Genomic DNA, 57671 nt, shown 5'->3' on the forward strand with positions numbered 1-57671 from the left:
TCGCTGACCCATCGATGCCTCGCCTCAGCCTTCACGAGGCTCAGCGAATCACCCCATCATCCACTCACCAAGGCGTTTCGCAGAGGTCTCCGAGGTGGTGGCCAGCCTCCGCACGCGCTGGTTCCGGGACCCGAGCACCCCATTGAGGCAGGCCTTCGTGCCATCCCAGACGCCAGGGCCGGCCTTGCATCGTACGTCCCACACAAGGGCCGAGATCATCCACCGGCACGGCCCCTGGCGGTCGCTCGAGGCCGTGGAATTCGCCACCCGCGAATGGGTGACCTGGTTCAACCATCGGCGGCTGCTTGAGCCGATCGGCAACATCCCGCCCGCCGAGGCCGAAGCACTCGACTGCGCCGCCCAGGAGAACCTTCTCCCGGCAGTTTGACTCGAACCAATCAGCCTCCGGCAGACCCGGGGCGGTTCAGACCACCCATCCTGGCTCTGAGAAGCCGCTTGGAAACGCGCCTCGCGGCGCCTTTCCACCTCCGGTACCGGACGTTCCAAGCGCGCTCTGAAAGGAAAGTTTTGATATTATCAACGGTTTGGCAAGATGCCAAGGATTATGCTAACATTAGAAAACGATTGATCATAATACTGAAATGATCCAGATCCACTCAGCCTTCGAGCATCCGTAGCGCACGCAAATGACACCCGGCATAACTTCCGTCCGATTCGATTCCCGGAATGCGACTGCGCAGCATGTCTGAAACATCTACTGCCGCAGGCGATGGTCTTGACGGTGCGTCATCACAGGATCTGCTGCCCCTTACCGCAGATCCCGAGCGTTTGAGGGAGGATGGGGACCGGCATCGCGACGCCAAGCGATGGGAGGCCGCCGCCTCCAGCTATCGCGCCTACCTTGCCGTCATGCCGACCGATTGGCCGATCATCGTCCAGCTTGGCCATTGCGTGAAGGAAGCGGGCGGCCAGGAGGAAGCATTGCGGCTCTATCGGCGGGCCGAAATCCTTGCTCCGGACAATCCGGATCTGAAGGTTCAGATCGGACACGCGCTGAAATTGCTCGGCCGCTCCGCCGAGGCGGTTGCCAGCTACAATGCCGCACTGCGCATCGACCCCGAATACGAAGATGCTGAACGTGAACTCCTGGCCGTCTGGGCGTCAATCCCGCTCGCGGACGCGGAGCATCCGGCCCATGACGCAGACGCCACCATTCCCAATCCACGGCCGCAGGACATCGCCATCGAAGCGGAGGGGGTGGCCGAGGCGGGGCCGCCGCCGGCCGTTCTGTTGCCGGACTGGGACGGCCCGGTGCCGGAACTCGCGCCGCCAGACCCCTTGTTGCCCGATCTGCTGCTCGACATCAGCGACCTCGTGGCGCATCTCACGGAAGCCCGGCGCCCGACAGGCCTGCAACGCGTGCAGATCGAGGTGGTGCGCGCCGCCTTGTCGGCTCCCGACCCCCGCGTCGTCGCCGTGCTGGCCTTCCGGCCGGAAAGTGGCGCCTGGCACTGGCTGGCCACCGATCTCTTCGAAGCGCTCGTCCGCCACTTCGAGGCGCCGGAGACAAGCGACGCGCCCATGGGCGGACAAGGGCTTCTCGATGCGATCCGCGCTGCGCCCATGGCGACCCTGCGGCCCGGCCAAGTTCTGGTGATGCTCGGCGCCTGCTGGGCGCTTCCGGGACACGCCCTCGCCGTGGCCCGCGCGCGCCAGGCGGGGCTTCGCTACATCCCCTTCGTGCATGACTGCATTCCCCTGCTGTACCCCGAGCTGTGCAACCCAGGAACGGTGCGCGACTTCGCCGGATGGTTCTCGACGCTCGGGGCAGGCGCTGACGGTTTCCTCGTGAATTCGCGCGCGACCGCCGCGGATCTCCGCCGCTTTCAGGCACGGTTGTTCGGCGCCCTGCCGCAACCCGTCGAGATCGTGCATCTCGATGCCGCGCGGCGCCGTTCAGGAAGCACAGGCAATTCGCCGATCGTGGTCGGCCAGCGCGAAATCGGGCGCCCCTTCGTGCTGGCGGTCGGCACCTTCGAGCCGCGCAAGGATCACGCGACGCTGCTCGATGCCTGGCGCGACATCGCCACCACGGCGAGCGGGCCGATACCGCTACTGGTGTGCGTCGGCCGGCGCGGCTGGGGCGATTTCGCGGCCATCGAGGCGCAGATCGCCGACCCCGCGCTGGCGCCCCATGTCGTCCTGCTGCACGATGTGAGTGAGGCAGAGCTCGACGCCTTGTATGACGGCTGCCTGTTCACGGTGTGCACGAGCCGCCATGAGGGTTGGGGCCTGCCGGTGACCGAGAGCATCGCGCATGGCCGGGTGCCCGTGGTGCCGGCGCATTCGGGGCTTCTCGAAGCCGGCGCCGGATGCGCCGCCTTCTATGAACCCGGCGACTTCGGCAGGCTGCGCGACGTGCTGGCGCGCCTGTGCTTCGACACGGCACATCGCGGGGCGCTGGAACTGACGCTGCTGCGCAACCGCCGCCTGCGCTCCTGGCATGAGGTCGCGCAGCAGATCCTCGCGGCGGCGGCACGCGTATCGATGGAACCGCCGCGGCCGCCCATCCCGATGCTGCGGACGGGCCACTTCGCGGCGCTCAACGGCATCGATCGGCAAGTGCCGTCGCTGGCCGCAGCCCTGCCGGCGCTTGCTTGCGCGACGGCGGGCTGGGGCCTGCCCTGCGAGCATGGCGTGCCATTCACGCGACCGGGCGCAGTGCTGCACCTGACGATCGCCGTCGACGAAATGGAGGCGGACAGCCCCTGCCGGTTGCACATCGGCCTGCGCGGCGGCCTCGCCGCCCAGGCCGTGACTGCGACGCTGACGACCGAGGCGATGGCGTCCTCTCCCTTGAGCATCCCGGTGCGGTTCCACCCGGGCTCGCTCTCCAGCGCCTGCTTCGAACGGAGCTGGTCGGCCGGCACGCACCGCGTTGCGATCAGCCTGGCGGTCGATACGCTCGAATCCGGCGGCGACGGCAGCCCCGCGGGCTGGTTCGTCGGGGTTGCCTTCTCAGGCGGCGGCAGGTTGCTCACTTCGCGCAGCTTCCGCGATCGCCTCGCGCTGGCCGGAACCCACCCTGCGGAGGCGGTGTGAACCCCGCGGCGCGGACGGTCGCTCATCCGACCTGCGACATCGGTCTCGTGCTGGCCGAAGCGGCGGGCACCGATTGCGGCGGCCCGACTGTGCGGGTGCCGCGCACCGTGGCAGCCCTGCGCGCGCTTGGGCTCGATGCGGCGCTGGTGCACGACGACGTACCGCAGCGGCTCGCCCATATCGTGAACATCTGGCCCTTCGCCGACGCCTATGCCGCGCTGCGCCGCATGAAGCGCCGCGGGCTGCCGGTCGTCTTCTCGCCCGTGCTGCTGCTGCCGGGCAGTGGCGTGCGGGAGGCGGTGGAAGGCGCAGCGATACCCGGCATTCCCGACTACGAAACGGTGCTCGTGCGGCGACTGCTCGGCCTTGCCGACCTCGTGATTGCGCTCAGCACGGCCGAAGCGGCATGCTGCGAGCATCTGGCGGGCCGGCCGCTGCCGCTCGCCCTCGTGCCGAACCCGGTCGAAGCCCCCGTTTTCGCCTCGGCCGACCCGGCGCCTTTCTTGCGTTACGCTGCCGCGCGCTGGAGCATGGATCTCGGCCGCGGCTTCGTCCTCGCCGTCGGCCGGATCGAGCCGCGCAAGAACCAGTTGCGCCTGATCTCGGCGCTCGCCGGCGGGCTGCCGCTGGTGCTGCTCGGTCATGAAGCGGATGCCGACTACGCCGCTGCCTGCCGCGCCACCGCCGGGGCGGAAGTCATCTTTGCCGGGCGCCTGCCGCCCGGATCGGCGTTGCTCGCCTCCGCCTATGCCGCCTGCCGGATCTTCGCCCATGTCGCCACGGCCGAGGGCGCGCCGCTCGTCGCCCTCGAGGCCGGCGCCGCCGGGGCGCCGCTGATGCTCTCCGACCATCCGGCTCATCGCGAGTTCCTCGGCCCCTTCGCGCGGCTGGTGCCGGCACTCGACGTCGGCGCCATGCGCGCCACGCTGCATGACCTGTGGGACCACCCGCCGCCCGCAGGCCAGCGCCGCCTGCAGGCGATCCATGTCGCGACCGCGCATGGCTATCTCGAACATGCCGCGACGCTGGCGCGTCTCTATTCGACGGTGATGCGATGATCGCTGTCCAGGCCGCAGCAACGCAGGCGCCCCTGCCCTTCGCGCTGTCGGCGGGCCGCTATGTCGTGACGGCGCGGGCGGGAGACCGGATCCTGCAGCCGGCGCGGGCCCGGCTGATCTGGGCCGCGAACACCGCCTCCGCCACAGCGGCGCTTGGCATCCCGACGCTGCTGGTCGGCGGCCCGTCGGCCTTCCCGTATGGGGTGGAGAATCCGGCCGGCAAGGCCGCGGCACGGCGCGAACTGGAACGGCTCTATGGCGTCGAGGGCGGCTTCGACATCGCCCTGCTGCAGGACCCGAAGGCCCCGCGCGGCCAGGACTGGATCGCGGGGGGGCAGTTCATCCGCCAGGTGCTGCCCGAAGCCGGGCTGGTGCATACGCGCGACCCCGCGATCGCGCTGGAATGCGCGAGGCGCAAGATCGACTGGATCTATGAGGAACACGACGAGGACTACCAGGTGGGCTTCGCATCCCAGGTCGGCCCCTTCCTCCAGCAGCCGAGCTGCCGCGCGATCGTCGCAATCACCGAGCCCGTGGCGCGGCGGCTGCGTGCCGAAGGGGTGCCGGCGAACCGCCTTCTGATCCTCGACAGCGGCGTCTCGCGCGCGGCGCTGCATCGGCGCGAGGAAGCGGCCGAGCGCTGGCGCGCCGCATTCCTGCGTCCGTGCTACCGCCACCTCGCGGCCTATGCCGGCGGCCTTCACGATGAACGCGGCATCGAGCACATCCTGCGCGCAGCGGCGCTGCTGCCGCATGTCATGTTCGTCCTGGCCGGCGGCTCCATCACGGATCAGGCCCGCTGGAGCCACGCGATCGAGGAACGCGGCATCGGCAACCTCAAGCTGATCGGGTACCAGGACCATGATGCGGCCTGCACGCTGCAGCAGGCCGCCGACGTCGTCCTGGCGACGCGCGCGCCGGGGCCGCGGGCGGCGATCACCTCGCCGCTCAAGCTCTATGAATACCTGCTGTCCGGGACGCCCTTCGTCACCGCCGAGATCAGCGCGACCGCGCATGTGCGCAGCGCAGGCCTCGCCGGCCTCGCTTACGATCCCGCGGCGCCGGATGCGCTTGCCGCGGCGATCGCCACGGCCTTCGGGCGGTTCCCCCGCCGGCCCGGTGGCTATGCGCAGAACATCGAGGCTGGCCTCGCCTTCACCTGGGAGGAACGGCAACGGCGCCTGCTGTCCTTTGTCGGGCCGGTCCTGGTGCGAGAGACCTTCTGAGCATGGCCGCGATGTCCCTCCTGCAACGCATCGTGGCCTGCAAGGCCCAGGCCTCCGCGCTGGCCGACCACCAGGTCGCCTTCGACGTGGTCTTCGTGATGCATGTCAGCTCGCGCGGCTGGATCCTCGAGAAGATCTGCCGCGCCATCGCCATGGCCAGCGGCTGGAGCTACCGCTTCGTCGATTCCGAGCGCAATGAGGTGATCACCACGCGGCTGCCGCGCGCGCGCTGCTATTTCTTCGCCCACTACGGGATCTTCACGCAGGCGCTGGCGCGGCACCCCGAACTGCACGCGGCGCGGCTTTTCGTCTGGTTCACCCATCCGGATTTCAGCCGTGGCATCAGCGCCGAGGAAGCTGTCTTCGCGCTGCGCCACGCCGAACGCATCTTCACCGCCAATGCCGCCCATGCGCGGCTGCTCGGTGCGCTCGGCGTCGACCGCGCACGGGTCGAGACGGTGTATGGCGGCGCCGACCCCGCGCTGTTCCGTCCGAAGCGGCGCGGCGCGGGGAAGGTCGGCTTCGTCGGCGCGTATTACGCGCGCAAGGCGCCGGACACGATCCTCGGCATCGTCCGCGCGATGCCCGACGTGCCCTTCCTGCTCCTCGGGCCCGATGCAGCCTCGGTCGAGAACAAGGGCCTGTTGTGGTCGAACTACCCACGCATGCCGGAACTGCGCGCGCTGCCGAACATCGAGATCGTCGAGACAGGCTACGACCACTACCCGGAGCATTTCGCCCGTATCGACGTCTATGTCTCGGTTGCCCTCCTCGAAGGCGGGCCCATCCCGCTCGTGGAGGCGCTGATGTCGAATGCCCTGCCGGTCGTCACCCGGACGGGCTTCGCCGAGGAATTGGTGCATGACGGCGTCAACGGTGCGCTGCTGCCGGTCGGCACTTCGGTCGAGGAGGCCGCGGCAGCGATCCGGCGCGCCCGGGCCGATGTCGAGACCGATGTGGCGAGCGCGGCGGCAGGCCTGTCCTGGCAGGCCTTCGGCCTGCGCATCGCCGAGGCCATGCGCGGCGCGCTCCCGCCGCAATTCGCGCTCACCGATCGGCCCGATGGCGGGCTAAGGTCCTTGCTGCGCCAGGGCTGGCGCGCACCCTCGGCCGGTCGCATCGACGCCTTCGCCCCGCGCGCCATGCTGGCTGTGCCGCTGGCAGCCGGCGCGCAGCTAACGTCAGTTGCGGTGACACTCGAGGTCGCGCCGGAGCCGGGCGAGAGAATTGCCGTCGGGCTGCTCTGGAACGGTACCTCCCTCGCCGCCGGACAACGCTTCGGGCCTGGTCGGTTGCGGTTGCACGCCGGCGATATCCCAGCGGCGCTCAGCCGGGCCGACGGCGAGAACATCCTGGAACTGCGCCTGCTCGACCCGGCAGGCGGCATGCCCGGTGCGCCGCCGTGCCGTTTCCGGCTGCTGCACCTGGCCGGAGAGGCGAGCACGGCCATCCCCAGATCAACGCCCGTGGTCCCGGCCCCGGCGACGCCTGCCCAGGCGATGGATCCTCCCGCGACGCCTGCGGCAGCCTTGCGCGGACCGGGGTGGATCGAGGAAGCCTGCGGCGGCCTCCGGCTCGAAGGTGCGTGCGGCTACCTCATCCTGCCGCTCGACGCAGCAGAGGCGGTGCAGGTGAGGGTCGAACTCGATCCCGCCGGCGCGTCCGCCCCATGCCACCTGTATCTCACGGACGGGGAAACCGAGACCGCGAGCGGACCGGTCTCGGGCAAGACTGTCGAACTCGGCATCGCACCCGCGCCGGGGACCCGCGCGCTCCGCCTGGAGCTCGATGGCGCGGGCTGGGCATTGCGGCACGTCGCGTTGCAGCGGCACGTGGCCACCGGAAGCACCGCGGCAGCGCTTCAGGGCGGTGTTCCATGATGCCCGCCCGGCATCCTCCGTCCGGCCGCTGCACGCGGCGCCGCTTCGCTTCTCCGGCGGACAAGCGGCGCACCCGCCGTTCCGATGGCGACGCACATGTCCACCGGGGAGCGACGATTGGGACTGCGTTTCCGTGACATCGGCGCGCCGGACGACCCTGCCTTGCCGTCTGACATGCGCCGATCGGGCGCCCATCGCGAGACGCATCGCCCGGAACCCTTGTAAGGATGGCTGCACATGACCGCTTCTGCAGACGGGGCCGAGGACAAGATGAGCGGCGCGATCGCGCGGATCGAGAAGGGCATGGCCAGCATCGAGAAGCGGCTGGACGGGCTCCAGCGAGAGATCGCAAGGCTGCAGAAGCTGGTCGGGCCCTTCGGCGTCTACATGGGCGACGATGTCGTGCTGACGCAGATGCTGACCGGTCTGCGGTTCCTCGTGCCCGCATCAGACACCGTCATGGCGCCGAAGATGATCGGCAACCGGGTCTGGGAGCCAAGCCTGTCGGCCGTCATGCCGCGATTGCTGCGAGCCGGCCGCGACGTCGTCGATGTTGGAGCGAACATCGGCTACTTCGCGGTGAACGCAGCGATGCTTCTCGGGCGCGGCGGCGGTGCGGTGGTACACGCGATCGAGCCGAATCCCCGCATTCACGCCCTGCTGCTGAAGAACATCAGCATCAACTGGTCGCTCGCCCGGATCATCCCGCACCAGTTCGCGCTGGGGGAGACCGAGGGTGAAATGCTGCTGCATGTCGCCGGCAAGCTCGCCTCGAACGGATCCCTGCTCGGCCCGGGCGCGGGCGTCGCGGGGACCGAGACCTTCCCGGTCGCCGTGAAACCGTTGGCGCAGGTGATTCGCGACCCCGGACGCATCGGACTGCTGAAGATCGACGTCGAGGGCGCAGAGGCGATGGTGATGCGCGGCGCGGCCGAAGTATTGCGCGCCGTGCCGGATATCGAGATCATCATGGAATGGGATACCGAGGCTCAGCGCGACGATCCCGGCGCGACGGCGTTCCTCGCGCAGTTCTTCGCCGAGATGGGGTTCTCCGCCTTCGTCGTCGAGAACGGCCTTGCGCCGACGCCTGTCGTGGACCTCCCGCGACTTGGCTATTGCAACCTGTTCCTGACGCGCCTGCCCGGGCGGCCGCCGAGCTAGATCAGATCCCGATCGGGTGGAATCACCCGATCGGGTAAAGATGCTCGCGAAAGCAAGAGGCCGGAGCGGTTGCCGTGAGCCAAGGCGAACGGAAACCGCTCTAGCGCCGCCGCCGGAGGCCATCGGATCGCGCCCGATGCGCCCTTCCCCAAATCCCATCCCTGGCATTGCCGACCTGATGCCCCCATACGTCGCGGCGGTGCGGCGGAGGAGAACGCATGAGCGCCGAGACCGAGTTCAGGCCGAATTTCCGGAGTGAGTTCCTGTCCCTGATCCGGCAAGATGGAGGCCCGCTTGATCTTGAGCGTCCGGATGCCGCTGAGGGCCTGGCGCGGCTGCGCGACTGCGGCACCCTGGCCGCCAGGCATCAGCTGGTCCCTGCCGGACAGGAATACATTCTCGGCAAATTCAAGGCAGACCTCCGCGCCCTGCTGGTGGCGCCGCAGGCCACCGCGGAACGCGTCGCGTCGCGGATCGATGAACGGTTGTCGGCCTACCGGTACCGCCCGTCGGCCTTGACCTTCGCCAATTCGCTGCCGCTGCTGGCCTCGGTCTATGCGTCTCTCGCCCCCGCCGCGAACTGGCGGGTGTTCCCCTCGATCATCAGGCCGGAGATCCTCGACTCGGCCTGGGCATCGGTCGCGGCCTACGAGGCTGCGGGATGTGCCGAGGATCTGTATTCCCAGATGGCGCGCGCGGTGCTGCACGCCTCGGCGGGCGACATGGGTGCGATGATCGCCCGATGCCGGTGCGGCGCCAGCCTGTTCAACCAGGATCCGCTTCTGGCGCCAAAGCCCCATCTGCATTCCGACCTGCGCGGCGCCTTCACCGTCATGACACCGCGGGAGGTTGTGGCGGCGCTGTCGCGGAAGGCAGTACCGCCGCAGATCCAGCTGGCGGCGGTGGCGAGCACGCAATGCCGCTACATCGTCTTCAGCTGTGCCGACATCCGCTACTTTGACCGGTTCCATGAGCGCGCGATCCAGAGCTTCCTGCACAACACGCAGGAGGCGGGCTACCATCTGCACCTGCTGAGTCCCTCGGCGGAGGCGGCCGAAATCGCACGCTCCCGGCTGGAGCGCTACACAGCGGGCGGCCGGGTCGGCTTCAGCCACAGCCCCGACGAGAATCCTGGCGACGTCGCCTACTACACGCTCGGCCGTTACTTCGTCGTAAGCCAGATACAGTCTCTCTATGAGAGGCCGATCTTCGTGTCCGATATCGACCAGACAACCCGATCCGACTGCATGGGCCTCGTCTCGAAGCTGCAGGGGCGCGACCTGACCCTGGCCCTGTACATCAAGAAGCGGCCGCTGGTGGCCGCCATCCCCTGGTTCCTGTTCGGAGCCGGGCTGCTGCTGATCAACAACAACCCGCATGGCCGTCTCTACGGCGAGGTGCTGAACCAGGCGGCGCTCGATGCCTTTGTCCGCGCGGGCGCCGTCAGGTACAATATTGATCAGAATATCATCTGGTCCACGGTCGACTACATGCGGCAAAGGATCAGCAGCTTCACCCTGAGCGACTTGGCCGAACTCGGCCCCTATCCGATGGTGACGATCACCAGGTAGGCTGCATGGCTTCCCGCCGTTCGGCCGGCGCTGGGCTGAGGCGCAATCATCGTTCACGCGGACACACCTCAAACCGTCATTGGGAATGTCGTGAATAAGCTGGGCTATCGGGCGCTGCCTTTCGCTCTTGCGGACCTGCCTGAGGGCTGGTTCTCCGCCAACCAGGTCAACCTGCTTTACCAATTGGCGCTGGCCACGCCCGGCCCGATCCTGGAGATCGGCCCCTGGGTGGGGCGCTCCACCTCGGTGATCGCCCGCGCCTTGCGCGAGCGCGGCGAGCGCATCCCATTCCACACCGTCGACTACGGCATCGCCTCGGAGGCGGAGTGGAAGGCGCTGTTCGGATCCAGCGTGCACACCAAGAAGGATCCGGACCGCTATCTCCGCCACATCAATCAGCCGGGCGGGACCATCGCCTCGCTGGAGCGCAACCTCGCCGCGCAGGGCCTGCGCGACCTTGTCGAGATCCATCGCGGCGACTTCCACGCGGTGGCGCCGGAGGGCCCCTTTGCGCTGATCTTCTGCGATGCGACGCACAACCGGCGGGAAATCGACCGCAACATCCCTGCGCTGCTGCACCGCCTCGGCCCGGGCGGCGTGCTGGCCTGCGATGACATCACGGCAGACCTCGAGGCGCACCTGCTGACGCGCTTCGCCTTCCGTTGGCACCACCTTGATTCGCTGCTGTTCTACGCGGGGGTCGGCGACCTCGCCGCCTGACCCGGCGCCGGCGCGACCTTGAGGCGCACCGCCCGGTCCCGAACCATCCGCAAGGTGACGGCGCTGATCCGCCCCGCTTTCGAGCGCGCGCCGCCGTCCGGCGATCACTGTCAGCGACAACGGTACCGGCTTCACCGCGCACGCGATGCTGCGCTGGCGGCAGGAGTGTGATGTCGGCTGGCCCCACATCGCGCCGGGAACGCCGCAGCAGAACAGGTCCGTCGGGACCTTCAACGGCCGGCTCCGCGACGAATGCCTCAACGAGCACCTGCTCGGCCGCCTGCCCGCGGCACGCCGGATCATCGAAGCATCGAGGACCGACCACAACACGACCTGCCAGCACACGAGCCTGAACAGGCTCACCCCAGCAGCCCTTGCGACCCGCCCCGTATCGGGGCGAATGGAGCACAGAACCTGCTCATGGATGAGGGCTTTCAGGGGGCAGGGTCAGGCTGCATCCAATGCCGAGATGCGATCTGCACCGTCGCTGCTTCGAGCCGGCAGTGCGGCCCCCGCGCTGGCAGCAGATGGTAGGCACGACAGCCGTGAGGCTGCTTCAGCATGCAAGCATTGCGGCTGTCTGCGCAATGGAGGGCGGTCCATCGCAAGGAGCGGCCCGGCTCGTTGACAATTCCACCGTCCGCGCCATCGCTTCGCCAAAGGCCATTGACCATGGCTCCAGGGGAGGCACTGCAGGTGCGAACCCAGGTCCTCCAGCCAACTCATCCCAACACCTTGAGTTCGCAGGGCATTTCGCCCGCAGCCTGCGGGATGTGGTCGCGCCGTGCCGCAACGGTCCCGCAAGGCTCCCACAGCATCACGCCGCAGCGCCGAACCGTGCGCGGCGCTGCGCGCAGGGTGAACGCGCAGGAAGGGCACGCCGGCGCGCGGCACGCCCGCCCCGAAGAGATGGGGCCGGCGAGCCCCCTACCCCACCCACTCCCCGCCGCGCATCAGCGGCTCCGCCCTGCCCTCCGCGTCCAGCCCGTCCACCTCCGTCTCCGCCGAGCCGATCATCCAGTCGACATGGATCAGGCTGCGGTTGGCCCCGCGCGCGGCGAGGTCCGGTTCCGACAGGTCCTGGTCCACGAAGCACTTGGAATAGGCCTGGCCGAGCGCGATGTGGCTCGCCGCGTTCTCGTCGAACAGCGTGTTGAGGAACAGCAGCCCGCTGCGCGAGATCGGGTTGGAATTCGGCACCAGCGCCACCTCGCCGAGCCGCCGCGCACCCTCATCCGTGCCGATCATGCGTTCCAGCACCGCGGCCCCGCTGCTGGCATTGGCCTCGACGATGCGGCCGGCTTCGAAGCGCACGCGGATGTCGCGGATCAGCGTGCCCTGGTAGGATAGCGGCTTGGTCGCCGTGACGACGCCCTCGGTCCGCGCCGCGTGCGGCGTGGTGAAGACCTCCTCGGTCGGGATGTTCGGATTGCCGGTGATGCCGTTCTTCGCCGTGCTGGCGCCGCCCATCCAGGCATGGCCGTCGGCCAGCCCCACCAGCAGGTCGGTGCCCGGCCCGCGGAACCGCAACGCGGCGTAGCGACGCTCGTTCAGCATCTTCCGGCGCGTCATCAGTGCGGCATTGTGCCCGGCCCAGGCGGCGATCGGGTCCGGCGTGTCAATGCGCGACGCGGCGAAGATCGCATCCCACAGCTTCGCCAGCGCGACCGCCGGTTCCTCCTTCGGAAACACCGCGGCGGCCCAGGCCGGCGTCGCCGCGGCGACGAGCGTCCAGTTGATGACAGTGGCGGAGATCAGCTCGAGCGCCGGCCGATACGCCGCCGACCTGGCCCGGTTGGCGCGCGCGACCTTGTCGGGGTCCTCGGCCGCGAGCAGCGACGGATCGTCGCCGACGATCGCCAGCCGCGCCGCGCCGTTGCGGAAGGCCGTGGCCATGCCGTCGAACAGCCAGGCGGGCGCCACGTCGAAGCTCTCGTCCCGCGCCAGGCGGTAGCGCGCCAGCGTGGCCCGGTCGTCGGAAAACAGCGTCGTCACCTGCGACGCGCCCGCCTTGTAGGCCTGTTCCGTGATGCGGCGCGCGAGGTCGATCGCCTCGACCGACGCCGTCATCACCAGCTCCTGCCCCGGCGCGAGGTTGAGGCCGACGCGCACCGCGAGCTCGGCCAGGCGATCGAGCCGCGCCTCGAAGGTCAGTGCCCCGTCGGTCGGGCCGTGGTCGTTCATGCTGTGCTGCCTCGTCTCTGCAATCCCGCGCCGTCAGGCGCTCAGGGCGAAGCCTTCATAGCCCCGCGCGGCGACCTCGTCACAGATCGCCCGGTAGCGCGCCATGCCGCCGGCATAGGGCATGAACACCCGCGGCTTCCCCGGCACGTTGGCACCGAGGTACCAGGAATGCCCCGCCTGCGGCAGCAGCGTCGCATCGGCGGCCTCGTTGACATGCGCGACCCAGCGATCCACGGCGTCCGGTGCCGGCTCGATGCGCGCGAGGCCGCTCGCGCGCAGATGCGCGATGCAGGCGGTGATCCATTCGACATGCTGCTCGATGGCGACCGGCATGTTGGTCAGCACCGAGGGGCTGCCCGGCCCGGTGATGGTGAAGAGGTTCGGGAACCCCGCCACCTGCAGCCCGAGATAGGTGAGCGGCCCGGCCCTCCAGGCCTCGTGCAGCGCCAGACCGTCGCGGCCACGGATATCCATGCGCAGCAGCGGGCCGGTCATGGCGTCGAAGCCGGTGGCGAAGACGATGATGTCGAGTGGATGCTCCGTGCCGTCGCGCGTCACGATGCCGGCGGGCGTGACGCGCTCGATCGGCGTCGCGCGGAGGTCCACCAGCGAGACGTTCTCGCGATTGAAGGTCTCGAAGTAGCCGGTGTCGATCGGCGGGCGCTTGGTGGCGAAGGGATGGTCGATATCGGACAGGATCGCCGCCATGCCCGGATCCTTCACCACTTCCCGGATGCGGTCGCGCAGGAAGTCCGCGGCGGTATCGTTCGCCGCCTTGTCGGTCAGGATGTCGCGGAAGGTCGCGCGGAACCGCAGCCCGCCATGGTCCCAGGCGGCGCGGTAGATCGCTTCCCGTTCCTCCGGCGAGACGTCGTGGACGGATCGGTCGGCGACAAGGAAGGGATGGCCGTTGGTCGAACTGTGCATCAGCCGCCGCAGCTCGGCCGTGTTCGCCTTGGCCCAGTGCTTGAACTCCTCGGTGAGCGGGGCGTTGCGGGCCGGGATGCTGTAGTTCGCCGTGCGCTGGAAGACGGTGAGGTGCGCAGCCGTCTCGGCGATCGCCGGCGCGGCCTGGATGCCGGTGGAACCCGTGCCGATCATGCCGACGCGCCTGCCGGTGAAGTCCACGCCCTCCTGCGGCCATTGGCCGGTGTGGACCCAGCGCCCGGCGAAACCGTCGAGGCCCGGAATGGAGGGCACGTTGGCGGCAGACAGGCAGCCGACGGCGGTGACGAGATAGGTCGCGGCATAGCGTGCGCCGGTATCCGTGCGCACATGCCAGCGGTTCGCGGCGGCGTCGTAATCCGCGCCCGTCACGCGCGTGCCGCAGCGGATGTCGCGCCGCAGGTCGAAGCGGTCGGCGACGTGGTTCAGGTAGCGCAGGATCTCGGCCTGGGCGGGGTAGCGCTCCGACCAGTTCCACTCCTGCAGCAGATCGTCCGAGAAGTAGAAGGCGTAGGAATGGCTCTCGGAATCGCAGCGGGCGCCGGGGTAGCGGTTCCAGTACCAGGTGCCGCCGACGCCATCCCCCGCCTCCAGCACCTGGACGGAGAGGCCCAGCCGGTCGCGCAGGCAGAGCAATTGGTAGAGACCCGCGAAGCCCGCGCCGACAATCAGCGCATCCACCACGATCTCCTCGGCGGCATCGGACATGATCGGATCCATCCTCCCTGGAAGCGCCGGTCCCGCCGCCTCAGGGGCGGCCGGATCGCGGCGCGGCGGCTGCCTTGCGCAGCCTGGCGGAAGTCTCCCGTGACCGGCGATGCGCCGCAAGCCGGCGTCGGATCGCGTAACGGTGGTGGCGGCCTTGATGGTCCGCGCGCCCCTGCGTAGCGTTCGGGCCGGATGCCAGCTCGGCCCGATCCGGTCCGCCGCGATCATGCACGCGCTGCCGCGGGGGAGAACGCCATGCCGATCATCGACGCCCAGGTGCACGCCTATGAGCGTGACCATCCCGGGCGCCCCTGGGCCGGCGTGCTGCACGGGCCGCCCGAGGTCACCGGTGACGAGATGGTGAAGGCCATGGATGCCGTCGGCGTCGACGGGGCGATCCTGGTCTCCGCCTTCACCATGTACCGCTTCGACGCCAGCTATGCGGTCGGCGTGCGGCGCGCCCATCCGGGCCGCTTCGCGCTGGTGAAGCCGGTGGACACCACCGATCCCGCGGTCGAGGAGGTGATCGCCGATTGGGCGGCGACCGAGGGTGCGGTCGCGGCGCGCATCATGTTGAACAGGGATCTGCCGGAAGACCCCGCCGATCCCGGCATCGCCCGCGTGCTCGCCGCGGCGGGGCGGCACGGGTTGCCGGTCAATCTCCTGTGTTGGGGCCGACTCGACCAGGTGGCGGCGCTGGCCGCGCGCCACCCCGGAACGCGGCTGGTGATCGACCATCTCGGCCTGCAGCAGCCTTTCGAGCCGCCGGTGCCGCCGCAGCCCTTCGCCGAGTTGCCGAAGCTGCTCAAGCTCGCCGCGCACGACAATGTGGTGGTGAAGATCACCGGCGCCTGCACGCTGTCGCACCAGGCCTTCCCCTATGCGGATATCTGGGACCCGCTGGCGCGCATCTTCGACGCCTTCGGCCTCGATCGCTGCATGTGGGGCACGGACTGGACGCGCGCGGTCGCCTTGCTGACCTATGCTCAGGGCGTCGAGGCCTTCCGTGTGACCGATCGTCTGACGGACAGCGACCGCGCCGTGCTGATGGGCGGCACGTTGCAGAAGGTCTATCGCTGGGGGCCGGCGAAGAGCTGAGAACAACGACGCGGAACGGAGGAAGCGCACGGTGGATTTCAAGGGAAAGGTGGCGGTCGTCACCGGCGGCGGCAACGGCATCGGGCGTGCCGCGTGCCTCGGCTTCGCGCGGCATGGCGCGAAGGTCGTGGTGGTGGACCGCGACGCCGGGGGCGCCGAGGCCGTCGCCGCCGAGATCGGCAGGAAGGACGCCATCGCCTGCATCGCCGACGTCACGCGCGCGGCCGATGTCCAGGCCTATGTGAAGGCCGCGCTCGATGCCTTCGGCAGTATCGACTGTTTCCACAACAATGCCGGCATCGAGGGCCGCATCGCAGCGACCGCAGAATACGAGGAAGCCGTCTTCGACGCGGTGATGGGCGTGAACGTGAAGGGCGTCTTCCTCGGCCTCCGCCACGTGCTGCCGGTGATGGTCCGCCAGGGGCGCGGCGCGGTGGTGAACACGGCGTCGATCGCCGGCCTGGTCGGCACGCCGGGCATGCCGGCCTATGTCGCCTCCAAGCACGCGGTCATCGGACTGACCAAGGTGGCGGCGGGCGAGCTCGGACCGCTCGGCATCCGCGTGAATGCGGTGTGCCCGGGCCCGATCGCGACACGCATGATCGAGGACATCGCGCGCCAGGTCTCGCCCAACAATCCGGAAGGCGTGGAGGAACGCTACACCGCCGGAATCCCGCTGCGCCGCTACGGCACGGCCGAGGAAGTGGCGAATGTGGTGCTGTTCCTCTGCTCCGACCTCGCGGGCAACGTCACCGGCGCGCAGTACGTGGTGGATGGCGGCCGCACCGCCGCGCCGGCGGGCGTGTCGCAGGGCAAGCTGCCCTGATCGCCTCGCTGTCCGCTCCCCGCGCCCCGAGACCCGGCGAGGGAAGCGGACAGGGGGTCAGGCCATGGCGATGGATTCGAGCGGCCCGTCCGGGTCGCCCGGGGCCGTTTCCCAGCCGAGGCCGACCAGTGCGATCCCTCGCCGGCCAGCCCGTTCCGCGCGCAGCACGATGACGCCACGCTCCTCCAGCCAGGTGAGCAGCCGCCGTGCGCGGCCAAGCGAACGGCTGCCATAGGCGCGCGCGATGGTCGCGTCGGAGGGGCACGGCTCGCCCGCCAGCGCGGCGCGGGCGAGCAGCAGGTAGACGCCCTGCGCGTCCTCCGGCAGCGCCTCCGCGCGTTCCACGGCGCGCGGCCATTCGCTGCCGTCCGGCGCGTCCTCGACGATGCCGGCGCGGGCATTGGCGAGCATGCGGCGGAAGGCCGGCAGTCCGACCGTCGCGCCGCCGAGCTCCTGGATCCGGCAGCGCACCAGGAAATCCTGGTAGAGCACGGCCGGCGGGCGGAAGGGCGCTTCGGGGTCGGCCATGACCTGGCGCAGGATGGCGGCGAGCCTGCGGTCGCGCTCCGAGGCCTCCTCCGGCGAGGACGGCTCGGCTGGTTCCGCGCGGGATTCCGCCGCCGGCGGGATGTATTGCGCGAGCTGCTGCAGGATGTCCGGCGCCGGCGCTCGCGGCTGGCGGTGCCGGCGCGGCGGCAGCGGCACCTCCGGTTCGGGCGCGCAGAGGATCAGCTCGCGCGCCTGTTCCACCGCGGCGGTGTCGGGCGGCGGCACCAGCTTCGGGCCGGCGCTGCGCGTGGCCGTCTCCGTCGCGCCGATTCGCACCGGGAGCGGGCGGCGCGACAGGGCGGGGCCAAGGGCGACGAAATTCCCGCGCGGCAGGTCGCGGAACATCTCGGCCTGGCGCCGCTCCATGCCGAGCAGGTCCGCCGCACGCGCCATGTCGATGTCGAGGAAGGTGCGGCCCATCATGAAGTTCGACGCCTCGGCCGCCACGTTCTTGGCGAGCTTCGCGAGGCGCTGCGTCGCGATGACGCCGGCGAGGCCGCGCTTGCGGCCCCGGCACATCAGGTTGGTCATGGCCCCGAGGGAGAGGCGGCGCGCCTCGTCGGACACCTCGCTCGCGGCAGCGGGGGCGAAGAGCTGCGCCTCGTCCACCACCACCATCACCGGGCTCCAGGCGTCGCGATCGGCTTCGAACAGCCCGTTGAGGAAGGTGGCGGCGCAGCGGAGCTGGTCGTCCACCTCGACCGATTCCAGGTTCAGCACCACCGAGACGCGGTGCCGCCGCACGATGTCCGCCGTGCGATGCAGCGCGCCTTCGGAATGATCCGCCGCGTCGATCACCAGATGACCGTGGCGATCGGCGAGGGTGACGAAGTCGCCCTCCGGGTCGATCACCACCTGCTGCACCCAGGATGCGCTCTGTTCGAGCAGCCGCCGCAGCAGGTGCGACTTGCCGGAACCGGAATTGCCCTGCACCAGCAGGCGCGTCGAAAGCAGTTCCTCGAGGTCGAGAAGCGCCGCCTCGCCCGAGGCCGCCTTGCCCATCTCGATCCCGATCGTCATCCAGCCACCCCGGTGAAGCCCACTCCCCCCGGACGCGAGTCGCCCGGGCCACGCGGGGGCTCTCCTACCGAAGATCGGGTGGGGCCGGAAGGCGGCCGCTCGCCCGTCAGCCGGCGCGGAGGCCAAGCCGTTGGATCAGGGCCGTCTCCTGCTGCACCATCTCCTGCAGCAGCGCGGCGTAGTCGGCGCTGTTGCGGTATTCGGGCAGCATCTCGTAACGGTCGCGCATCTCAATGAAGGACGGATCCTCCATGCCGGCCTTGAAGGCGTCGTGCAGGATGCGCGTGATGGCCGGCGGCAGGCCGGCCGGAGCCATGATGCCGAAGGGCGTCGTGACGACCATATTGTAGCCGAGGTCGTTCAGCGTCGGCGCATCCGGGAAGCGGCGCAGGCGCTGCGGCGTCCAGACGGCGAGGAACACCGCCTGGCCGCTTTCGACCAGGCCGGCCATGCTGGTCGAGCCGGCCATGAGGTCGATATGCCCGCCCAGCATCGACTGCGAACCGTCGGCGTCGCCACGGAACGGGATGTGGGTGACGTCGAGGCCTTCGCGGCGCATCAGCTCCGCCATGTAGACATGCGGCGTGCCATTGGCGCCGGTGCTGCCGAAGGAGAGCTTGCCGGGGTTGGCGCGCGCCTCCTCAACGAAGCTGCGCCAGCCATTGGGAAACCGGCCGGCCTTGGCGACGACGACGAAGGGATAGCCGACGACGCAGATGACCGGCGTGAAGTCGCGCAGCGTGTCGTATTGCAGGCGCTGGAGGAGCTGCACGCGGATGGCCGAGGCCGGGAACTGCGTCAGCGTGTAGCCGTCCGGCCGCGCCCGGGCGACCTGAGCCGCGCCGAGCGTGTTGGCCGCGCCGGGCTTGTTCTCGACGATGACGGGCTGGCCGAGGCGCTTGGCCGCCGCCTCGGCCAGAGCGCGCATCGAGATGTCGGTGGTGCCGCCCGGAGGGAAGGGCACGATCAGGCTGATCGGTCGGGTCGGGAAAGCCGAGGACTGGGCCCGGGCGATCGCGGGGGTTACTAGGCCGGCAGCGAGGACGGCGCGGCGTGGAAGCCTCAACTTATTGAACAAGCTTGGTTTCCTCCGGTGTGTCGCCGGAGGCTACCGCAGTGCAGCAGGGCCAACAACCCGGCTCAGGCCGGCATCACGCCGGCCGGAAGGTGATCGGCTTCGCACCGTCCCACAACACGGAGCGCCCCACCACGGCCAGGCGATCGAGCCCTTCGCGGATCGTCAGCACGTGGTTGCCGGCGAGCTGCCCGGCCTTGGAAGCGAAGCAGGTCGGGCCGTAGGCGACGAGGATCTCGGTTTCGCTGACGCCGCCCGGGTAGACGATGACCTGGCCGGGCGCGGGGTAGGAGGTCGCGTTCTCGAAGCCGATGCCGAGGTCGAAGTCGCCCATCGGGATCCAGCAGGCCTCGCCGGACCAGCGGACATGGATGATGCGGTTGCTGTAGGGCACGAAGTCGCGGAAGCGGGCCACGGTCCTCGGGGCGTCGCGGCCTTCGTAATGGGCTTCGAAGATCTCGCCGCCAATGTCGATGATCACGTCCGCCATGTCGTGTGCTCCTTGCCGCATCCTCGGCCGGTGTAGCGTTTCCCGGCGTGGCGGAAAATCCGTTTCGGCTGGCCCTTCGGCCTTCGGGCTCCCATCCCCGATGCGCTGCATCGACGATGGGCGCCGCGCGGCGGTCGCCCGGCAGGGCAACGCTCCTCAAGGTCCATCGCGCGGTCCGAATGAGCAGGTTCCCGCCGGGCGCGGTTCACGAGTTCGGCCCGCGCTCCATCGCGTAGGGCTGCCAGCGCCTGAGGGTCGACGTCGCCAGGACCGTCGGGTTGACGCAGGACAGCGGCCATTTCCCCTGCAGCGTCAGCGCCAGTTCCTGCCCCACGCGCCGCTTGCGCGCCGGGTCGAAGCGCGAGGAAGCGGAGGCATTGTGCGGCGAGAGGATGACGTTGTTCATCCCGTGCAGCGGATTGTCCTGCCGCGTCGGCTCGGTCTCGAAAACGTCCAGGCCGGCGCCGGCGATCCAGCCCTCCGACAGCGCCCTGATCAGCGCCGCCTCGTTCACCGTCGGCCCGCGGCCGGTGTTGATGAAGAGCGCCGTCTTCTTCATCTGCCGGAAATGGTGCTCCTTCAGGAAGCCGCGGCTCTCCGGCGTGTCCGGCAGATGCATCGAGACGAAGTCGGAGGTCGAGAGCACTTCCGACAGGCTCGCCGGTTCGACGCCGAGGGCTGACATGGTCAGTTCCTCGACGAAGGGATCGAAGGCCTTCATCCGCAGGCCGAAGGCGGCGGCGCGGCGGGCGGTCGCACGCGCGACGCGGCCGAAGGCGATGAAGCCGAGCGTCTGGCCCATCAGGCGGGGAATCTGCAGAAGCTGCGGCCGGCCCTCGGACCAGCGCCCCTCCCGTACCATGCGGTCCTGCTCGATGCAGCGGCGGTGCGTCGCCAGCAGCAGCATCATCGCATGGTCGGCGACTTCCTCGATGAATGTGTCGGGGCAGTTGGTGACCGGGATGCCCTTCGCCGTCGCCGCGGCGACATCGACATAGTCCACGCCGACGGTGCCGAGCGCGATGTGCCGGCACTTCGTCAGTGCGTCGATCATCCTCGCGCTGAACTTCATGCCCTTGGCGTAGACCGCGTCCGCGGTCGGCGCGGCGGCGATGAAGCCTTCCTCGGTCGCCGGGCATTCGACGATCTCGGCGCCAAGACCTTCGAGCGCCTCCATCTCGTGGTCGTAGCCGCCGCCGGATGTGGTGAAGGAAGCGCCGGCCGGCGTCAGGATGGTGTACTTCGCCAAAGCTGTCTCTCCTGTGCGTTGCGCAGCCTCACTCCTTCACCGCGCCGGTGAGGGAGGAGACGTAGTAGTCGACGAAGAAGGAATAGAAGATCGCGACCGGCAGGGAGCCCAGCAGCGAACCCGCCATCAGCGCGCCCCACTGGTAGACGTCGCCGGTGACCAGCTCGGTCAGGATGGCGACCGGCACGGTCTTGTTCTCGCTGCTCTGGATGAAGGCGAGCGCGTAGATGAACTCGTTCCAGGAAAGCGTGAAGGAGAAGATTCCCGCGCTGATCAGCCCGGGCACCGCGAGCGGCAGGGTGATCTGGCGCAGGATCTGCAGGCGCGTGGCGCCGTCTATCAGGGCGCATTCCTCAAGCTCGTAGGGGATCGACTTGAAGTAGCCGATCAGCAGCCAGGTGCAGAAGGGCACGAGGAAGGTCGGGTAGACCAGGATCAGCGCGAGCGGCGTGTCGAACAACCCGAGCCGGAAGACCATCGTCGCCAGCGGGATGAACAGGATCGAGGGCGGCACCAGATAGGCGAGGTAGATCGCCAGCCCGACATACTGGCTGCCCTTGAAGCGCAGGCGCTGGATCGCGTAGGCCGCGAGCGTCGAGGACAGCAGTGAGAGGAAGGTCGCGCAGATGGCGACCGTCATCGTCGTCAGCAGCCAGCGCGGATAGGCGGTGCCGAACAGCAGCAGCCGGATGTGGTCGAGCGTCGGCGAGGTGATCCAGAATGGGTTGTGCGTGCGGTAGTCATACAGCTCCGCATTCGGTTTGAACGCCGTGATGGTCATCCAGTAGAAGGGAAACAGCAGGATGATCAGGAAGCAGGCCAGCGGCAGGTAGATCGTCACCATGCGCCGGGACCTGCTGTCCCAGGACATCGCCTCGGGCGCCGCGGCTGCGGTGTTCTGCGTCTCGGGGGCTTCGGTCGTGGCGCTCATCGGGGCACCTCCTCAGTCGTTCGCCTCGCCCTGCTGCCACTTCCGCCGCGCGAGGGCGAAGTAGGAGAACAGCGTGGCGAAGACGAGGAAGGGAATCATCGAGACGGCGATGGCGGCGCCCTCGCCCAGTTGCCCGCCGGGAATGCCGCGCTGGAAGGCGAGCGTCGCCAGCAGATGCGTCGAGTTCACCGGCCCGCCGCGGGTGATCGCGTAGACCAGCTGGAAGTCGGTGAAGGTGAAGATGATGCTGAAGGTCATCACGATCGCGAGGATCGGCAGCAGCATCGGGAAGGTGATGAAGCGGAAGCGCTGCCAGGCGGAGGACCCGTCGAGCAGCGCCGCCTCGTAGAGCGAGGGCGAGATGGTCTGCAGCCCGGCGAGCAGCGAGATCGCGACGAAGGGGATGCCGCGCCAGACATTGGCCGCGATCAGCGACCAGCGCGCCGGCCAGGCGGTATTGATGAAGTCGATGTTGGTCTCGCGCAGCCCCAGCTCGATGAAGATGTAGGAGATCACCGAGAACTGCGGATTGTAGATCCACCAGAAGGCGACCGCCGTCAGCACCGTCGGCACGATCCAGGGCAGCAGGATGATGGCGCGCAGCAGCGACTTGAACGGCAGATGGTTGTTCAGCAGCAGCGCGAGCCACAGCCCGAGCCCGAATTTCCCCACCGTCGCGACCGCCGTGTAGAACACGCTGTAGAAGACGGCATTCCACCAGATCGGGTCCTCGATCATGAACTCGAAGTTCTCGATGCCGACCCAGCGACCGCTGCGCCCGATGGTGGTGTCCGTGAAGGCGAGCCAGATGCCGAGGCCGAGTGGATAGGTCAGGAAGACCATCAGCAGGCCCAGGGCAGGCAGCAGGCACATCACGACGAGGAAGGGCTTCCAGTCGAACAGCTTCGACAGCCAGGATTGCTCCTTGGCCTGTCGGACCCAGCCTTCGGCGGCGGTGACGGACATCGGCGGTACTCCCAGGAGAGCCGGCGGCACCCCGCGGGGCGCCGCCGGGTCCGTTCACGTCAGCGGCGGAAGATGCGGCGCGCGCGCCGGTCCGCCTCACGCATGGCCGCTTCGGGGGTCGCCTGGCCGGAGGCGACGGAAGCGAACATCTGCACCAGCACGTACTCGGCATTGGCCTGGCCGGAGGCTTCCGAGATCGGCCCCTTGTACCCGTTCCAGAAGCGGTTGTTCATCGTGTCGCGGAAGATCTCGATCTTGGGATCGCTGGTCCACACCGCGCTCTCCCTGTAGGCGTTCAGCGGCTGCGCCCAGTAGCCGAGGTTGGCGTTCAGCCAGGGCTCGTACTGTTCCTGTTCCATCAGGAACATCAGCAGCGCCTTGGCCGCGTTCGGGAAGCGGCTGTGCCTGAACACCATGGCGTTGAGCGTGAGCGGCGCGCTCGGCCAGGACGTCGCGGCGCCGAACGGCAGGAAGGAATGCTCGGTGTCATCGGCAATGGGGCGCGTCGCCGGATCATTCTTCAGCGCGAAGTAGAGCGAGACGCCATTCGACGTCACGAACAGCGTGTTCGCCGCATAGGCCTGGTTGTTGCTGATGTCGCCCCAGGAGATGGTGCCGCCGTCCACGAAGGTCGGATACAGCTCCTTCAGGTAGTTCAGCGCCGCCAGCGTCTCCGGCCTGTTCACGGAGACGGCCCCCGCCTCGTCGGTGATGGAGGCGCCGTGCGACCACATCAGCCAGTTCGCGAAGCCGTTGCCGTCGCCGACCGCGTTGCCCAGCGCGAAGCCCGCCGGCTTGTTCGCCTGGCGCAGCTTCTTGCACATGTCGAGGAAGCCCGGCAGGTCATTGGGCGGCGTCTGGTAGCCGACCGAGTTCACCGCCGACTTGCGCCAGACGAGCGGGCCGGCGGTGCCACCGAAGGGCAGGCCGATCCAGTTGTTGGTGCCGTGGCGCTTGCCGAGCTTCTCGGCGGCGAACATCCACCCGCCGAACTTGCGGCCGAGATACTCCGCCACATCGGAGACCTCGACCAGCTTGTCGACGTAGATGTGCGGCGCATCGCCGAAGCCGACGATCACGTCCGGCCCGGCGCCGGTGTTCGCGGTGACGGCGGTCTGCTGGTTGATATCCTCCCACCCCACGAAGTCGACGCGCACCTGCACGCCGGTCTGCTGCGCGAAGCGGGCGCAATTGGCGCGGAACACCTCCTCGTCCGGCGCGACGAAGCGCACGGGGCGCAGCATGCGCAGCGTGGCGCCGCTCTCGATCGGCAGGTTCGGGGCGGTGACGCCGGCGGCGGCCTGGACGCGGGTCTGCGCCAAGGCATCCCCGCCCGCCACGAGCGCCGCCATGCCGGCCCCCGCCCCCAGGATGCTGCGCCTTGTGATGATGCTGGCCATGTTTCTCTCCCTGTCTTCGTTGGACCGCCTAGTTTCCGACGCGCTGACCTGTCCCCTTGTCGAAGAGATGCACGAGGGACGTCTCGGGGCTGACCTTCAGGATCTCCCCGGGCTTCGCGATGATGCGCTCGCGGAAGGCGCCGATCAGGTTCGCCCCGCCGACATGCATCAGCACCTGGGTCTCGGAGCCGGTCGGCTCCACGACATGCACCGTCGCCGGCAGGCCTTCCGGGTCGAGGCGAAGGTGTTCCGGCCGGATGCCGTAGATCACCTCGCCTCCCGGTGGAGGCGCGCCGTTCAGCGGCAACGGCCAGGCGACATCGCCGGGACCGCGGAAGCTGCCGCCCTCGACCCGGCCCTCCATCATGTTCATCGCCGGAGACCCGATGAAGCCCGCGACGAAGAGATTGGCCGGCCGGTCATAGAGTTCCAGGGGCTGGCCCGCCTGCTCGACGCGGCCGTGGTTCATCACCACGATCAGGTCGGCCATGGTCATGGCCTCGATCTGGTCGTGGGTGACATAGACGGTCGTCACCTTCAACCGCTGGTGCAGTTCCTTGATCTCGGCGCGCATCTGCACGCGCAGCTTGGCATCGAGGTTGGACAGCGGCTCGTCGAACAGGAACACCTGGGGGTTGCGCACGATGGCGCGGCCCATCGCCACGCGCTGCCGCTGCCCGCCCGAAAGCTGGCGCGGGAAGCGATGCAGGAGCTGCTCGAGGCCGAGGATCTTCGCGGCCTTCTGCACCTCCCGCTCCATCACCTCCCTGGGTGCGCCGGCCAGCTTCATGGAGAAGGCCATGTTCTGGAACACGGTCATGTGGGGATACAGCGCGTAGTTCTGGAACACCATCGCGATGTCGCGGTCCTTGGGCGGGACGTTGTTCACCACCCGTCCGCCGATCGCGATCTCGCCGCCGGTGATGTTCTCGAGCCCCGCGAGCATGCGCAGCAGCGTGGACTTGCCGCAGCCCGAAGGCCCGACCAGCACGACGAACTGCCCGTCCTCGATCGCCACGCTGACCCCGTGCAGGATCTGCGTGCTGCCGAACGCCTTCCGCACCTGGCGGATATCGACCGTCGCCATTCAGCCTCCCTGAACTGCCGGGCGGGTTGTCAGCCCCGCCTCGTGGCCGTGCCGCGCTACAGGCGGGACACGGCCGTCTCCTTGGACGTGATGAATTCGAGCAGCGCGGGCGTGCCGTTCCTCGTCTGCTCGATGCCACGCTGGATGGCGGGGACGATGTCCGCCACGCGCTCCACCCGCTCCCCGTAGCCGCCGAAGGCGCGGGCCATCGCCGCGTAGTCGCCGGAGATGTCGGTGGAACGGTACTTCTCGGTGGAGACCGGCATGACCTTCAGCTCGATCGCCATGGAGAAATTGTTCAGCAGGATGGAGAGGATGGGGATGCGCTCGCGCACCGCCGTCTCGAAATCCATGCCCGTGAAGCCGATCGCCGCATCGCCCCAGACATTGATGCACAGCTTGTCCGGCGCGGCGAGCTTCGCCCCCATGGCGAGGCCGAGACCATAGCCCAGCTGCGTCGTCTTGCCCCAGCCGAGATAGGACAGCGGCGTGCGGCTGACCCAGAAGGGCGAAAGCTGGTCGCGCGGCGACCCCGCGTCATGGGTGATGATGGTGTTGTCCACATCCACCGTGCGCCACAGGTCGCGCAGCACGCGGTAGGGATTGAGCGGCTCGGCATCGCTGTCGGTCCTGGCCGCCCAGGCGGCGAGCCACTCGGCGCGGTGCTGCCGGATCTCCTGCGCCACCGGCCCGGCGTCGCGCGGCGTCGTCACGCGGCCGGCGAGTTCCGCCAGCAGCGCGTCGAGCGTCAGCGCCGCGTCGCCCACCAGGCCGATCTCGCAGGCGACGTCCTTGTTCAGGTGGTCGGGGTCGAGCGTGGCGTGGATGATCTTCTTCCCCGCCGGCATCTTCACGCCGAAATTCGTCTCGGTGAAGGAGCAGCCGATGCCGAGAATGAGGTCGGCATTGTCCAGGAAGTGCCGCACCGGCTTGGGGATGGCGAGGCCGCCCGAGCCGAGCGCGAGCGGATGGTCCTCGGGGAAGGAGGATTTGCCGCCGAGGCTCGTCGTCACCGGCGCGCCGAGCAGCTCCGCCAGCGCCTTCAGCTGCGGCCAGGCGCGCGCCCAGTGCACGCCGGTGCCGGCGTAGATGACCGGCCGCTTCGCCGCCGCCAGCGCATCCGCCGCGCGCGCCACGTCCAGCGGGTCCGGCCCGTAGCGCGTCGCGATCACCGGCGTGTAGTCCAGCGGCTCCGGCACTTCCTCGTTCCACATGTCGGTCGGGATCTCGACCAGCACGGGACCGCCGCGGCCGTTCCTTAGCCGAGTGAAGGCACGACGCAGGATGTTCGGCACCTCGGCCGCCGACGTGATCGGCTCGGCCGACTTGGTGATGCCGCGCATCTGGACGCTGGAATTGAAGTTCGGATCGACATGCGCGAGCCGCCGTGCGTAGCCCATCGGCAGCACCAGCACCGGTATGCTCTCGCCATAGCACTGAGCGACACCGCCATAGGCGTTCTCGGACCCCGGCCCGTGCTGCATGCAGAAGGCGCCGAGCTGCCGGCCGGAGGTGACGCGGCTGATGGCATCGGCCATGTGCAGCCCGATGCGCTCCTGGCGCACCATCACCGGGCGGATGTCGATCTCCGCGGCGTACTCGATGAGATGGTTGACCGGATACCCCGTGAGGATGCGGATGCCCTCACGCTTCATGATCTCGGCAATTGCCGCACCAAGCTTCATCGTGCCGTTTCCTCGTCGCCGGCACTTTCAGCCCGGCCCTTGGCGCTTCGTTGCGCTGCGCGAGCCTAGACACCGCGACGCATTGCCCGCAACCCCCCGCTTGTGCCCCGCCTTGCGCGCGGGCAGGCTGCTTAACATGCCGATGCGCGATCTTGATCTGCTTATGCTTGAGCGCCGGGTCGAGGCGCTGCTCGCGCCCTTCGGCGCCGCGGGCTCGCCCGGATGCAGCATCGGCCTGGTGCGCGAGGGCACGCTCGTGCTGCATCGCAGCGCGGGCCTCGCCAGCATCGAGCAGGGTGTCGCCATCGGGCCGGCGACCACCTTCCGCATCGCCTCCGTGACCAAGCAGTTCGTCTGCGCCGCGGCACTGCTGCTGGCCGAGGATGGCGCGCTCTCCCCCGATGACGACATCGCGGCGCTGATCCCGGAACTTCCTGACCTCGGGGCGCGGATCACGCTCGACCACGTCATGCGCAACAGCTCCGGCATCCGCGACATGCTGGAGCTGATGCGCCTCGGCGGGCTGGATCTCGGCGCCGCCTGCACCGCGGGCGACCTGCTCGCCGCGCTGTGCCGCCAGCGCTCGCTGAACTTCGCGCCGGGCAGCCGCTTCCTCTACAGCAATTCCGGCTTCTTCCTGCTCGGCCTGGCGGTGGAGCGCGCCGCCGGCATGCCGCTCGCCGCCTTCCTGGAAAAGCGGATCTTCGCCCCGCTCGGCATGACGCGCACGCGGCTGACGCCGACGACGAGCGAGGTCGTGCCTGGCCTCGCCACCGGCTACCTGCCGCGTGAGAGCCGCTTCATCCGCGCCGCGCACGGCTTCGCGCTCGGCGGCGAGGGCGGCATCGTGTCCTGCGTCGAGGATCTCGCCCTCTGGGCGCGCAACTACGAAACCGGCCGGGTCGGCGGGCCCGCGATGGTCCAGGCGCTGCAGCACCGGCAAACCTTCACCAACGGCGCGCTGAACCTCTACGCCCGCGGCCTGGAGGCCGGGGAGCACCGGGGCGTGCCGACGATGGGCCATGGCGGCCTGTGGCCCGGCTTCAGGACCGCCTTCCTGCGCGCGCCCGGGGAAGGCCTCACCATCATCGTGATCACCAACCATGGCGGCGCCGAGCCCGGCGCGATCGCGACCGAGGTGCTCGATGCCGCGCTCGCCGGCACGCCGGGGCTCGCGCCCGTGCCCGCCCTGCCTGCCCGCCCGGTGCTGGAGGCGATGTGCGGCCTCTGGGTGCAGCCGGAGGATGGCGCCTCCTTCGACCTCTTCCTCGACGGGGACGGCCGGCCCGTGGCGCGCAGCCATGGGGTGCCCGCCGCGCTCGTGCCGCTGCCCGACGGCGCGCTGACGGCGCGGCGAGGGTCCTTCTGCTTCACCCTGCGCAGCGCCGGCGATGCCCTGGAGCTGGAATCGGATGCCGGGCAGCGCGGGCTGTACCGCCGCGCCACGGCCGAGGCGCCGATGCCGGAAGGCCTGCCCGGCCGTTATGCCTGCGCGGAACTCGGCACCGAATGGAGCATCGATGCGGACCACCGCGTCACCGCGCGCGGCCCGCACGCGGTCGGCGGGCCCTGGCGGCTCGAACCGGTGGCGCCCGGCCTGCTGCGGCTGCACATACCAGGCGCGCTGTTCGACACCTGGGCCGACATCCGCCTGCTGCCCGGCGGCGCGCTGGAGGCCAATGCCGCCCGCGCCCGCCGCCTGGTCTTCGATCGCATCGCCTGAGGAAACACGTCCATGCCCATCCCCGAAGCCCTCAGGGGCCGCCTTGCGCTTCCGGCCATCGCCGCGCCGATGTTCCTGGTCTCCGGCCCCGACCTGGTGGTCGAGACCTGCCGCGCGGGCGTGCTCGGCACCTTCCCCGCGCTGAACCAGCGCAGCACCGAGGGCTACGGAGACTGGCTCGCCGAGATCCGCGAGCGCACCGGCAACGACGCAGCGCCCTATGGCGTGAACCTCATCGTCCACCGTTCCAACGCCCGGCTGCAGCAGGACCTGGCGGAGACGGTCCGGCAGCGCGTGCCGGTCATCATCACCTCGCTCGGCGCGGTGCAGGAGGTGGTGGACGCGATCCACTCCTATGGCGGCCTGGTGTTCCACGACGTCATCAACCTGCGCCACGCGCGCAAGGCGGCGGAGGCCGGGGTGGACGGGCTGATCGCCGTCACCGCGGGCGCCGGCGGCCATGCCGGCACCTACAACCCCTTCGCCTTCCTGCACGAGATCCGGCAGTTCTTCGCCGGCACGCTGATCCTCTCGGGCGGCATGTCGACCGGCGCGCATATCGCCGGTGCGCGCGCGGCGGGGGCCGATCTCGCCTATCTCGGCACGCGCTTCATCGCGACGACCGAAAGCCGCGCGCCGGAGGACTACAAGCGGATGGTGCTCGCCGCGACGGCGAAGGACATCGTCTACACGCCGGCGATCAGCGGGGTGAACGCCAACTTCCTGCGCCCCTCGATCGAGGCCGCCGGGCTCGATCCCGACAATCTGCCCGACTACGGGCGCGACGTGGCGCCCGGCAACCACGAACGGCGCGCCTGGAAGAACATCTGGTCCGCCGGCCACGGCGTCGGCGCGATCGAGGACGTGCCGAGCACCGCCGAGCTCTGCGCGCGGCTGAAGCGCGAATACCGCCAGGCGATCGAGGGCCTCGCCGCCGATCTCGCGGCCTAGCCTTCGCGCCGAAGGATCGTCTAGCCTTTCGCGGCGGCAACGTCCGCGGGGGGAAACGACAGGGCATGCATCTCTCGGACCGGATAACGGGCGGCTTCCTGGTGCTGCTCGGCGCCTTGGCTTTCTGGGGCGGATCGCGCCTGCCGGCCGTGCCGGGGCAGGATGTCGGCCCGGCGGTGTTCCCGATGGTGGTCGGCGGCGGGCTCGCGCTCTGCGGCGCGCTCATCGTGCTCGGCATCGGCCACAGTTTCGAGGACGAGGAGACCGAACCGGTCGAGGCGCATGAAGGCCTGGCGCGCTGGCTCGGCGCCTGGCGGGCGCTCGCGGCCTTCGTGCCGCCGGCGCTGCTGCTCTTCTACGTGCTGGCGTCGGAAGCGCTCGGCTTCCTGCCGACGGCCTTCGTGATGGTGGCGGTGGCCGCCCTGTCGCTCGGCGCCTCGCCGCGGCTGGCGCTGGCCATGGCGGTGGCGGCGCCGCCGGTCGTCCACCTCGTCTTCTACAAGCTGCTGCGCGTCCCGCTGCCCGCGGGCATCCTGCCGGCGCCGTGGTGATCGCATGACCGCCTTCCTCGAAGCGATGCGTCTGGTTGCGGCGCCGGACGTGCTGATCGCCATCATGGCCTCCGCGGTCTACGGGCTGGTGGTGGGGTCGCTGCCCGGCCTTTCGGCCACCATGGCAACGGCGCTGCTGGTCCCGGTCACCTTCTACCTCTCGCCGATCGCGGCGGTGGCGACGATCATCACGGCGTCCGCCATGGCGATCTTCTCGGGCGACATCCCGGGCGCGCTGATGCGCATCCCCGGCACGCCGGCCTCCGCCGCATACACGGACGAGGCCTATGCGATGACGCGCAAGGGCCAGGCGGAGCTCGCACTCGGCGCCGGCCTCTGGTTCAGCGCCATCGGCGGCATCGTCGGCACGCTCTCCCTCGTGCTGATGGCGCCGGCGCTGGCGGAGATGGCGCTCTCCTTCTCCACCTTCGAATATTTCTGGCTCGCCTTCCTCGGCCTGATGTGCGCGACGCTGGTGGCGCGCTCCTCGCCGATCAAGGCGATCGCGGCCATGCTGCTCGGGCTGCTGTTCGCCTGCATCGGCATCGAGAACCCGGGCGGCGTGCCGCGCTTTACCCTCGGCATCACCGACCTGCTCGGCGGCATCGAGCCGATCCCCGCGCTGGTCGGCGTCTTCGCGGTGTCCGAGGTGATGCGCGCGATGACGACGCCCGAGCCCCCGCCCCTGCCGCGGCGGCGCTTCGGCAGCATCCTCGCGGGCCAGTGGGCGCTGACGAAGAAGTACCAGTGGCCGATGTGGCGCGGGAACATCGTGGGCATCATCATCGGCGTGCTGCCCGGCGCGGGCGCGGACATGGCGGCCTGGGTCTCCTACGCCACCGCCAAGCGCTTCTCGAAGGAACCGGAGAAGTTCGGCACCGGCCACCCGGAAGGGCTGGTGGAGGCGGGCGCCTCGAACAACGCCTCGCTCGCCTCCGGCTGGGTGCCCTCGCTGCTGTTCGGCATCCCCGGCGACACCATCACGGCGATCGCCATCGGCGTGCTCTACATGAAGGGGCTGAACCCCGGGCCGACGCTGTTCACCGAGCGCGCGTCCAGCATGTACGCGCTCTACATCATCTTCGTGCTGGCCAACATCATCATGATCCCGCTCGGCATCGTCATGATCCGCGCGGCGAGCCTGGTGCTGCGGGCCCCGCGCTCCGCGGTGATGCCGGTGATCGTGCTGCTCTGCGCGGTCGGCGCCTTTGCCACCGGCAACAACCTGTTCTCCGTGCTGCTGGTGGGGCTGTTCGGCATCGTCGGCTTCGTCATGGAGCGCAACGGCTACCCGGTCGCCGCGCTCGTCCTCGGCATCGTCATGGGCACGATGGTGGAGCAGAACTTCGTCACCTCCCTCATCAAGTCCGACGGCGATGTGCTGCCGTTCTTCGAGCGGCCGGTCTCCTCGGTGCTCGCGGCCATGACCATCGCGGCGCTGCTCTGGCCGGCCGCGGTCTGGGCGATACGCCGCTTGCGGCCGGCCGAAGCGGCGCGATAGCGTCACGCCACTTCGAGGAGGGAACGAAAGAATGATCCAGTTCACCCGCCGCGGCGCGCTCGCCGCCGGCGCCCTTGCCGGGATCGCCCCGCTCGCGCGCCCTGCCCTCGGCCAGGGCCGCTATCCCAGCCGCCCCGTCACCGTCATCTGTCCCTGGGGCGCGGGCGGCGGCACGGACGCGACCGCGCGCATCGTCGCCAACCTGCTCGAGAAGGAACTCGGCCAGCCCTTCAACGTGGTGAACCGCACCGGCGGCTCCGGCGTGGTCGGGCATTCCGCCATCGCCCAGGCGGCACCGGACGGCCACACCATCGGCATGCTCACGGTCGAGATCGCGATGATGCACTGGCAGGGGCTGACGGAGCTCAAGCCCACCAGCTACACGCCGCTCGCGCTGATGAACGAGGATCCGCCCGGGGTGCAGGTCAACGTCAACTCGCCGTACCGCGACATCAAGTCGCTCGCCGACGCCATCAAGGCCAGCCCGGCTGGCCGCTTCAAGGCCTCGGGCACCGGTCAGGGCGGCATCTGGCATCTCGCGCTCGCCGGCTGGCTCCTGGCGATGGGCCTGCGTGCCGACCACGTCCGCTGGGTGCCCTCCAACGGCGCCGCGCCGGCAATGCAGGATCTCGCCGCGGGCGGGGTGGATCTCGTCACCTGCTCGGTGCCGGAAGCGCGCGCGATCATCGAGGCCGGTCGCGCCCGCAGCCTCGCCGTCATGGCGGCGCAGCGCAATCCGCAGTTCCCCGATGTGCCGACGCTGAAGGAGAGCCTCGGCATCGACTACAACACCGGTGCGTGGCGCGGCATGGCCGGCCCGGCGAACCTGCCGCCGGAGATCGCCCGCACCCTGACCACCGCGCTGCAGAAGGTCTATGACGGCCGCGAGTACAAGGAATTCATGGCCTCTCGCGGCTTCGGCGTGGTCTGGGCGGATGCCGCCGGCTTCGCCGCCTTCATGGAGCGGTCGGACGCGAGTCTCGGCGCCGCGATGCGCGCCGCCGGCCTCGCGCGCACCTGACGCGGGGCGGGGCGGCGCCGGCCCATCCGGCGCCGCCTGCCCTCAACGTCCGCGGAACACCGGCCTGCGCTTCTCCGCGAAGGCGCGCAGCCCTTCCTTCGTATCCTCGGTCTTCGCCAGCGCCGCGGTCTGGGTCTGCTCGAAGCGGTAGCCTTCGTGCAGCGGCATGTACTCGCACACCGTGAAGGCCCGCTTCATCGCCGCGACCGCGAGCGGCGCCTTGCCGGCGATCTCCCGCGCCATGGCCTGGGCCGCCGGCAGCAGCTCCGCTTTCGGGAAGCAGCCGGAGGCGACGCGCATGCGGTGCAGCTCCGGCCCGTACAGCCGCCGCGCGGTGAACAGGAACATCCGTGCATCGGACTGGCCGAAATGGCGCAGCACGTGCTGCACGCCGCCGGCGAGGCCGACATCCACCTCCGTCATGGACATGAAGGCGTCCTCGGCGACGAGAACGATGTCGCAGACCAGCGCCAGCACGCAGCCCGCCCCGATCGCCGGCCCGTTCACCGCCGCGATCACCGGCTTGCCGCATTCCATCACGCAGTCGAAGCCCGCCCGCACCGCCCGGCTGTGACGCGGGAAGGCGCCGCGCGTCGCCGCATCCGGCCGGTCGCGCAGGTCGGCGCCGGCGGAGAATGTCCTGCCGTCCCCCGTCAGCACGATCGCGCGCACCTCCTCGCTTTCATGCAGCGTGTCGAAGATGCGGGTGATCTCGTCGCGGAAGACGCCATTCTGCGCGTTCACCGGCGGGCGGCGGATCGTGACGGTGGCGACGTGGTCGGCCACCTCGACGCGGAAGGTTTCGAGCGGGTCCAGACTGTCCATCGGCTACTCCAGGCGGATGTTGCCGGCGCGAACCACTTCGCCCCAGCGTGCGGCGCCTTCGACCACGGCGGAGGCGAAGGCCTGCGGCGTGCTCGCGACGATCATGCCGCCCTGGCTGGCCAGGGCGGCGCGCGTCTCGGCGTCGTCGAGGGCGGCGACCATCGCCGCATGCAGCAGGGCGATGCGCTCCGGCGGCGTGCCCGCGGCGCTGACCAGGCCGTAGAAGGTCTCCGACAGCATGCCGGGCACGCCGGCCTCCACCATGGTCGGCAGGTCCGGAAGTTGCTCGATGCGCCGCGCGCTCGTCACCCCGAGGCCGCGCAGCGCGCCGGAGCGCACATGGCTCAGCAGTGCCGGCACGTCCGCCATCAGGATCTGGATGCGTCCGGCCAGCGCGTCCGTCACCGCCGGCGCGGCGCCGCGATAGGGCACGTGCACGATGTCGATGCCGGCGCGCTGCTTGAACAGTTCCCCCGCCATGTGCAGCGAGGAACCGATGCCGGCGGACCCGTAGGACAGCCGCCCGGGCTGCGCCTTCGCGAGCGCCACCAGCTCCGCCACCGTGTTCGCCGGCACCGACGGATGCACGGCGAGGATCTGCGGCACCGACAGCACCAGCCCTATCGGCGCCAGCTCGGTCTGCGGATCGAAGGGCATCTGCTGCGTCAGATGCGGCTGCACCGCCAGCACGCCGCTGCTGGCCAGGCCGATCACGTGACCGTCCGGCGCCGCGCGCGCCACCGCCTCGATGCCGACCAGCCCGCCGGCGCCGGAGCGGTTCTCCACCACCACCGCCTTGCCAAGCCGCTCGCCCATGACGCGGGCGATCAGCCGCCCGATGAGATCCGCGGGTCCGCCCGGCGGGAAGGGCACGACGAGGCGCACCGGCTGGGCCGGGAATCCCTGCGCCAGGGCGATGCCCGGCGCGGCGGCCATCAGGCCGAAGACGGCACGACGCGACAGAGTCATGGCTCTTCCTCCCTCGATCGCGGCCGGGTCGCTGTCAGGGATGCGCGGCGCGGCTCGCCCTCAGTCGTCCACCACGGGTGTCGCCAGCATCGACGGCCGCGCGGCGAAGTCGGCGAACCAGGCGGCGAGCGCCGGCCGGCCTTCCCGCCAGTGCAGCGCGTCGAAGCGGAAATCGAGATAGGCGAGCGCACAGCCGATCGCGATGTGGCCGATCGAGAAGGCATCGCGCGCCAGCGCCGGCGCCTCGCGCTCGAGCGCATCGATGGTCGCGGCGTGCTTCGCCGCGAAGCCCTCCAGCATCCCGGCCGAGGGGACCGTGCGCGTGCGCTCGAACCGCCACAGGATCAGCAGGTCGAGATAGCCGTTGCCGAGCGCGTGCCGCCGCAGCGCGGTCCAGCGCGCCGGTCCGGCGGCCGGGAAGAGACGCCCGCCGCCCGCCAGCGCGTCGAGGTATTCGCAGATGACGACGGAATCATAGAGAGTGGTGCCGTCCTCCAGCACCAGGGTCGGGATCTTGCCGAGCGGATTGTCGGGCAGCAGCCCGTGGTTCACCTCGGCGGTCGCGACGCGGGTCCGCACCGTCTCGATCCGGTCGGCGAGGCCGAGCTCATGCGCCGCGACCATGACCTTGCGCACGAAGGGCGAGCGCGGCGACCAGTGAAGCCGCATCCTTCCCCCAGCCGCCATCGCTTCCCCCCGAGCGTCTCCGTTTGGGGGAAGTCTCGGCGCGCCCGGCGCCGCTGTCCAGTGGGGACAACCGACGCCGGGCCGACCGTCAGGGGGTGAAGGGAACGCCCTTCTCCGGCACCAGGACGCGGGCGTTGGCGCCGTCCATCTCCTTCACGAAGCCGGAGGCGTCCGGCAGCAGCAGGCCGAAGGTCGCGTAGTGGCAGGGGATGGCGACGCGCACGCTGGGCAGGAAGCGCTTGACCGCCAGCGCCGCGCTGCGCGGGCCCATGGTGAAGCGGTCCCCGCAGGGCACCATCGCGACGGCCGGGCGGTACAGCTCGTCGATCAGTGCCATGTCGGAGAAGATGTCGGTGTCGCCCATGTGGTAGACGACCGGCTCCGCCCTGTCCTTCGGCGTCACCACGATGCCGTTCGGCAGGCCGAGGCACTGCGAGACGCCGTTCCCGTCCAGTTCCGAGGAGGAATGGAAGGCGATGGTGAGCGAGACGCTGAACTCGCCCTGGTCCGTCGTGCCGCCCGTGTTCATCGGGTCGAGCTTCTCCACCCCCTGCCGCGCCAGGTACATGGCGAGGTCGTAGTTGGTGACGAGCTTCGCCCCGGTGCGCTTGCAGATCGCCACAGTGTCGCCGATGTGGTCGCCGTGCCCGTGCGTCAGCACCACATGCGTCGCGCCGGCGCTGGCGGCTTCCGCATTGCCGCCGAAGGCCGGATTGCCGGTCAGGAAGGGGTCGATCATCACGACCGAGGAGCCGAATTCCAGCCGGAAGGCGGAATGGCCGAACCAGGTGATCTTCATTGAAGGATCTTCCTTCGATCAGGGAAAGGTCATGCGGATCGTGTCCGCGATCAGGGCGGGCTTGGTCTGCCCCTCGATCTCCATGGTCGCCCGCACCACGATGCGGTGCGTGCCGTTGGCGCCATCCTCCACCGAGACGAGTTCCTGCCGCAGCCGCACTTTCGCGCCCGCCGGCACGGGGTTGATGATGCGCACCTTGTCGGACCCGTAGTTCAGCGTGCGCGAGGGCCAGGCCACCTTGTAGACGCCGGCGCCGAGCTTCGGCAGCAGCGACAGCAGCAGGTAGCCATGTGCGATGGTCTTGCCGCCCGGCATCTCCTTCTTCGCGCGCTCGACGTCCACATGGATCCACTGGTGGTCGCCGGTGACGTCGGCGAAGCGGTCCATCATCTCCTGCGTCACCTCGAGCCATTCGCCGACGCCGAGTTCCTGGCCGACCAGCGCCTTCAGCGCCTCCGGCGTTTCCACCACGCGCATGCGTTCCTCCGCTTCCGAAAAGGGGCCGCATCCTCGTGCGGGCGGCAGCGCGGATCAACCCCGGCGGCTTCCGGTGCGCCGGCACATCGCCTAGCCTGCGGCCATGGCCCTGGTCCCCGGCACCACACGTTTCACCGCCGCGATGGTGACCGCCCAGGTCCTGACGCAGATCGGCGCCTTCACCCTGCCCGCGCTGCTGCCGGTCTACATGGCGCGCTGGTCGCTATCGGGCACCGAGGCGGGCTGGCTCATCGGCATCTTCTTCGCCGCCTATGTCCCGGCCGTGCCGGTGCTGCTGGCCCTGACCGACCGCGTGCCGGCGCGGCGCATCTACCTGGTCGGCACCGGGGCGACGGCGCTCGCGCATCTCGGCTTCGCGCTGGTGGCGGACGATTTCTGGTCCGGCCTCGCCTGCCGGGCGCTCGCGGGCATCGGCTGGGCCGGGGCCTACATGCCGGGGCTGAAGGCGATCGCCGATCCGTTGACCGGCAGCGCCCAGACGCGCGCCGTCTCCTGGCACGCGGCGGGGGTGGGGATCGCGGGCGCGGCCTCCTTCGCGCTGGCCGGTGCCTGCGCCGCGCTGGCGGGGCCGGAGGCCGCCTTCCTCGTTGGCGGTATCCTGGCCGCCGGCGCCTTCGCCATCGCGCTGCTGATCCTGCCCGACACGCCGCCGCCGCGTCGCGCGGCGGGTGGCAAGCTGCTCGACTTCCGCCCCGTGCTCCGCAACCGTCGCGCCATGGCGTGGATCGCCGGCTATTGCGTGCACACGCTGGAAATGGCGGTGCTGCGCGCCTGGGCGGTCGCCTTCCTCGCGGCTCCTTCGCCGTCAGCGCGCCGCCGGCCTGGCTGCCCGGCCCGACCGTGCTGTTCACCTTCGCGGGGCTGATCGGCATCGCCGTGTCGCTGACCGGCAACGAGGCATCGGAACGCTTCGGCCGCGCGCGCATCGTCGCGCTCGCCATGCTGGGCGGCGCGCTGCTCTCGGCGGTCACGGGCTTCACGGCGGGCGCCGCGCCGCTGCTCGCGCTCGCCTGCATCCTCGCGTGGAACGCGGCGATCTACCTCGACAGTTCGGCGCTGACAGCGGGCACGGTGCAGGCCGCGGAACCGGCGCTACGCGGCGCGACCATGGGGCTGCACTCGATGGCCGGCTATGCGGGTGGCTTCGTGGGGCCGCTGCTCTGCGGTTTCGTACTGGACCTCGCGGGCGGCGAGGGCGCCATGGCCTGGGGCCTCGCCTTCGGCCATGTCGCGCTGATCACCCTGACAGGCTTCGCCGTGCTGCGGAGGCTCGGCCGGCAGGGCTGAGCGCGGCGATGATCGGTGCCCGCGCGCGAGGTCAGCCGAGGAGCGAAGCGCCCAGGAACAGGACGCCCACCGCGATGCCTGCAACGCCGGCCGCGCGGTGCAGCACCGCGCCATGCCCCGCCGCGGCAATCCGCCGCGCGGCCCACATCGCCGCCAGGCCGATGCCGGCCTGCATCACCGCCAGCGCCGCCAGATAGGCGACCAGCGGCCCCTGCTCCGCGCCGATGATCGCCTCGGCGAAGGCATGGCCATGCACCAGCCCCGCGAGCGCGAAGCCCGCCGGCAGCAGCGCGCCCGCCGCGCCCCGCAGCAGGGCCACCCCGGCCACGACGACGGTGAGCGCCACCAGCGCCTCCACCGGCCCGAAGCCGATGCCCGCCACATGCGCCAGGCTGCCGAAGAAGCCGCCTGCCACGAAGGCGAGGATCGCCAGCACCCCGCGCCGCGCCGGCAGCATCGCCGCCAGCACCCCCGCGGCGAGCAGGAAAGCCAGGTGATCCGCCCCTATCACCGGATGCCCGATGCCGGAGGCGAAGCCCTCCCACAGGGTGGACGGCACGGCGCCGTCCATCGCGTGATGCGCCAGCGCGGGCAGCGGCGCGACAGCAAGCAGGGCGGCGAGGCGCTTCATGGTCGTCTCCTTCTCGCGCCCATCGTCGCAACGCCGCGCCGCCCCTGCAAGAGCGGCCGTCCCGCGCTACATCTGCCGGCGATGCTGGCCCAGGAACCCGTGATCCGCCTGTCCGTCTTCGCCGCCGTGCTGGTGGCGATGGCGCTGCTGGAGCACGCTTTCCCGCGACGGCCGCAGCGGCTCTCCTGGCGGCGGTGGCCGGCGAATTTTGGATTGGTCGCGATCTCCTCGCTGCTGCTGCGGCTGGTGGCTCCGGCAGGGGCGGTCGGCGTGGCGCTGTGGGCGGAAGCGCGCGGTCTCGGGCTGATGCCCGCACTCGGCGTGCCGTTCTGGGTGGCGGCGCCGGTCGCGGTCGTGCTGCTGGACCTGCTCATCTACTTCCAGCATCGCGTCTTCCATGCCGTGCCCGTGCTGTGGCGACTGCACCGCGTGCACCATGCCGACCCGGAACTCGACGCCTCCTCCGGCCTGCGCTTCCACCCGGTCGAGATCCTGCTCTCGCTCGCCATCAAGGCGGTCGCGGTGGTGGCCCTCGGCGCGCCGGCGGAATCGGTGCTGATCTTCGAGGTGCTGCTGAACGCGACCGCGCTGTTCAACCATGCGAACCTGGCCGTGCCCGCCTGGCTCGACCGCCCGCTGCGCCAGGTGCTGGTGACGCCCGACATGCATCGCGTGCACCATTCCGAGATCCGCGCGGAGACGGACAGCGATTTCGGCTTCTGCCTATCCTGCTGGGACCGGATCTTCGGAACCTATGTGGCGGAGCCGTCGAAGGGGCAGCTCGGCATGACCATCGGGGTGGAGGGCTTCCGCGCGGATGCGGAACAGCGGATCGATCGGCTGCTGCTGCAGCCGATGAAGCCCTCGGGCCGCTGAGGTGGTGGGGTGCGGCGAAGGCCGGCACGGCCTGCTGCTGCTCAAGCCGGACGGAGCCGCCTCCGCCGAGCTGCGGGGGCGCCTTCGGGGCGCCCTGGCGCGGCACGCAGGCAGAGTATGGAAACCGTCCGGCTGGCGCTCGCGCAGCACCGCATGACCGTCGAGGTCGTGGCCGGCGCCTGATCCCTCAGACCAGCGGCCGCCATTCGCTGCCGCTGGCATCCGCCTTCTGGTGCCCTCAGGCGCCGGGCGCAAACCTCCGGTTTGCCTGGCTTCGCCGGACTGCCGGCGGGCCGCATGCACAGCCCCGGGACGAGTCAAGAACGCGTGCCGCCGGTATCAGATCGGGCAGACCCCCGCCTCGCATTGCAGCCTCGCGAGGTCCACCGCCTCGGCGAGGCCCGGGTCGCGGATGCCGGCGGCGATGGCACGGAAGCGGTCCTCCTCGATCTCCTCCTCCGGCAGGTATTCGTATCCAAGGTCGCGGTCCGGCCGGCTCGGCAGCACGGCGCAGCAGCGCAGATGCGGCTGGTAGCGGCGCAGCAGGGTGCGGAACTCCTCCAGCGTCACCCGCTCGGTCGCGATCTTCAGCGTGTAGGAAACCTGGTTGCCGCGCTCGGCGCCGATCCAGTGGCGCTCGAGCAGCACGAGCCAGCGGTACTGTTCCTCCGGCGTTGCTTCCGGCGCCGTCACCAGCCGGTCCCCGATGCCGAGGCGCTGGATCAGCGGCAGGGTCGGAAAGCCCACCACGGTGACGCCGGGAAAGGTCTCGAGCGGCCGCACCGGATAGCCGCGCGCGGCATATACGGCGATCAGCGGGTCGCCATCCTCCAGCCAGCCGCCCTTGCCATCCGGCCCGCCGCGGAACTGCACCCAGCGCAGGTATTGCCGCCGCGCCGGCAGATGCGCGCCCTCGGTCAGGCCGAACAACTTGCTGGTGGTGCCGGCGGGCTTGATGGTCGTGACCGTCGCCGGCGGCGCCATGCCCAGCGCCGCGGCGTAGGAGGTCGCTTCCTCCTTCGCCGCGGCCGAGAGCCGCGCCAGCATGTCCCAGAAGGGCCTGGCCCGCGCCTCCTCCAGCAGGTCGCGGAAGGCCAGGCCGAAGCGCGCCCAGGCCCATTCGTGCAGCCCGGTCGGACCGATGCCGATGCGGTTGGTGCGCGCCACCTCCGCGGCATAGAGCGCATCCATCCGGTTCACCCGGACCAGGAAGCGCACACCGAGGCGCACCGCATCCTCCACCCGCGCGTCCCAGGTGCGCGCGACCTCCTCCGGTACCGCGCCGGGCGTCAGCGCCTCCAGCGGCACCGGGCAGGCGAGCAGCGGCGCGAAGTCCGAGATCACGCAGTAGCCGCCGGTCACATGCAGCACGACCTCCCCGCAGGGGTTGGTGGTGACCGGGAAATGCGCCGTCGCGGCGCGGTGCGCGACCTCCGCCAGCAGCGCCGCGCCATCCTCGACGCGGTAGCGGGAAGACCCGGCCTCCGCCGTTGCCGGCTTCTGCCGCGCGAAGCCGGTGCGCACATCCTCCAGCCGGTCGCCATTGATGAAGCCGGGCTCGCCATTGGCGTAGGAACAGGCCGTCGCGGCGGCAAACAGAGCGCGCGCCTGCTTCGTCAGCGGGTCGTCAGGGTCGGCGCCCGGTTCCAGCCGCCCCCAGAACCCGGCATCCACCATCAGGGAATGGTTGGCGGTCCACAGGCCGCCTTCCGCCTTCAGCCGCACGAAGCGCAGCGCGCCGGGGTCGCGCCAGGACTTCGTCGCCATCCGCGCGGCGCGGCGGGCACCGCCGACCTGCACCTCGGTCGAGAGGATGTGATCGGTGCGCAGCGCCTGTTCCCAGGGGCGCATCGCCTCCCCGGCCGGGTCGCGGTCGCGCGCCGCCTCGATCACTTCCCGCCGCAGGTTGATGAAGGCGCGCAGCAGCGACAGCGGCCCCGAGGCCGGCCGCCCCTGCATGCCCAGGATCGGTGCGCCGAGCGGCCGGATGTCGGACAGGTCCAGCAGCAGCACGCGGCCGCGTTCCCGCCGGAAGGCCATGCCTTCCAGGGTCTCGACGGCCTTGGCCCAGCCCTCGCGCGAGTCCGCGATGCGGTGGCGGATGGCCCCCTCCGGCACGCGCGCCAGGTCGTGCACCAGCTCGCGCGCGATGAAGGCCCGCACATCGGCTTCCTCCGCCTCGCCGAAGGAGGCGGGGCCCATGCCCCAGCGCAGCAGTCCGAACTCGACGCCGAAACGGTGCAGCGCCGCGCGGTCCTTGGGCCAGTCGGGGTGGGAGGGCGAAAGGTAGAGCAGCAGCTCCGGCGCCTCCGCCCAATCGACCGGGCAGAGCGCGTCGTCATAGGCGCGGCCGACGCCGGCCCCGTTCAGCAGCAGGTAGAACTTGGTGAAGGAGGCGCCGGCGGTGGCGCAGTTGGTGAAGACCTCCATGTTGCGCCGCGGCTGCTGCGCGTCGCCGTGCTGCAGGTGACGGCCGGAGGTGATCAACGCACCCGTCGCGATGGCGTTGCGCAGCCGCGCCTGTTCGAGCCGGTCGGCCCCGGTCGGCGGCCGGCCGAGCAGCGCCATGTTGCCCGCCGCGACACGGTCGGCGACGCGGCCGAAATCCTCCTGGTCCTCGGCGCGCAGCACGGTGCGGCGGGCGACGGCAAGGCCCATGCCGGGGTCGAAGGGGCGTGCCGCCAGCGGCGCCTCCCCGAAGGCGGCGCCGGGCGGGGACGCGCTGGTCGGCAGCGCCGGCCGGGGGGCCGGGGCGGTGGCGTGGCCGTCCATCCTCTCCTCCGCCGCCTGCGGACATGTGCGCAGGCAACATGCCGGATATAGCGTTTGCGTGTACGGATTCACACCACATCTCGCGAGCGCGATGCCATGGACAGGCAGCCGCTGGCCGCGCAGGCTGGCGGCCGACATCGTCCCGAGGCCGCCATGAACGCCATCCCGCCGACCAACTCCCCGATTGTCGCCGCCTTCGCCGCGCGCACGCCGGGCAGCGCGGCCGCCTATGCCGAGGCGCGGCAGCACTTCCCCGGCGGGGTGACGCATGACGTGCGCTATGTCCGCCCGCACCCGCTCGCCGTCGCCCGCGCCGCCGGCGCGCGGAAATGGGACGTCGACGGCAACGAGTACGTCGACTACGCGGGCGGTCATGGCGCGCTGATCCTCGGCCATGCGCATCCGGCGGTGACGGCGGCGGTGGCGGAGCAGCTCGCCCGCGGCACGCATTACGGCGCCAACCATGCGCTGGAGACCCGTTGGGCCGAGCTCATCAAGTCCATGGTGCCGAGCGCGGAGATGATCCGCTTCACCAATTCCGGCACCGAGGCGACGCTGATGGCGCTGCGCCTGGCGCGCGCCGCGACGGGGCGGACCAAGCTGCTGCGCCTGCGCGGCCATTTCCACGGCTGGCACGACCACGTGGCCTTCGGCGTGACCAACCATTTCGACGGCACGCCGACGCCGGGCATCCTCGAAGGGCTGAGCGAGAACGTCCTGCTGGCGGACCCGAACGACGAGCCGGGCCTCGCCGCGCTGATGGCGCGGCACGGCGAGGAGATCGCCGCCGCCATCCTGGAGCCCACCGGTTCCACCTACGGCCAGGTGCCGCTGCGCGACAGCTTCGTCCACCTGCTGCGCACCGAGACCGCGAAGCGCGGCATCGTGCTGGTCTTCGATGAGGTCGTCACCGGCTTCCGCGTGGCCCGGGGCGGTGCGCAGGAGGTGCTGGGCATCCGCCCCGACCTGACGACGCTGGCGAAGATCCTGGCCGGCGGCCTGCCCGGCGGCGCGGTGGTCGGCCGGCGGGACCTGCTGGAACTTCTCGACCCGGAACGCGCCGCGGCGCGGGGGGTGGAGAAGATCCCGCACCAGGGGACCTACAACGCCAACCCGCTCTCCGCCGCGGCCGGCATCGCGACGCTCGAGATCCTGCGCGACACCGATGCCATCGCCCGCGCCCACGCCACCGCCGCCACGCTGCGCGGCGCGATGAACGCGGTGCTCGAGGAGATGTCGGTGCCCTGGGCCGTGCATGGCCGCCACACCGGCGTGCACATCTTCACCAACTGGAATCGCCTGCCCATCACGCCCACCGGCTTCGACCCGCTGGCGCTGGGCTATGCCGACCTCAAGGTGCCGCGCGGGCTGCAGACGGTGACCAGGCTGCTGCTCGCCATGCGCACCCATGGCGTCGATTTCTCGCCCTGGCCGGGCGGGCCGGTTTCCGCCGTGCATGGGCCGGAGGAGGTGGAAGCGACGGTCGCCGCCTTCCGCGCCGCGCTGCGCGACCTGCGCGCCGAGGGGGAGATCGCCTGACCATGTCCACCGGACCGCGCCTGCAGGCCCGCGCGCTGCTGCTCGGCGAAAGGCTGGACCATCGCGGCCTGCCGCGCGAAGGCGCGCCGCTGACCGACCCGGTGCCGCTCGCCACCCCCGAGGGCTTCACCGCCTTCTCCTTCCGCTGGGGCGCCGTGGTGTTCATCGGCGCCACCGCGCAGCAGGAAGCCGCGGTCGTCGAGATGCTCAAGCCGCGCCTCACCAGCGCGCTGCCGAGGCCGATGGAGGAGGCCGCCCGCATCGAGGCCGGCGCCGAGCAGGACGGCGTCGACCCGGATGGGGTGATCCGCCTGCGGGACCTCTCGGTGTCGCGCCTGGCGGTGGTCGCGGATGCGCTTGCCAAGAGCGCGGCCCTCGCGCACCAGGAAGCGACGCTGACCGAGGCGCTGGACCGGCTGGACCCGATCGTCGCCACGTTGCGCACGGAAGGGCGGCTCGCCGCCTCCTCCCGCGCGCTGCACCGGCAGATCGGCCATGCGCTCTCCGCCCGCAGCCGTACCACCGCGCGCGTCGAGGCCGAGGACAAGCCCGAGCTGCTGTGGGACCATCCGGAACTCGAACGCCTGCACGCCCGCCTCGCCGACGAATACGAGCTCAAGGAGCGCAGCGCCGCGCTCGACCGCAAGCTGTCGCTGATCGGCGACACCACGGAGGGCGTGCTCTCCCTCATCCAGGGCCGCCGCGCGCTCGGGCTGGAAGTCGCCGTGGTGGTGCTGGTCGGGATCGAGGTGGTCTTCACCCTGTGGGAATACGTGGTGAAGCCGCTGCTGATGCACTGATGCCGGCGGCACGAGTTCCTGACTCGTGCCGAAGCCGCGAATGTGGTCCGGCGAAGCCAAGCAAGCCGGTGGTTTGCGCCCGGCGCCTGAGGTCACGAAACAGCCGATGCCAGCGGTCGCGGATAGCGGCCGTTGGCATCAGCGTCAGGGCACCAGCACCAGCGCCCCTTCCACCTGGCCCGCGCGCAGCCGCGCGAGGGCCCTCGGCGCCTCCTCCAGCGGCAGCACCTCCGTCGCCGTGCGCACCGGCACGCGCGGCGCGAGCGCGAGGAATTCCTCGCCGTCCCGCCGCGTCAGGTTGGCGATGGAGCGCACCACCCTCTCCTCCCACAGGATGGAATAGGGGAAGGAGGGGATGTCGCTCATGTGGATGCCGGCGCAGACCACGGTGCCGCCCTTGTCCACCGCGCGCAGCGCCGCCGGCACCAGCGCGCCGACCGGCGCGAAGAGGATCGCAGCATCGAGCGGCACCGGCGCCGGCGCGTCGGACGGCCCGGCCCATGCGCAGCCCAGCGCGCGCGCGAAATCCTGCGAGGCGGCATCGTCGCGGCGGGTGAAGGCGAAGACCTCCCGCCCCTCGAAGCGCGCCACCTGGGCGACGATGTGCGCCGCCGCGCCGAAGCCGTAGAGGCCGATCCGCTTCGCTCCGCCCGCCATGCGCAGCGCGCGGTGGCCGATCAGCCCCGCGCAGAGCAGCGGCGCGGCCTCGGCATCCGAATAGGCGTCCGGGATGGCGAAGCAGTAGCGCTCGTCGGCGACGGTGAATTCCGCATAGCCGCCGTCGATCTGGTAGCCGGTGTAGCGCGCGGCATCGCAGAGGTTCTCCTGCCCCCGCACGCAGAAGCGGCACTGCCCGCAGGCGAAGCCGAGCCACGGCACGCCGACCCGCGCGCCGATCGCGTAGCGCCCCGCCCCCGCCCCGTGTGCGACGACGCGGCCGACGATCTCGTGCCCGGGGATCACGCCCGGCTTCGGCGCCGGCAGGTCGCCATCCACCACATGCAGGTCGGTGCGGCAGACCGCGCAGGCGGCGACGCGGATCAGCACCTGGCCCGGGCCGGGCTGCGGCTCCGCGCGGCATTCCAGCCGCACGGAACGCGACGCCGCGTCGAGGACCATGGCGCGCATCGCGCCGCCCGCTACGCCGCCATGGCGGGCCGCCGCGCCCGCCAGGTGGTGGCCTGCTCATAGGCATGGCCGGCCCGCAGCACCGTCGCATCCTCGAACGGCCGGCCGATGAGCTGCGCGCCGACCGGCAGCCCGGCCGGGCTGAAGCCGGCGCAGACCGTCAGCGCCGGCTGGCCGGTCAGGTTGAAGGGGATGGTGAAGTTCGGCACCTCGAAGGAGGACCACTTGCCCATCTCGGTGATCAGCTTCGCCTCGCCGGGCTGCGCCGCCGTCAGCAGCAGGTCGCAGCCTTCCATGACCTTCGCCACCGCGTCGCACAGCTCCCGGCGCCGCCGCTGCGCCTGCAGGTAGTCGGCGGCCGAGATGATGCCGGCCAGCGCCAGGCGCTCGCGCAGGATCTCGCCATAGGCGCGGTACTTGGTGCGCAGCCAGGGCTCGTGCACGGCGAAGGCTTCGGCGGCGAGGATGATCCACCCCGCCGCGTTGAAGTCGGCGAGCGGCGGCAGCGTCACCTCCGCGACCGTGGCGCCGAGGCCTTCCAGCGTCTCCGCCACATGCTTGATGCCGCCGGCCATGGCGGGGGTGACCGGGCAGTCCGTCTCGTGGAAATGCCGGATGACGCCGATGCGCAGGCCGCGCACCCCGCCGCCAAGGCCGGAAAGCAGATCGGGCTTCGGCCGGTTCGCGGAGGACGGGTCGGCGGGATCGTGCCCGGTCAGGGCGTCGAGCAGGATGGCGCAATCCTCGACCGTCCAGGCGAGCGGCCCGACCGTGTCCAGGCTGTGCGAGAGCGGCAGCACGCCGATGCGCGAACACAACCCGTAGGTCGGCTTGATCCCCGCGGTGCCGCACAGCGAGGCCGGCCCGCGGATCGACCCGCCGGTGTCCGAACCCGTGCCGCCCAGGATCACGCCGGACGCGACGGCGGCGCCGGTCCCCGACGACGAGCCGGCGGTGAAGCGCGCGGTGTCCCAGGGGTTGCGCGCCGGCGGCCAGGGCAGGTCGAAGGACGGCCCGCCCCAGGCGAATTCGTGCGTCGCCAGCTTGCCGAGCATCACCGCGCCCGCCTCGGCCCAGGCGCGCACCGCGGCGGAATCCGCGCGGGGCACGTGGCCCTCCAGCACGCGGGAATGGCCGGTCGTCGGCACGCCGGCGGTCTCGTAGATGTCCTTGTGCGCGATCGGAATGCCGTCGAGCGGGCCCTTCAGCGTGCCGGCCATCTGCCGGGCCTCGGCGGCCTGCGCCTGGGCCAGGGCGATCTCCGGCGTGAAGCGGATGAAGGCGTGGATCTCGGGGTTCAGCGCCTCGGCCTTGGCCAGGCGGTCCTTCATCAGCTCGACGGGCGAGAGCTGCTTCGCGTCGATCAGCTTCGCGGCCTCGGCAATGGTCGGGATCATCGCGCGGCCCCCTTGGGCGCGAAGGTCACCGCCATCTCGGCGCCGACCTCGCGGGGGGTCCGCACGCGCTCCGCCATGGCGAGGATGTGGCCGGAGACGGCGCGGATGCCTTCCTTCTCCGCCTCCGTCAGCGGCAGGCCGTGGCGCGCCATCAGCGCGTCGAACTGGGGCTTGTCCATCGGGTCGGGCATGGCGGCGGGCTCCTTGGCAGGAGCCGGATGCTGAACCCTCGGACGCGAAGGTCAATCCCGCGGATCAGCCTTTGGCGCCCCCTGCCGCCAACGCCTGCGCAACGCGCGTGCAGGCGGTGCGCAGCCGGTCCTCGCTCTGCGCGAAGCACAGGCGCAGATGCCCCTCGCCCCCCGCCCCGAAGGCCGCGCCCGGCGCCAGGCCGACGCCCGCACTGGTGAGCAGCGACTTCGCCAGCGCCAGGCTGTCCGTGCAGCCTTCCACGCGCAGGAACAGGTACATCGCCCCGTCCGGCCGCGGCGCCGTCACCCCCGGCACGGCGCCGAGGATGCCGAGTGCGAGGTCCCGGCAAGCCCGGTAGCGCGCCTGGGTCTCCGCGATGAAGGCGTCGCCCTGGTCGAGCGCCACCACCCCCGCATGCTGCACGAAGGTCGGCGCCGAGGACATGTTGAATTCGTTGAGCTTGGCGATGCTGTCCATCAGCGCCGGCGGCGCCGCGATCCAGCCGAGCCGCCAGCCCGTCATGGACCAGGCCTTCGAGAAGGAGTTCACCGAGACGACGCGGTCCTCCGTCGTCGCGATGGACAGGAAGGACGGTGCCGCATCACCGGCGAAATACAGCCGCTCGTAGACGTCGTCGGCCAGGATCCAGGTGCCGGTCCTGCGGCAGTGATCGAGGATGACGCGCTGTTCCTCGGCCGTCAGTGTCCAGCCTGTCGGATTGCCGGGGCTGTTGAGGAAGAGCAGCCGTGTGGCCGGTGTCACCGTCGCCAGCAGCTCGTCCATGTCCACGCGCCAGACGCCGTTGGCGATACGGATCGGCAGCGGCGTCACATGCGCACCCATGACCCGCGCGATGCCGTCCATGTTCGGCCAGGCCGGCATCGGGATCACCACCCGGTCGCCGGGGGAGAGCAGCGCCTGTGCCACCAGCATCAGCGCATTGACGCCCGAGGCCGTCACCGAGACCCGTTCCGCCCCGACCGGCCGCCCGTTGCGCGTCAGGTAGCGGGAGATCGCCTCCCGCAGCGGCGCGATGCCGGGGTTCGGGGCATAGAAGGTCTCGCCGGCATCGAGCGCGGCCTTCGCCGCCGCCCGGATGAAGGCGGGAGTCACCGTGTCCGGCTCGCCGAAGAACAGCCGGATCAGGCCGGGGATGCCGCGGCCGGCCTCCGAGACCTCGCGGATCAGGGAGCCGGGGATGTCCTCGAGGGCAGGCCGGGGGCCGGGCGGAAAACGCGTCATGCGCAGGGTGGTAGCGAAGCGCGGCGATCCTGGACAGGGCGGCGCGCGGCGGGCTTAACAGCACCCATGGCCACGCCCGTCACCTTCGCTGCCCCACATGCCTTCCTCGGCGCCCGCCCTGACGACCGGAGCGCGGCCTTCTGCGTCGCCGGGGTGCCGCTCGACATCGGCACGACCAACCGCGCCGGCACGCGGGACGGGCCGCGCGCCATCCGCGCCGCGGCCCGCATGCTGACCGACGGCCGGCACCCCGTGACCGGCGTCGACCCGACCGCGCTCGACCTTTCCGACCTCGGGGAGTTCGAGATCGCGCTCGGCGACATCCCGGCCAGCCTGGCGCGGATCGAGGCACAGGCCGCGGGGCTGAACCACCTGCTCGCCTTCGGCGGCGAGCATGGGGTGACGCTGCCGCTGCTGCGGGCGCTGACGAAGCGGCTGGGCGGGCCGGTGGGGCTGGTGCATTTCGACGCCCATCTCGACACCTCCGAGGACAATTTCGGCCAGCGCTTCGCCCATGGCTCGGTGTTCTGGCACGCCATCACCGAGGGGCTGATCGCGCCCCGCCGCATGATCCAGGTCGGCATCCGCGCCCCCGCCTGGCCGGAGATGTACGAGTGGACCCGCGGCCAGGGGGTGACGATCCTCTCGGCGCAGGAGGTGCATGAGAGCACCCCGGCCGCCGTTGCGGCGCAGGTGCGCGAGGTCGTGGGCAGCGGGCCGGCCTATCTCTCCTTCGACATCGACTGCCTGGACCCGGCCTTCGCGCCGGGCACCGGCACGCCGGAGATCGGCGGCCTCGCCTCCTGGCAGGCGCAGGGGATCATCCGGCGGCTCGGTGGGCTCGATTTCCGCGGGGCGGATGTGGTGGAGGTGGCGCCGTCCTATGACGTGGCGGAGGTCACGGCACTCGCGGCGGCGACGCTGGCCTGGGAATATCTCTGCCTGCTCGCCGACGGGCGCTGACCGGAGGGGCCTTGCCCCTCCGGGCCACCCCACCAAAGGCCGAAAGGCCTTTGGAAACCATCACCTGGCGCCGGGCACGGCGGGCATTCGACAACGTCGCAGCGCGTCGCGCGCGAGTGCGGGTTTCGCCACCTTTTCCAGTGGGCCGCACTCAATAGCGATGGCGGGTCCCAGAGGCCCTTCGGCCGATGAATACGACAATCGCGCACGGCGGCACGCTTCGGCCGGCCGGCCGACAGCGGTGCACGGCACCAGGTGCCGGCATTCCAAAGGGCACGGCCCTTTGGCGGGGAGAGGTCCGGAGAGGGGCGGCGCCCCTCTCCGTGCGCCACCGATGCGCAATCCCCGCGCCGGGAAGGCAGCGCCCCTTCACCGTTTCGCCGCCGATCGGGCACCCTCCGCCGGAGACTTTCCGGCGTCCCCGCAGAGGCCTCCGGCCGATATGCGCGTGGTTCATGGGCGCCCCGCGAGATTTCTCTTGATCCCTGGGGCTTCGCTGCATATTTTCCGGCCCGCGCCCCAAGGACGGGGCGCTGACGCCATCGCACGTGCCGCGAGGCCCGCGGAGCATTTTCAGATCGGGCGGAACGCCCGGCGACTTGGAAAATGCGAGACTCCGCATCCGGGCCACAAGCAACGACGGGACGCGTCCTTTGTTCGATCCGGCCATGCGTGTGGGCCGGAAGGTTCGAGGGAGCCGCCTGTGTCGCCTGTCCGCCGCCTTGCGATGAGAAGCCATCGCATCCGCCGCAGCGCCTGATCCGCAGCGCCGCGCCGCCGTCCCGTCCCCAAGCCCTCCCGGGCCGAGGGGAGCGCGGGGCGTCGTCCGTGGCGGACCGCCGGCAGGCTCCCTCATTCCCCGCCGCCGCGCCCGGCCGCACAGGCCCGAGGCGCGGCGGCGGGCGCGCCCACCCCTTTCCCCAAGGCCCGATGCGATGACCCAGATCCGCCCCCGTGGCGCCGTCGCGCCGCTGCGACGCCCCGCCGCTTCCTTCCGCCGCCCCACCGTGGATGCCGTGGTCGCCGCGCTGCGCCCGGAGGAGCCGCTGCACTGCCTGCGCCCCGCCGCGGTCACCGCCGCCGCGCGCGCCTTCGTCGCCGCCTTCCCGGGCGACGTCCTCTACGCCGTGAAGTGCAACGCCGAGCCGACCATGCTGCGCGCCATCGCCGCCGGCGGCGTGGCGCATTTCGACTGCGCCTCGGAGGCCGAGGTGCGGCTGGTGCGCAGCCTCTTCCCCGACGCCGCGATCCACTTCATGCACCCGGTGAAGTCGCGCGGCGCCATCCGCGCGGCCTGGGCGCAGCACGGCGTGCGCGACTTCGTGCTCGACACCGACGGCGAGCTCACCAAGATCCTGCAGGAGACCGGCGGCGGGGCGGGCGAGCTCGGCCTGGTGGTGCGGCTTGCGCTGCCCAAGGGGTCCGCGGCCTACGACCTGTCCGGCAAGTTCGGCGCCGCGCCGGCGGAAGCTGCCGCGCTGCTGCGCGCCGCGCGCCCGCATGCGGCGCGGCTCGGCCTGTCCTTCCATGTCGGCTCGCAGTGCCTCGACCCGGCGGCCTGGACGCGCGCGATCGCGCTGGCGGCGGAGGTGATCGCGGCCGCCGGCGTGGCCATCGAGGTCGTCGATGTCGGCGGCGGCTTCCCGGTCGCCTATCCGGGCAGCGAGCCACCGGCCTTGTCCGCCTTCATGGAGGCGATCCGCGCCGGTGCCGCCCTGCTGCCGCCGGGCGTGCGCCTCTGGGCCGAGCCCGGCCGCGCGCTGGTGGCCGGCGGCGCCTCCGTGGTGGTGCAGGTGCAGGCGCGGCGCGGCGATTCGCTGTACGTGAACGACGGCGTCTATGGCGCGCTGTCGGATGCCGGCGCGCCCGGCTTCCGCTTCCCGCACCGGCTGATCCGTGGCGGCGAGCCGGCCTCCGACGTCACGCGCGCCTTCACCCTGTTCGGCCCGACCTGCGATTCCGCCGATGTGATGCGCGGCCCTTGGGAACTGCCGGCCGATGTGCGGGAAGGCGACTGGATCGAGATCGGCCAGCTTGGCGCCTATGGCACCGCGCTGCGCACCGCCTTCAACGGATTCGACCGGGCGCATGTCACGGAAGTGTCCGATTCGCCCATGCTTGCCACCCCGGGCTATGAGGCTTCCGCGCCCGCGCGCGCTGCCTGACCACTCTCTCTGCAAGGAACACAGACCATGAAGCACGCCGCCTTCGCGGGCCGCCTGGTGATGCTCGGCTTCGGCTCGATCGGCGAGGGAGTCCTGCCGCTGATCCTGCGCCACATCGACATGCCGAAGGACCGCATCGAGATCGTCACCGCCGACGAGCGCGGCGTCGCCATCGCCGCCGAATACGGCATCGCGCACACCGTCCTGCCGCTGACGCGGGAGAACTACGAGACCGTGCTGCGCGCCCGCCTGTCCAAGGGCGACTTCCTGCTGAACCTGTCGGTCGATGTCTCCTCCGTCGCGCTCATCATGCTGTGCCGGGAGATCGGCGCGCTGTATCTCGACACCTGCATCGAGCCCTGGGCCGGCGGCTACACCGACCCGACCCTGACGCCCTCCCAGCGGTCCAACTACGCGCTGCGGGAAAGCGCGCTCGCGCTGAAGAATGGCGCCGGCCCGACCGCGGTCACGACGCACGGCGCCAATCCGGGCCTGGTCTCACACTTCGTGAAGCAGGCGCTGCTCGACATCGCGCGCGACACCGGCCACGACACGGCCGTGCCGGCGAACCGCGAGGGCTGGGCGAAGCTCGCCGCAGACCTCGGCGTGAAGGTGATCCACATCGCCGAGCGCGATACCCAGGTCGCCGCCGGCCGGCCGAAGCGGCGCGGCGAGTTCGTCAACACCTGGTCGATCGACGGCTTCACCGGCGAGGGCTGCCAGCCGGCCGAGCTCGGCTGGGGCACGCACGAGAAGGCCATGCCGGCGGACGGCAAGCGCCACGATTTCGGCTGCGACGCGGCGATCTACCTGATGCGCCCGGGCGCTTCCACGCGCGTGCGGTCCTGGACGCCGCTGGAGGGGCCGATGCACTCCTTCCTGATCACGCACAATGAGAGCATCTCGCTCGCCGACTACTACACGCTGCGCGACGACAAGGGCGCCGTGGTGTACCGCCCGACGGCGCACTACGCCTACCATCCCTGCGACGACGCGGTGCTGTCGGTGCACGAGTTCGCCGGGCGGAACTGGGAGCTGCAGGCCGAGAAGCGCCTGATGATGGAGGAGATCACCTCCGGCATGGACGAGCTCGGCGTGCTGCTGATGGGCCATGCGAAGGGCGCCTACTGGTACGGATCCCGCCTGACGATCGAGGAGGCGCGCAAGCTCTGCCCGCACAACAACGCGACCTCGCTGCAGGTCTGCGTCGCGGTGCTGGCCGGGATGGTCCACGCGATCGAGAACCCGAACGCCGGCGTGCTGGAGGCGGATGAGCTCGACCATGCGCGGGCGCTCGAGATCTGCCTTCCGTATCTCGGCGAGATGGCCGGCGTCTATTCGGACTGGACGCCGCTGCAGGACCGCGGCGCGCTGTTCCCGGAGGAGGTCGACACCGCCTGCCCGTGGCAGTTCGCCAATTTCCGCGTGACCTGAACATCGCGGCGCCCCTGCCGGCTGTCCGGCCGGCAGGGGCCGCCTTTCCCCGAGGCACCGAAGCCTCGCTGCGGGAGCGGCCCCGGGGAGCAGCAGGCCGGGAAGGAGGTCCCCGGAGATCCGAGGCCGCGCTTCGGGCCGATGCCGGAAACATCTTGATCTCCCTGCGCCTCCTCGCGATCAATGTGCAAAACGAGGCGCTGACCATGTCCTCGCTCGCCACCGGGCACGATGTCGCCGATTTCGAGGCGTCCGCTTGCGTCTACACCACCCTGATCGGCAACTACGAAACGCTCAACGAGCAACCGGTCGCCGCGGCCTCGAAGCTGCGCTTCATCTGCCTCACGGATGATGCGTCGCTGCGCAGCGGGAGCTGGGAGATCCGCCTCGTCGAGCCGGTCTTCGCAAGCGATCCCATCCGGAGCCAGCGCGACCTCAAGATCCGTCCGCATCTCCACCTGCGGGAGTTCGCGCGCTCGCTCTACATCGACAACAGCGTCATCCTGAAGGCGCCACCGGCGACGCTGTTCGAGCTGGCCGACGCATCGAAGGAGGGGTTCCTCATGCCCCCCCACAGCTACCGCGAGACCGTGCTGGACGAGTTCCTCGAGGTCTCGCGCCTCGGCTTCGACGACAACACGCGGATCTACGAGCAACTGAACCACTACATGCTGAGCCATCCGGAGATGCTGCAGGAACGCCCCTGGTGGACGGCGATCATGGTGCGGAACCACCGCGACCCCGCGACCTGCGCGGCGCTCGAGGCCTGGGCGCTGCATGTCATGCGCTATTCGCGGCGGGACCAGCTCTCGGTGAATTTGGCGCTCCGTTCCGCAGGCATCCGGCCGGCGCCGTTTCAGATCGACAACCTCGCCTCGGAATTCCACAGCTGGCCGCATGCGCCCGCCCGCGACAGGCAGCGCGGGGAGCGGAACACCGCGCTGAGCATGATGCCTCTCGCCGCGCGCCTACGCCTCGTCGAGCAGCGGCTCGGCGAGAGCGAGAAGACCGCAGCCGATCTCGCCGCCACCGCGGAGCGGCGGCTGAGGGAGAGCGAGCAGGCAGCGACGGCCCTTGCCGCCATGGAGCAGCGGCTGAGGGAGAGCGAGAAGACCGTGGCCGCCCTCGCGCATGTCGAACAGCGCCTCCAGGAAAGTGACCGGCGGCTGATCGAGAGCGAGCGGAGGCTGCATGAGTACGAGCAGCGGCTCCGTGAGAGCGAGCAGCGGCTCCACGAGAGCGAGCGGAGGCGCGATGAAGGCGAGCAGGCGGCAGCCGCCCTCGCCGCGGCCCGCGACGCCTTGCTGCACTCCACGAGTTGGCGGATCACCGCGCCGCTGCGCTGGCTCAAGGGCCGGGCGTCCGACGCCCTCCGCGCCGGCCCGCCCCCGGTGTCGCCCCCGGTGTCGCCCCCTGCCGGGACCGGTCCGGTACCGCAGGACCCATCGCCCGTCGCCGAGCGCCCCGCCGCCCCGCCGGATCGTGTCCTCACCCAGGCAGGGCACTGGATCCACGTCGATCCGGACGATCCGCGCGGGCGGGCCCTGGTGAAGGCCGGCGGCTCCCTCAATCCGCCGACGCTTGCCGCCTGGCAGCTTCTCCTGGCGGAAGGCGGCTGGACACATGTGATCGATGTCGGGGCGAACTACGGCGAGATGCTCGTTCATGGCGGCCTGCCGCCGGGGGCGCAGGTCATCGCCTTCGAACCCAGCGCCGCCATCCGCAGCCGGCTGGAGCGGACCCTCGGGGAGGCGGGCATCGACGCCGTCATCAGCGATGCCGCGCTGTCGGATGCCGAAGGGACGGGCGCGCTGCTGATCGATCCATTGTGGTCAGGCACGACGCGGCTGGCGCATCCGGTAGAGGAGGGCGCGATCCCGGTCCGCACCACGACGCTCGGTGCCGTGCTCCGCGACACCGGGGCCGCGATGCCTGCCCTCCGCCCCCTGGTGAAGATCGATGTCGAGGGCCACGAGACCGAGGTTCTGCGCGGCGTCATGCGGGATCTGCCGGAACTGGGTGGCTTCGCCGCGCTCGTCGAGGTGCTGCATGCATCGCCGGCCGATCTGGAGTGGATCGAGCAGACCTTCGATATCGAGGTGCTCCGGCTCGGCACACCGGGCGGGCTCGAGGCCGCGCCGCGGGGACGGCTGCGGGAGATGCTCGCCAGCGACGCCTATTACGGCCAGGACGTCGTCCTGCGCCGCAGGAAGTCCTGACATCTACCGCACGGGCCGCTGACGACGGCCTGAGGCACGCCGCGCAAGCCGATCGATACGCGCCGCCGCCTGCCGCGGCGCCCAAGCCGGTTGGCGGTTCGCGAACGTCCAGGGCGTGTCACGCCGCCCTTCCCTGGGCCTCCCGGCCAGCCGGCGAAGCGCCCATTGAACCCACGGTTTCCAAAGGCCTTTCGGCCTCTGGCGGGTGGGGCTTGGGGAGGGCGGCGCCCTCCCCAATCCGTCCCCCGCGGCGTATCCTGCCTTCAAAGGAGACGCCCATGACCATCATCCGCCCGAACCGCCCCGCCCCCGTGGGCGCCGAGGCCGTGCCCGACAGCCACGGCCTCAACCTGTTCCGCGCGGACCCGATGCTCGCGGCGCTGCTGCCGCTCTACCTGCCGCGTGACCTGCTCGATCACCTGGCACCGCACCTGGACCGTCTCGGTGGCCTTGCCGGCGGCAGGCTGGCGGAGCTGGCGGCAACGGCCGACGTGAATCCGCCCGTGCTGAACATGCGCACGCGGCGTGGCGAGGATGCGCAATCCATCGCCTATCATCCCGCCTATCGCGACCTGGAACGCACCGCCTTCGGCGACTACGGCCTGGCCGCGCTGTCGCATCGCGGCGGCGTGCTGGACTGGCCCGCGCCGATGCCGGCGGCGGCGAAATACGCCATCACCTACCTGTTCGTGCAGGCGGAGTTCGGCCTGTGCTGCCCGGTCTCGATGACCGACAGCCTGACGCGCACGCTGCGCAAGTTCGGCGCACCGGCGTTGATCGACCGCTACCTGCCTGCACTGACCTCGCAGGACATGGACGAATTGTTCCAGGGCGCGATGTTCATGACGGAACAGGGCGCGGGATCGGACATCGCCAACACCGCGGTCACCGCCGCGCCCCTGCCGGACGGCGCCTGGGCGCTGACCGGCGACAAGTGGTTCTGCTCCAACGCCGATGCGGAGCTCGCCATGGTGCTGGCGCGGCCCGAAGGCGCGCCGCCGGGCATCAAGGGGGTGTCGCTCTTCCTGCTGCCCCGCACCCTGCCGGACGGCACACCGAACCGCTACCGCATCGTGCGGCTAAAGGAAAAACTGGGCACCCGGTCGATGGCCTCCGGCGAGATCAGGCTGGAAGGTGCTGTGGCCTGGATGATCGGCGAGCCTGGCGCCGGCATGCGCCAGATGGCCGACATGGTGAACAACTCCCGCCTCTCGAACGGCGTGCGCGCCGCCGGGATGATGCGCAAGGCGGTGACGGAGGCGCTCTACATTGCCCATCGCCGCATCGCCTTCGGTACGCCGATCGTCGCCCTGCCGCTGATGCGCCGCCAGCTCGCGAAGATGCTGGTGCGCGCGGAGCAGGCACGGACCATGGTGTTCCAGACCGCCGAGGCGCTGCGCCGTTCCGACGCCGGCGAGCCCGGCGCCTACGCCCTGCTGCGCATCCTGACGCCGCTTATCAAGTTCCGCGCCTGCCGCGATGCGCGCGTCGTCACCGGCGATGCGATGGAGGTGCGCGGCGGCTGCGGCTACATCGAGGACTTCCCCGATGCGCGCCTCGTGCGCGATGCGCATCTCGGCTCGATCTGGGAGGGCACCAGCAACATCGTCGCGCTCGACGTGCTGCGCGCCGCGGCGCGGGAGGGGTCGCTTGAGGCGTTGGAGGCGCATCTCGCCGGCCTGCGCGCCGCGACGCCCGATCCGCTGCCGGGGCTGGAGGAGGCGACGGGCCGCGCCTTCGCCCTGGCGCGCCATGCCGGCGGCGAGGGCGGCGCGGAACTCGCCCGCCAGGCGGCGACCGCGCTCTACAACCTGGCGTCGGCCACCGCCATGGCGTGGGAAGCCGCGCGCGCGGACCTGCCGCAGCGGCGCAGCCTTGCCGCCATGGTGCTGACGCACCGCGTGCTGCCGCGCGACCCGCTGGCGCCGGCGCCGGAGGAGATCGGCGACGCGCTGTTGCCGGACCCGGGCGAAGGACGCTGAAGGCCGGAGGGGCGCCGCCCCTCCGGACCACCCCGCCAAAGGCCCGGGGCCTTTGGAAACCGTCACCTGGCATCGCGCGCCAATGTCGAACCCGCACCCGCGCACCGCCCGCGCCGTGACGATCCGGCATGCCTGCGATGCCCGGCGCCAAGAAAAGGTTCCCAAAGGCCTTTCGGCCTTTGGCGGGTGAAGTTTGGGGAGGGCAGAGCCCTCCCCTACCTGCAGACCGCCCGCACCTGCTCCGGCCCGCTGACGAAACGCCCGTGCCGCATGCCCCGGCTGTTCTCGCGGAAGCCGCTCACTTCGCATTGCCTGGCGGCGGGCGGCACCGCGGCCATCAGCCCGGACTCCAGCCCCTCGTAGCGGCAGACCAGCCGGTAGGGCTGCTGGTTGCCGCCAAGGTCCCACCATTCCCGCCGGGTGCGCGGGTCCTGGTCGGGTCGGAGCTGCACGCGGTCGGCCGGGTCGCCCTCGAAGAGGTCGGCGCCGCGCAGCCAGTGGCGCTGGCGCTCGGGCCGCACCTCCCAGCCCATGGGGGCGCGCAGCCGGTCGCCGGGGTCGACCTCCACCGACGGCGGGCAGGCGATCAGCGGAATGGCGGGCGGTGCGGCCGGCGGGCGCTGGCGC

Annotated in this window: 47 protein-coding genes and 2 pseudogenes (1 of these 49 running past the window's edge); 26 read left to right on the plus strand and 23 right to left on the minus strand. The window is 70.7% G+C overall.

Translation table 11 applies throughout. The features are described from left to right. Positions 1 to 205: 205 nt before the first annotated feature. The 9 genes and pseudogenes from GXW74_RS12480 to GXW74_RS28765 all read left to right on the plus strand — a co-directional run. A pseudogene (locus GXW74_RS12480) lies at positions 206 to 388 on the plus strand (IS3 family transposase); the annotation flags it as partial. Between the two features lie 401 nt (positions 389 to 789). Next, complete coding sequence (locus GXW74_RS12485; RefSeq protein ID WP_211846842.1) at positions 790 to 3063, plus strand: glycosyltransferase family 4 protein; 2274 nt, start codon at positions 790 to 792, stop codon at positions 3061 to 3063. Then, a complete protein-coding gene (locus GXW74_RS28635; protein WP_211846843.1) occupies positions 3060 to 4121 on the plus strand; it encodes a glycosyltransferase in 1062 nt (353 codons plus the stop codon). The genes GXW74_RS12485 and GXW74_RS28635 overlap by 4 nt, the downstream gene beginning before the upstream one ends. Next, a complete protein-coding gene (locus GXW74_RS12495; RefSeq protein WP_211846844.1) occupies positions 4118 to 5347 on the plus strand; it encodes a glycosyltransferase in 1230 nt (409 codons plus the stop codon). The genes GXW74_RS28635 and GXW74_RS12495 overlap by 4 nt, the downstream gene beginning before the upstream one ends. Positions 5348 to 5358: 11 nt before the next feature. After that, positions 5359 to 7227 (plus strand): glycosyltransferase, encoded by a 1869-nt coding sequence (locus GXW74_RS12500; RefSeq protein ID WP_211846845.1) that lies wholly within the window; start codon positions 5359 to 5361, stop codon positions 7225 to 7227. Positions 7228 to 7464: 237 nt separating this feature from the next. Next, the gene (locus GXW74_RS12505) at positions 7465 to 8388 is read left to right on the plus strand and encodes an FkbM family methyltransferase (RefSeq protein ID WP_211846846.1); all 924 of its coding nucleotides are present in this window, start codon (positions 7465 to 7467) and stop codon (positions 8386 to 8388) included. 218 nt (positions 8389 to 8606) lie between these two features. After that, positions 8607 to 9959, plus strand: a complete 1353-nt coding sequence (locus GXW74_RS12510; protein WP_211846847.1) for a hypothetical protein — start codon at positions 8607 to 8609, stop codon at positions 9957 to 9959. Positions 9960 to 10049: 90 nt separating this feature from the next. After that, positions 10050 to 10679, plus strand: a complete 630-nt coding sequence (locus tag GXW74_RS12515) for an O-methyltransferase (RefSeq protein ID WP_211846848.1) — start codon at positions 10050 to 10052, stop codon at positions 10677 to 10679. A gap of 103 nt (positions 10680 to 10782) precedes the next feature. Then, positions 10783 to 11064 (plus strand): annotated as a pseudogene (locus GXW74_RS28765) (integrase core domain-containing protein); the annotation flags it as partial. 542 nt (positions 11065 to 11606) lie between these two features. Here GXW74_RS28765 and GXW74_RS12525 read toward each other — a convergent pair. Both GXW74_RS12525 and GXW74_RS12530 read right to left on the minus strand, forming a co-directional pair. Further along, positions 11607 to 12863, minus strand: coding sequence for an aminopeptidase (locus tag GXW74_RS12525; RefSeq protein ID WP_211846850.1), 1257 nt, complete (start codon positions 12861 to 12863; stop codon positions 11607 to 11609). A gap of 33 nt (positions 12864 to 12896) precedes the next feature. Then, positions 12897 to 14516, minus strand: coding sequence for a flavin-containing monooxygenase (locus GXW74_RS12530; protein WP_211846851.1), 1620 nt, complete (start codon positions 14514 to 14516; stop codon positions 12897 to 12899). Between the two features lie 255 nt (positions 14517 to 14771). Here GXW74_RS12530 and GXW74_RS12535 point away from each other — a divergent pair, with 255 nt between their 5' ends. Both GXW74_RS12535 and GXW74_RS12540 read left to right on the plus strand, forming a co-directional pair. Next, positions 14772 to 15614: an amidohydrolase family protein gene (locus tag GXW74_RS12535; RefSeq protein WP_211846852.1), complete on the plus strand. Its 843-nt coding sequence runs from the start codon at positions 14772 to 14774 to the stop codon at positions 15612 to 15614. A 31-nt stretch (positions 15615 to 15645) separates the two neighbouring features. Beyond that, the gene (locus GXW74_RS12540) at positions 15646 to 16440 is read left to right on the plus strand and encodes an SDR family NAD(P)-dependent oxidoreductase (protein WP_211846853.1); all 795 of its coding nucleotides are present in this window, start codon (positions 15646 to 15648) and stop codon (positions 16438 to 16440) included. Positions 16441 to 16497: 57 nt separating this feature from the next. On the opposite strand, the gene GXW74_RS12545 is transcribed toward GXW74_RS12540, so the two are convergent. From GXW74_RS12545 to GXW74_RS12585, 9 genes are all read right to left on the minus strand, one after another. Beyond that, the gene (locus GXW74_RS12545; RefSeq protein WP_211846854.1) at positions 16498 to 18009 is read right to left on the minus strand and encodes a helicase HerA domain-containing protein; all 1512 of its coding nucleotides are present in this window, start codon (positions 18007 to 18009) and stop codon (positions 16498 to 16500) included. A 106-nt stretch (positions 18010 to 18115) separates the two neighbouring features. Beyond that, complete coding sequence (locus tag GXW74_RS12550; RefSeq protein ID WP_211846855.1) at positions 18116 to 18973, minus strand: tripartite tricarboxylate transporter substrate binding protein; 858 nt, start codon at positions 18971 to 18973, stop codon at positions 18116 to 18118. Positions 18974 to 19160: 187 nt separating this feature from the next. Next, on the minus strand, positions 19161 to 19574 hold the full coding sequence (locus GXW74_RS12555; RefSeq protein WP_211846856.1) for a DUF3830 family protein: 414 nt from the start codon (positions 19572 to 19574) through the stop codon (positions 19161 to 19163). A 205-nt stretch (positions 19575 to 19779) separates the two neighbouring features. Continuing rightward, positions 19780 to 20823 (minus strand): C-terminal binding protein, encoded by a 1044-nt coding sequence (locus tag GXW74_RS12560; RefSeq protein ID WP_211846857.1) that lies wholly within the window; start codon positions 20821 to 20823, stop codon positions 19780 to 19782. Between the two features lie 28 nt (positions 20824 to 20851). Further along, positions 20852 to 21754, minus strand: coding sequence for a carbohydrate ABC transporter permease (locus GXW74_RS12565; protein ID WP_211846858.1), 903 nt, complete (start codon positions 21752 to 21754; stop codon positions 20852 to 20854). Between the two features lie 12 nt (positions 21755 to 21766). Continuing rightward, positions 21767 to 22720, minus strand: coding sequence for a carbohydrate ABC transporter permease (locus tag GXW74_RS12570; RefSeq protein WP_211846859.1), 954 nt, complete (start codon positions 22718 to 22720; stop codon positions 21767 to 21769). Positions 22721 to 22779: 59 nt separating this feature from the next. Beyond that, a complete protein-coding gene (locus GXW74_RS12575) occupies positions 22780 to 24120 on the minus strand; it encodes an ABC transporter substrate-binding protein (RefSeq protein ID WP_211846860.1) in 1341 nt (446 codons plus the stop codon). A 28-nt stretch (positions 24121 to 24148) separates the two neighbouring features. Beyond that, the gene (locus tag GXW74_RS12580; RefSeq protein WP_211846861.1) at positions 24149 to 25207 is read right to left on the minus strand and encodes an ABC transporter ATP-binding protein; all 1059 of its coding nucleotides are present in this window, start codon (positions 25205 to 25207) and stop codon (positions 24149 to 24151) included. A 56-nt stretch (positions 25208 to 25263) separates the two neighbouring features. After that, positions 25264 to 26892, minus strand: coding sequence for a thiamine pyrophosphate-requiring protein (locus GXW74_RS12585; RefSeq protein ID WP_211846862.1), 1629 nt, complete (start codon positions 26890 to 26892; stop codon positions 25264 to 25266). A 136-nt stretch (positions 26893 to 27028) separates the two neighbouring features. Here GXW74_RS12585 and GXW74_RS12590 point away from each other — a divergent pair, with 136 nt between their 5' ends. From GXW74_RS12590 to GXW74_RS12610, 5 genes are all read left to right on the plus strand, one after another. Further along, positions 27029 to 28615 carry a serine hydrolase domain-containing protein gene (locus GXW74_RS12590; protein WP_246523281.1) on the plus strand — a complete coding sequence of 529 codons (1587 nt, stop codon included), beginning with the start codon at positions 27029 to 27031 and terminating at the stop codon, positions 28613 to 28615. A 12-nt stretch (positions 28616 to 28627) separates the two neighbouring features. Then, on the plus strand, positions 28628 to 29566 hold the full coding sequence (locus GXW74_RS12595; RefSeq protein ID WP_211846863.1) for an NAD(P)H-dependent flavin oxidoreductase: 939 nt from the start codon (positions 28628 to 28630) through the stop codon (positions 29564 to 29566). Between the two features lie 65 nt (positions 29567 to 29631). Further along, a complete protein-coding gene (locus GXW74_RS12600; RefSeq protein WP_211846864.1) occupies positions 29632 to 30117 on the plus strand; it encodes a tripartite tricarboxylate transporter TctB family protein in 486 nt (161 codons plus the stop codon). A gap of 4 nt (positions 30118 to 30121) precedes the next feature. Further along, the gene (locus GXW74_RS12605; RefSeq protein ID WP_211846865.1) at positions 30122 to 31618 is read left to right on the plus strand and encodes a tripartite tricarboxylate transporter permease; all 1497 of its coding nucleotides are present in this window, start codon (positions 30122 to 30124) and stop codon (positions 31616 to 31618) included. A 31-nt stretch (positions 31619 to 31649) separates the two neighbouring features. Further along, entirely contained in the window at positions 31650 to 32639 is a 990-nt protein-coding gene (locus tag GXW74_RS12610; protein WP_211846866.1) for a tripartite tricarboxylate transporter substrate binding protein, read from the plus strand. Between the two features lie 42 nt (positions 32640 to 32681). On the opposite strand, the gene GXW74_RS12615 is transcribed toward GXW74_RS12610, so the two are convergent. From GXW74_RS12615 to GXW74_RS12635, 5 genes are all read right to left on the minus strand, one after another. Then, entirely contained in the window at positions 32682 to 33464 is a 783-nt protein-coding gene (locus GXW74_RS12615) for an enoyl-CoA hydratase/isomerase family protein (RefSeq protein WP_211846867.1), read from the minus strand. 3 nt (positions 33465 to 33467) lie between these two features. Next, entirely contained in the window at positions 33468 to 34433 is a 966-nt protein-coding gene (locus GXW74_RS12620; RefSeq protein WP_211846868.1) for a Bug family tripartite tricarboxylate transporter substrate binding protein, read from the minus strand. 60 nt (positions 34434 to 34493) lie between these two features. After that, positions 34494 to 35102, minus strand: coding sequence for a glutathione S-transferase family protein (locus tag GXW74_RS12625; protein ID WP_211846869.1), 609 nt, complete (start codon positions 35100 to 35102; stop codon positions 34494 to 34496). Between the two features lie 106 nt (positions 35103 to 35208). After that, positions 35209 to 35919, minus strand: a complete 711-nt coding sequence (locus GXW74_RS12630; RefSeq protein WP_211846870.1) for a metal-dependent hydrolase — start codon at positions 35917 to 35919, stop codon at positions 35209 to 35211. 18 nt (positions 35920 to 35937) lie between these two features. After that, positions 35938 to 36396, minus strand: a complete 459-nt coding sequence (locus GXW74_RS12635; protein WP_211846871.1) for a MaoC family dehydratase — start codon at positions 36394 to 36396, stop codon at positions 35938 to 35940. A 103-nt stretch (positions 36397 to 36499) separates the two neighbouring features. On the opposite strand from GXW74_RS12635, the gene GXW74_RS12640 reads away from it, so the two are divergent. Together GXW74_RS12640 and GXW74_RS12645 are read left to right on the plus strand one after the other, a co-directional pair. Then, on the plus strand, positions 36500 to 37282 hold the full coding sequence (locus GXW74_RS12640) for an MFS transporter (RefSeq protein WP_211846872.1): 783 nt from the start codon (positions 36500 to 36502) through the stop codon (positions 37280 to 37282). After that, entirely contained in the window at positions 37258 to 37704 is a 447-nt protein-coding gene (locus tag GXW74_RS12645) for an MFS transporter (protein ID WP_211846873.1), read from the plus strand. The genes GXW74_RS12640 and GXW74_RS12645 overlap by 25 nt, the downstream gene beginning before the upstream one ends. 31 nt (positions 37705 to 37735) lie before the next feature. On the opposite strand, the gene GXW74_RS12650 is transcribed toward GXW74_RS12645, so the two are convergent. After that, positions 37736 to 38335: a HupE/UreJ family protein gene (locus tag GXW74_RS12650; protein ID WP_211846874.1), complete on the minus strand. Its 600-nt coding sequence runs from the start codon at positions 38333 to 38335 to the stop codon at positions 37736 to 37738. A gap of 99 nt (positions 38336 to 38434) precedes the next feature. On the opposite strand from GXW74_RS12650, the gene GXW74_RS12655 reads away from it, so the two are divergent. Then, positions 38435 to 39211, plus strand: coding sequence for a sterol desaturase family protein (locus tag GXW74_RS12655; protein WP_338148222.1), 777 nt, complete (start codon positions 38435 to 38437; stop codon positions 39209 to 39211). Positions 39212 to 39550: 339 nt separating this feature from the next. Here the strand turns inward: GXW74_RS12655 and GXW74_RS12660 are convergent, their stop codons facing one another. Beyond that, a complete protein-coding gene (locus tag GXW74_RS12660; protein ID WP_211846876.1) occupies positions 39551 to 41983 on the minus strand; it encodes a recombinase in 2433 nt (810 codons plus the stop codon). 96 nt (positions 41984 to 42079) lie between these two features. Between GXW74_RS12660 and GXW74_RS12665 the strand changes: the two genes are divergently transcribed. Together GXW74_RS12665 and GXW74_RS12670 are read left to right on the plus strand one after the other, a co-directional pair. Beyond that, positions 42080 to 43522 carry an aspartate aminotransferase family protein gene (locus GXW74_RS12665; protein ID WP_246523283.1) on the plus strand — a complete coding sequence of 481 codons (1443 nt, stop codon included), beginning with the start codon at positions 42080 to 42082 and terminating at the stop codon, positions 43520 to 43522. A gap of 2 nt (positions 43523 to 43524) precedes the next feature. After that, positions 43525 to 44322, plus strand: a complete 798-nt coding sequence (locus tag GXW74_RS12670) for an RMD1 family protein (protein ID WP_211846877.1) — start codon at positions 43525 to 43527, stop codon at positions 44320 to 44322. Between the two features lie 144 nt (positions 44323 to 44466). On the opposite strand, the gene GXW74_RS12675 is transcribed toward GXW74_RS12670, so the two are convergent. From GXW74_RS12675 to GXW74_RS12690, 4 genes are all read right to left on the minus strand, one after another. After that, on the minus strand, positions 44467 to 45450 hold the full coding sequence (locus GXW74_RS12675; RefSeq protein WP_211846878.1) for a zinc-dependent alcohol dehydrogenase family protein: 984 nt from the start codon (positions 45448 to 45450) through the stop codon (positions 44467 to 44469). Positions 45451 to 45461: 11 nt separating this feature from the next. Then, complete coding sequence (locus GXW74_RS12680; protein WP_211846879.1) at positions 45462 to 46847, minus strand: amidase; 1386 nt, start codon at positions 46845 to 46847, stop codon at positions 45462 to 45464. Next, positions 46844 to 47038, minus strand: coding sequence for a hypothetical protein (locus GXW74_RS12685; RefSeq protein WP_211846880.1), 195 nt, complete (start codon positions 47036 to 47038; stop codon positions 46844 to 46846). Before GXW74_RS12685 ends, GXW74_RS12680 begins: the two co-directional genes overlap by 4 nt. 64 nt (positions 47039 to 47102) lie before the next feature. Beyond that, positions 47103 to 48281: a pyridoxal phosphate-dependent aminotransferase gene (locus tag GXW74_RS12690; RefSeq protein WP_211846881.1), complete on the minus strand. Its 1179-nt coding sequence runs from the start codon at positions 48279 to 48281 to the stop codon at positions 47103 to 47105. Positions 48282 to 48347: 66 nt separating this feature from the next. Between GXW74_RS12690 and speB the strand changes: the two genes are divergently transcribed. The 5 genes from speB to GXW74_RS12715 all read left to right on the plus strand — a co-directional run bounded on the left by speB (position 48348) and on the right by GXW74_RS12715 (position 57044). Continuing rightward, on the plus strand, positions 48348 to 49244 hold the full coding sequence (gene speB / locus GXW74_RS12695; protein WP_211846882.1) for an agmatinase: 897 nt from the start codon (positions 48348 to 48350) through the stop codon (positions 49242 to 49244). 935 nt (positions 49245 to 50179) lie between these two features. Next, on the plus strand, positions 50180 to 51409 hold the full coding sequence (locus tag GXW74_RS12700) for a type III PLP-dependent enzyme domain-containing protein (RefSeq protein WP_211846883.1): 1230 nt from the start codon (positions 50180 to 50182) through the stop codon (positions 51407 to 51409). Between the two features lie 27 nt (positions 51410 to 51436). Further along, entirely contained in the window at positions 51437 to 52843 is a 1407-nt protein-coding gene (locus GXW74_RS12705) for a homospermidine synthase (RefSeq protein WP_211846884.1), read from the plus strand. A 155-nt stretch (positions 52844 to 52998) separates the two neighbouring features. Next, positions 52999 to 55062 carry an FkbM family methyltransferase gene (locus GXW74_RS12710; RefSeq protein ID WP_211846885.1) on the plus strand — a complete coding sequence of 688 codons (2064 nt, stop codon included), beginning with the start codon at positions 52999 to 53001 and terminating at the stop codon, positions 55060 to 55062. 278 nt (positions 55063 to 55340) lie between these two features. Further along, entirely contained in the window at positions 55341 to 57044 is a 1704-nt protein-coding gene (locus GXW74_RS12715) for an acyl-CoA dehydrogenase family protein (protein ID WP_211846886.1), read from the plus strand. 215 nt (positions 57045 to 57259) lie between these two features. Here GXW74_RS12715 and GXW74_RS12720 read toward each other — a convergent pair whose 3' ends face one another. After that, on the minus strand, positions 57260 to 57671 hold the 3' portion of the coding sequence (locus GXW74_RS12720; RefSeq protein WP_211846887.1) for an STY0301 family protein. It continues 62 nt past the right edge of the window; only the last 412 of its 474 coding nucleotides appear in the window; its start codon lies off the right edge, out of view; it ends in the stop codon at positions 57260 to 57262.

This window comes from Neoroseomonas eburnea, assembly GCF_018129005.1.
GTDB classification, from domain to species: Bacteria; Pseudomonadota; Alphaproteobacteria; order Acetobacterales; family Acetobacteraceae; genus Neoroseomonas; species Neoroseomonas eburnea.

What these genes read in the sequence shown, in the direction of transcription:
- speB (WP_211846882.1), top strand. Translation starts at nt 48,348, where the DNA reads ATGGCCACGCCCGTCACCTTCGCTGCCCCACATGCCTTCCTCGGCGCC.
- GXW74_RS12685 (WP_211846880.1), bottom strand. Translation starts at nt 47,038, where the DNA reads ATGCCCGACCCGATGGACAAGCCCCAGTTCGACGCGCTGATGGCGCGC.
- GXW74_RS12585 (WP_211846862.1), bottom strand. Translation starts at nt 26,892, where the DNA reads ATGAAGCTTGGTGCGGCAATTGCCGAGATCATGAAGCGTGAGGGCATC.
- GXW74_RS12525 (WP_211846850.1), bottom strand. Translation starts at nt 12,863, where the DNA reads ATGAACGACCACGGCCCGACCGACGGGGCACTGACCTTCGAGGCGCGG.
- GXW74_RS12660 (WP_211846876.1), bottom strand. Translation starts at nt 41,983, where the DNA reads ATGGACGGCCACGCCACCGCCCCGGCCCCCCGGCCGGCGCTGCCGACC.
- GXW74_RS12510 (WP_211846847.1), top strand. Translation starts at nt 8,607, where the DNA reads ATGAGCGCCGAGACCGAGTTCAGGCCGAATTTCCGGAGTGAGTTCCTG.
- GXW74_RS12565 (WP_211846858.1), bottom strand. Translation starts at nt 21,754, where the DNA reads ATGAGCGCCACGACCGAAGCCCCCGAGACGCAGAACACCGCAGCCGCG.
- GXW74_RS12615 (WP_211846867.1), bottom strand. Translation starts at nt 33,464, where the DNA reads ATGGACAGTCTGGACCCGCTCGAAACCTTCCGCGTCGAGGTGGCCGAC.
- GXW74_RS12505 (WP_211846846.1), top strand. Translation starts at nt 7,465, where the DNA reads ATGACCGCTTCTGCAGACGGGGCCGAGGACAAGATGAGCGGCGCGATC.
- GXW74_RS12535 (WP_211846852.1), top strand. Translation starts at nt 14,772, where the DNA reads ATGCCGATCATCGACGCCCAGGTGCACGCCTATGAGCGTGACCATCCC.
- GXW74_RS12620 (WP_211846868.1), bottom strand. Translation starts at nt 34,433, where the DNA reads ATGACTCTGTCGCGTCGTGCCGTCTTCGGCCTGATGGCCGCCGCGCCG.
- GXW74_RS12675 (WP_211846878.1), bottom strand. Translation starts at nt 45,450, where the DNA reads ATGCGCGCCATGGTCCTCGACGCGGCGTCGCGTTCCGTGCGGCTGGAA.
- GXW74_RS12610 (WP_211846866.1), top strand. Translation starts at nt 31,650, where the DNA reads ATGATCCAGTTCACCCGCCGCGGCGCGCTCGCCGCCGGCGCCCTTGCC.
- GXW74_RS12665 (WP_246523283.1), top strand. Translation starts at nt 42,080, where the DNA reads ATGGACAGGCAGCCGCTGGCCGCGCAGGCTGGCGGCCGACATCGTCCC.
- GXW74_RS12595 (WP_211846863.1), top strand. Translation starts at nt 28,628, where the DNA reads ATGCCCATCCCCGAAGCCCTCAGGGGCCGCCTTGCGCTTCCGGCCATC.
- GXW74_RS12555 (WP_211846856.1), bottom strand. Translation starts at nt 19,574, where the DNA reads ATGGCGGACGTGATCATCGACATTGGCGGCGAGATCTTCGAAGCCCAT.
- GXW74_RS12715 (WP_211846886.1), top strand. Translation starts at nt 55,341, where the DNA reads ATGACCATCATCCGCCCGAACCGCCCCGCCCCCGTGGGCGCCGAGGCC.
- GXW74_RS12580 (WP_211846861.1), bottom strand. Translation starts at nt 25,207, where the DNA reads ATGGCGACGGTCGATATCCGCCAGGTGCGGAAGGCGTTCGGCAGCACG.
- GXW74_RS12530 (WP_211846851.1), bottom strand. Translation starts at nt 14,516, where the DNA reads ATGTCCGATGCCGCCGAGGAGATCGTGGTGGATGCGCTGATTGTCGGC.
- GXW74_RS12625 (WP_211846869.1), bottom strand. Translation starts at nt 35,102, where the DNA reads ATGCGGCTTCACTGGTCGCCGCGCTCGCCCTTCGTGCGCAAGGTCATG.
- GXW74_RS12575 (WP_211846860.1), bottom strand. Translation starts at nt 24,120, where the DNA reads ATGGCCAGCATCATCACAAGGCGCAGCATCCTGGGGGCGGGGGCCGGC.
- GXW74_RS12700 (WP_211846883.1), top strand. Translation starts at nt 50,180, where the DNA reads ATGACCCAGATCCGCCCCCGTGGCGCCGTCGCGCCGCTGCGACGCCCC.
- GXW74_RS12670 (WP_211846877.1), top strand. Translation starts at nt 43,525, where the DNA reads ATGTCCACCGGACCGCGCCTGCAGGCCCGCGCGCTGCTGCTCGGCGAA.
- GXW74_RS12630 (WP_211846870.1), bottom strand. Translation starts at nt 35,919, where the DNA reads ATGAAGATCACCTGGTTCGGCCATTCCGCCTTCCGGCTGGAATTCGGC.
- GXW74_RS12600 (WP_211846864.1), top strand. Translation starts at nt 29,632, where the DNA reads ATGCATCTCTCGGACCGGATAACGGGCGGCTTCCTGGTGCTGCTCGGC.
- GXW74_RS12605 (WP_211846865.1), top strand. Translation starts at nt 30,122, where the DNA reads ATGACCGCCTTCCTCGAAGCGATGCGTCTGGTTGCGGCGCCGGACGTG.
- GXW74_RS12590 (WP_246523281.1), top strand. Translation starts at nt 27,029, where the DNA reads ATGCCGATGCGCGATCTTGATCTGCTTATGCTTGAGCGCCGGGTCGAG.
- GXW74_RS12680 (WP_211846879.1), bottom strand. Translation starts at nt 46,847, where the DNA reads ATGATCCCGACCATTGCCGAGGCCGCGAAGCTGATCGACGCGAAGCAG.
- GXW74_RS12705 (WP_211846884.1), top strand. Translation starts at nt 51,437, where the DNA reads ATGAAGCACGCCGCCTTCGCGGGCCGCCTGGTGATGCTCGGCTTCGGC.
- GXW74_RS12640 (WP_211846872.1), top strand. Translation starts at nt 36,500, where the DNA reads ATGGCCCTGGTCCCCGGCACCACACGTTTCACCGCCGCGATGGTGACC.
- GXW74_RS12500 (WP_211846845.1), top strand. Translation starts at nt 5,359, where the DNA reads ATGTCCCTCCTGCAACGCATCGTGGCCTGCAAGGCCCAGGCCTCCGCG.
- GXW74_RS12650 (WP_211846874.1), bottom strand. Translation starts at nt 38,335, where the DNA reads ATGAAGCGCCTCGCCGCCCTGCTTGCTGTCGCGCCGCTGCCCGCGCTG.
- GXW74_RS12635 (WP_211846871.1), bottom strand. Translation starts at nt 36,396, where the DNA reads ATGCGCGTGGTGGAAACGCCGGAGGCGCTGAAGGCGCTGGTCGGCCAG.
- GXW74_RS12545 (WP_211846854.1), bottom strand. Translation starts at nt 18,009, where the DNA reads ATGACGATCGGGATCGAGATGGGCAAGGCGGCCTCGGGCGAGGCGGCG.
- GXW74_RS12570 (WP_211846859.1), bottom strand. Translation starts at nt 22,720, where the DNA reads ATGTCCGTCACCGCCGCCGAAGGCTGGGTCCGACAGGCCAAGGAGCAA.
- GXW74_RS12690 (WP_211846881.1), bottom strand. Translation starts at nt 48,281, where the DNA reads ATGACGCGTTTTCCGCCCGGCCCCCGGCCTGCCCTCGAGGACATCCCC.
- GXW74_RS12495 (WP_211846844.1), top strand. Translation starts at nt 4,118, where the DNA reads ATGATCGCTGTCCAGGCCGCAGCAACGCAGGCGCCCCTGCCCTTCGCG.